Raw genomic sequence first — 57671 nt, forward strand, 5'->3', positions numbered from 1 at the left:
GGGCCCCAGCTCATCCACGGTTTAAGCCACCTGAGGGGTGACGGGCTCTCGACCGCCGCCACGGATCAGGCAAGCACCTGGTCCGTGGCACCCTCAACAATGCACGATTCCAAACACACAAGGGGTGTTCCAGCTTGGCAAGGACGGAGATCTGTCACGCACCCCTCAACCGTCTCGGCGCTGCGCGCCGATCCACCTTCTCCCACAAGGGGAGAAGGGAGAGGCAGGCCCAGGCCAGGCGCCTCAAATCACATTCAATTCCCGGAACGCCCGGCCCTCGGCCACCCGTTCGTAGCCAAACGCCGAGCAATCGATCGTCCGGTAGCCGCCATGCGCGATCAGTTCCGCCAGTGCCTTGCCGACCGCCGGCGCTTGCTGCAGGCCGTGGCCGGAAAATCCGTTGGCGAAGAGGAAATTCGTCACCTCGGGGTGCGGGCCGATCACCGCGTTCTGGTCGAGCGTGTTATAGTCATAATGCCCGGCCCAGGCACGCGTCGGCTTGATCGCCTCGAAGGCCGGGATGCGGGTTGCCAGCACCGGCCAGATCACCTCTTCGAACAGCGGCCAGTCGACGTCGAAATCGCCGGGATCGGCCGGGCCGTCGCCCTCTTCCGGCTCGGCGCCGCCGGTGAGGTAGACCGAGCCTTCCGGCCTGACATAGATGCCCGAGGGATCGACCAGCAGCGGCATGCCGGCATATTTTTCGCGTGCCTCGAAGACGAAGACGTTGCGCTTGCGCGGCTCGACCGGCAGCGCCAGCCCGGCAAGGGCGGCGACCTTGCCGGCGTTCGGCCCGGCGGCGTTGATGACGGTGCCGGCCTCGATCCGGTCGCCATTATCAAGGCTGACGCCGGTGACGCGGTCGCCCTGCCGCTCGATACCGGTGACCGAAGCGCTGATGAAGTCGATCTTCTTCTGCCGCAGCGCCTTGCGGAACAGCGTCAGCATCGCATGCGCGTCGAACCAGCCCTCGCCCGTCCGGCCATAGGCGCCGGCGGTGATGCCTTCCGCCGACAGCCAGGGGAAGCGGCGCGTCAGCTGGTCGGCGTCCTCGAGCAGTATGTCGGCGCCTTCGGCGACCTGCGCCTCGTGGTTGGCCCTGAGGATCGGCAGCCCCGCCTCGCCGGCAAGGATGAGATAACCGCCCTCGCGAAAACCGATATCGGCCTCGGCGCCGAATTCTTCCTTCAGCCGCCGGAACAGTTTCAGCGTGAATTGCGACAGGCGGATGTTTTCCGGAATCGAGAATTGCTGGCGGATCGAGGCCATGGATAGCGTCGTCGCCGCATGGGCGAATTGCGGATCGCGCTCGATCAGCGCGATCGAGCCGGAAAACCCTTCCTCGCGCAGATAATAGGCGACCGAGGAGCCGACGATGGCTCCACCGATGATAACGATGTCGTAGCGCACTTTTTTCTCCGATCCGCCGTCCACAGTCTACGCGACCGGCAAAGTGATCTCGAAGCGCGTGCCGCGCTCGGAGTCAACCAACCTGATCGTACCATCATGCGCTTTCAGGAGGGCCAGCACGATGCCGAGGCCCATGCCGGTGCCGCCGGTAGAGCGCCGCGTGGTGAAGAACGGCTCGAAGATGCGCGCCTGGTTGTTTGGCGAAATGCCGGCGCCATCGTCGCTGACCAGCACGGTCGCCTTGCCGCCGGCGCTTGCGGCAGTGATCGAAACTTGCGTCGCGCCGTGCCTGGCCGAGTTGTCGATGAGATTGCCAAGCACGATTGCTCCGTTCTCGGCCGAGATGCGCAAGGCCAGATCGCCGCCGGCCTCGACGCCAACCGCCAGCCTGGTGTCGACGGGAAGCAGCGCCAGCGCCGACCTGACCGAGGTGCTTTCGCCGCTGGGCGCGAGGTTTTCGGCCCGCGCCAGGTCGAGCAGCCGCCGGACCAGCAGGTTGAGCCGTCCGGCATCGGTGACGATATTGTTGGAGAAGCGCCGCCGCTCGTCATCATCCATCGCCGAGCCGGAATCGCGCAGCAGTTCGGCCGCGCCCTGGATCGCCGTCAGCGGCGATTTGAGCTCATGCGAGACGTGGGTGGCAAAGGTCTGGATGCTATCCGAGCGCGCCTGCAGTTTCTCCGCCATGTCGAGAAACGCGGCGGACAGTTCGGCCATTTCGCGCGTGCCGTGATGATCGAGCGGCCGGATCGCGTCGCGGTCGCCGGCGGCGATGCGCTGGGTGCGGTCGATCAGCGCATAGATCGGCCGGCTGACAGTGCGCAGGAAGACGAGGCCGATGAGCAGCGTGCCGCCGAGGATGGCGATCGCCGCCGCCGTCACCTTGCCGCGTTCGCCATAGAGATGTTTTATGATGTTGTTGGGCGTCCGCGAGACATAGACCACGCCGGCGACCTTGCCGTTGACGGCAACCGGCAGGGCGACGAAGACGCGCACCTTGGTGCCGCGGCTGACCGAATAGAGCGGCGGCGCCGGCTGGTTGGGGATGCGCAGCCGGAGCGCGCTGGCATAGCGCCCGGCAAGTGCGGCACGCACCTCCTCGACCCCGGCAAGCGACTGCCCGATTTCGTCGCGCCCGGCAATGACGACACCTGCGGGATCGAGCAGCCGGAAACCGGCCAGCGTGGTCTTCTGCGTCGCATCGAGAATGCCGGTCAGGCGCGCGCCGATCGCGGCGAAAGCGGGATCGGCCGTGGCGGGCATCCCGGCAGGCCGGGTCGCAAGCACGTAATCCGAGGCGAGATCGAGCTGCGGCTCCATCGGCCGATAGGGCGATTCGGGATTGGCGCTTCGGCTCGCGCCGCCATTGGCCCCAGGCATCGGCGCGCCGAGCTTTTCCGGCAAAATGCCGGCGTCGCGCACCTCCTGCGCATAGATGGCGGCGATGGCGGCACCCTGCGCGATCAGCTCCGCCTCGGTCTGGCGGATCAGCTGGTTCTCATAGAGGCGGAAGAAGAACAGGCCGACCAGCGGCAGCGCCATCACCAAGATCAGGATGGCAACGACGACCGTGGCGAGACGAGGCCGCCATTTGCGGCCGATCCACTTGCTGCCAATCCATTTGCTTGACGTCGTCAGCCGCATCGGCCGAGCCGGAAGCCGACGCCATGCACCGTCTCGATGACCTCCGGGCAACCCACCGCCGCCAACTTGGCGCGGATGTTGCGGATATGGCTGTCGACGGTGCGGTCGGCGACATGGATCTTGCCCGCATAGGCACTGGCCATCACCGCCTCACGGTCGAGCACATGGGTGGGCCGCGCCAGAAACCCTTTCAGGATCGAGAACTCGATCCCCGTCAGGGCCAGCGGCTTGCCGTCGAAGGCGGCCGCGTGGCTGGCCGGCGCCAAGGTGAGCTTGCCCTGCGCGAACTGCCTGTCGTCGGCGGGTTCGGGCGCGACGGGGCGGGCGCGCCGCAGGATGACGTTGACGCGGGCGACGAGCTCGCGCGGGCTGAACGGTTTGGTGACATAATCGTCGCCACCCATTTCGAGCCCAAGGATGCGGTCGATCTCCTCATCTCGCGCGGACAGGAACAGCACCGGCACGTCTGATGTGTGGCGCAGCCGCCGGCAAACCTCCAGCCCGTCCATCTCAGGCATGCCGATGTCGAGCACGACAAGGTCGGGCGTGCGCCGTTCGATCGCCTGCAGGGCGGCGGCGCCATCGGCCACGGCAGCCGTTTTCATGCCGGCCTTTTCCAGCGCGAAGCAGATCACTTCGCGGATATGCGGGTCGTCGTCGGCGACGAGGATGTGATGCGGCATGGCTCAGCGATCCGGCACGGGTTCTGCGACACCAGGAACAATGATCGGCTGCCTGCTGTCGAGATAGCGAAGCAGGCGCCAGTCGCGAAAGCTCCAGCTCCGCCAGTTTTCCTGCAGGCTGCGATACCAGCCTTCATCGACACCGCGCAACCTTGCCAGTTCGCCGACGGCGCCGGCATCGGCCGTCTTGCCCTGACGATCGTAGAAGCGGTCGAGCGCCGGAAACGCGCCCGGGCCGAGCGAGCGCAGATACCAGGCGTCGAGGGGAATGCCCTGGCCGGTCATTTCAAGGGAATGGGCGACATTGTAATTGGCGATCAGCGCGGCGAAGTTGATGAAACAGCAGGCATAAAGCGCCAAGGATAACGTCAGAAGATTGGCGGAGAGCAGCCATTCGTTGGATTTTTCGAGCGCGATGCGGGCGATGATCAGCGCAAGCCCGGCCGCCACCAGCCCCATCCAGGCGAAAGCGGCGACGCGCCAGTAGGTCAGCGCATAGATGCCGACATAGAGGTCGAGCCGCAGGATCGACGAGGCGACCAGCATGATGTTCTGCGCTACCCAGGCATAGACCAGGCGGCGGATAAGCGGATCGTTCGATGCCTCGCTGCCGGGCCTCAGCGCCGCAAGGACAAAACCGGCGGCAAGCAGCGCGGTGACAACAAGCGGATAGGCGCCGCGATGCGCGTAAGCGGCGTAGCTCAAGCCATCGGGAAGCGCGACCCCGCCCCACAGATAGGTGGCGTCGAGCCCGCTCTGCATCGCGAACAGGATGTTGAAGACAACGAGCGCTCGAAGGATAGCCGCCTTACCGAAGGCGATGTCCTCGACAACATGCCTGTCCGGGCCAGCCGCCGGCTGGGCATCGGCAGGGGGATGATCTGGCCGGAAAATACGCCGCCGGAATCGCGGCAGGCGCGGCCGCAGAAAGGCCCAGACGCCGGCAAGCACGAACAGCCAGAAGGCGATCCGCGTCAGCTGGATCAGGTCGAGCAGCCTGATGAGATCGATCAGCGACAGCCAGTATTCGATGACCGGGTTGGCGGCGCCGAACAGGGCGACGAAGACGGCGCCCAGCGTCAGCGGCATGACCCAGACCGCGATCGCCGCCAGCCTTATGCGATGCCCGCCGAACCGCCGCGCCGCCCTTCGCCACTGGAGAAAATCGCCGAGGAACCGGACCGGCGCCGCCAGCCCGAACAGCACGACCTGGCCGGTAATGCGCGCCATGCGGTGCCGCAGCCGGCCACTCAGCGAAAGCGCGAACGCCACCAGGGCCGCGAGCGCGATCGAGACGGACAAGGGGCTGACAGTCTCGGCCAGCGGCAGCAGCGCGACAAGCAAGGCGGCTGACTTGAGCCACACCTTGCCATCGTTGAACGCGGCGGGATGCACGGCCACCACCGCCGCGGCAATCAGGATGGCGAACAGGAGAACCGTGATGCCGGCGGGCTGGCCGTAGAACAGGAAATCGGCGATCGCGACCAACAGCAGGGCAACGCCGAAGCGGCTGCGATAGCTTGGCGCCGAAGTGAGCAACACTGTCATGACCTGATCGTCCCCATGGCTTCCAGTCGGGCCGTCGGAGGGCGTCTGCGGACGAAAGGGATGAGGGTTGCCGTCGCACGTGGTGGATCGGCCAGCCACCAGCCTTCGCTGCGCAGCCTGTGGGGCAGGGACCAACGGGGTTTTGCTCGCTTTTGCATGCCGCCTTGTGGCGGGCCGGCATGAAGTTGGCGGGGCAGATACGAGGAGGTTTTCGGCATGCGCGTGCAGTTTTCGTGCAGGGCTGGTGCACTGCCCGCCATTCTTTGCGGACGCGTTGGCGTACCCCAGCGAGGCTCCTTTCCTCTCCCTCCGGAGGGGGGAGAGGTGGCTCGGCGAAGCCGAGACGGAGTGGGGGAACCACCTGGCAACCGCCGCAAATGGACATAGGAAAGGGCACCGGGCGCAAGCATCGCATCGCCTTGCGCCCAAAGGTCGACCCCCACTCCGTCGAGCTTCGCTCGACACCTCTCCCCCGATCGACGGGGGAGAGGAAAGGCGCCCTTCGGCAACGGCTGCGGAGGACAGGCAAGGGACGGCGCAAGCTTTCGCGGTTGGCTCGTATCAGGTATCGGTCGGACGCTTGCCTCGCCCGACCGCAACCGGCATAGATCGGACATGGAAACCTACCGTCCGCGCCGCTCAGTGCTCTATATCCCGGCCTCCAACGACAAGGCGTTGGCCAAGATCGCGCAGCTTGCCTGCGACGCCGTCATCATCGACCTCGAGGACGCCGTCGCCCCCGCCGACAAGATCGCCGCGCGCGAGAAACTGGCCGGCATTTTCGCCAATCGCCCTGGTGCCGACCGCAATGGCCGGCGCTGCGAGATGGTGGTGCGCGTCAATGCGCTGTCCAGCGAATGGGGCGCCGACGACCTTGCCGCCGTGGCCAAGGCGGAACCGGACGGCCTCCTGCTGCCCAAGGTCGACACACCGCGCGACGTGCTCGAGGTCGGCGATGTGCTGGACGATAATTTTGCGCCCGACAGCGTGAAGCTATGGGCGATGATCGAGACGCCCAAGGCCATGCTCAACATCGGCGCCATCGCCGAGCTCGGCCGCGACCCCGCCTCGCGGCTGGATTGTTTCATTGCCGGAACGAATGACCTGATCAAGGATACCGGCGTCCTGGCGACGCCCGACCGCGCCTATCTCCTGCCATGGCTGATGCAGATGCTGCTGGCGGCGCGCGCCGGCGGCCTCGACATGCTCGATGGGGTGTTCAACGATTTTCGCGACCTGGACGCGTTCGCCCGCGAATGCACGCAGGCCGCCGCCATGGGCTTTGACGGCAAGACGCTGATCCATCCATCGCAGATCGAGGCCGCCAACCGCGCCTTTGCCCCGTCGGCGCAGGCACTGGCCGAGGCGCGCGCGGTGAAGGATGCCTTCGCGGAGGCGCAAAACAGCGGCAAGGGCGTCATCGCGCTGAACGGCAGGATGGTCGAGCGACTGCACTTGGCGCAGGCCGAAAAACTGCTGGCGAAAGCGGCCGCCATCGGGGCATGATATTCGCCGACTTGGGATACACGACAGGAATTGGACGATGAAACTCTACCGCTTTCTCACCGCCCCGGACGACGCCAGCTTCTGCCACAAGGTGACGGCGGCGCTGAACAAGGGCTGGCACCTGTTCGGCTCGCCGACCTACGCCTATGACAAGAAAGCCAAGACCATGCGCTGCGGCCAGGCCGTGGTGAAGGATGTCGACGGCCAGGAATACGGGCCGGATACCAAGCTCAGCGACTGGTAGGGGAAAGCGCCGCAGCCCTCTCTCTTCGTCATCCTAGGCGAAGCAAGGAGCGAAGCGACGGGGCGCAGACCCTAGGATGACGAAGGCACAGCCTATTCAGCCGCTTCCTCGATCTTTTCCATATCATCATCCGACAGGCCGAAATGGTGGCCGATCTCGTGGATCAGCACGTGGGTGACGATGTCGCCCAGCGATTCCTCGTTCTCGGCCCAGTAGTCGAGCATGGCGCGGCGATAGAGCGTGATGCGGTTGGGGCCTTCCCCGGTTTGCGGGTTCCAGCGTTCGGCGATGCCGCGCCCCTCGAACAGGCCGAGCAGGTCGAACGGCGTCTCCAACGACAAATCGTCCATGATCTCGTCGGTCGGGAATTCGGCGATCTGGATGACGATCTCGCCGGTCAGCTTGCGAAAATCCTCCGGCAGATGGGCGTAGGCCTCCAGGGCCAGGAACTCCAATTCTTCCATCGAGGGCGCAAGTTCGCCATGCCAGGTGCGGGTCTTGTAGATGCGGGCCATGCTTTGTCCTTTAATCCCGGCATATAGGTGTTCGCACCGGTCGAGGCAAATGACGCCTATACGCCGGCGTCGCGCCGGGAGAGGAATAAATTCCTTATGACTCTGCTTGACTCTTCCAGCGCCCTCTGGAATCAATAGGAACATAACAGGAACAATTGTGAGTGGAAGCTGACCGTCATGGCGATGACCGCCGTGGCGCGGGAGACTGTTTTTGCCCTGCGCCGCCAGATCGCGAAAATCGAGGGAACGCTGCCCGAGCGCCTGCAGGCGCCGGCGCCGGCGCCCCTTGATGCCGGCGCCAGCGCTGACCCCACGCCAGGCAGCGATCTGACGATCATCCGGCGCGGCCTTGCCGCGGCCTTGCCGGATGCCTTCCTGCCCATCGGCGTCGAGCGGCTCGATGCCGCGCTCGGCGGCGGCCTGCCGAAAGCCGCCCTGACCGAAATCCATGGCCTGGAAACCCGCGACGCGGGAGCCGTGGCCGGCTTCGCCCTGTCGCTCGTCAGCCTGATCCTCAACCAGGCGCAGGGGCTGCCCATCTTATGGATCGGGACATCGGAAATTTTCCACGAGGCCGGCTTTCCCTATGCCAGGGGGCTGCAGGCCGCCTTCGGCATCGAGCCCGGGCAATTGCTGTTTTCCGAGGCGCCCAGGCTTGTCGATGCGCTGTGGATCGCCGAGGAGGCGGCACGCATGACGGCGCTTGCCGCCGTCATTCTGGAAATCCGCGGCAATCCGCAGCGGCTGGACCTGACCGCGACACGCCGCCTGCATGCGCGGGCGCAAGGTGCCGGCCGGCCGGTGTTCCTGCTGCGGCAGGCGGCCGAGCCGGAACCGACGGCGGCGCCTATCCGCCTCATCGCCGCGTCGGCGCCGGCCGTGCCGCGCGCCACGGTCGCCGGGCCGCTCGCCGGTTCGATCGGCCACCCCGCCTTCACCATCAGCATCGGCAAGAGCCGCACGGCCTTGCCTGGACAATTCATACTGGAGTGGAACCCCGATGAACGCGTATTCGACGAAAGAAGGGGCGAGGAAGAGCGGGCAGAGAATCCTGTCCCTGTGGTTTCCCTATCTGGCGGCCGAAAGGATCCTGCGGCAGCGTCTGGGGAAATCCTGGCGTTCCCGACCCTCGGATCATCCGTCGCCATCTCACCCACCGCTCGTGATCAGCCACCGCCAGGGCAACGCGCAGCGCATCTCAGCCCTCGACGAGCGGGCTGAGGCGCTGCACCTGAAGCGCGACATGGGGATTGCCGATGCGCGCGCCATGCATCCGTCGATCGACATCGTCGAAGCCGATCCGGAGGCCGACCGGCGCCTGCTCGAGGGCCTTGCCGACTGGTGCGACCGCTACACGCCGCTGGTGGCGCTGGACAGCATCGACGGCCTGTTCCTCGACGTCACCGGCTGCACCCATCTGTTCGGCGGCGAACGCGCCATGCTCGACGAAATCCTGTCGCGCTTCTTGCATCAGGGTTTCGACGTCCGCCCCGGGCTTGCCGGCACGCCCGGGGCGGCCTGGGCGGCGGCACGCTTTTGCGGCGACCGCATCGTTCTATCGGGCGAGGAGGAAGCCTTGCTTGCTCCCTTGCCGCTGGCCGCCCTTCGCATAGCGCCGGAAACCCGTGCCAGCCTGGAAAGCGTCGGGCTGCGCACGGCGGGCGCCGTCATGGCCGCGCCGCGCGCGCCGCTTGCCCGCCGCTTCGGCGCCTTGCTGCTCCAGCGCCTCGACCAGGCGCTTGGCCGTCTCGACGAAGCGATCTCGCCGCGCCTTCCCGTCGCGCCGCTTTCAGTCGAACGCCATCTCGCCGAACCCGTCACGCTGACGGAGGAGATAGAGCGGCTGGTGGGCATGCTGGCGACGACCTTGAAGACCGACCTCGAACGCCGCGGCGAAGGCGCCCGGACGCTGGCGCTGCTGCTCTTTCGCGTCGACGGCGCCGTCAGCCGCATCGCGCTCGGCACCTCGCGGCCGATGCGCGAACCCTTGCTGATCCGGAAATTGTTCCATGAAAGGCTGGCAGCACTCGAGCAGCATATCGATGCCGGCTATGGCTTCGACCTGGTGCGCCTCTCGGTGCTGGCTGTCGCCGCTTTCGACACGCAGCAGACCGATCTGACCGGTGAAGCGGCCGACGACGGTGCCGACATAGCCCTGTTCGCCGACCGCATCCGCGCCCGCCTCGGCGAGAGCGCGGTTCTCCAGCCTGTCCCTGTGGAAAGCCATCTGCCCGAACGCGCCGTCGCCATCGTCCCCTTCAGCGAGGCGCCGCGCCGGACCACGCCGCCGAAGAAGCCGGACAGGATGCCGGCGCCGATGACCATCTTCCCGCCGGAACGCCCAATCCGGCTGTTCCGCGCGCCCGAGCCCATCGATGTGCCGGCCACCGAAATGCCGGAGGGACCGCCGCTGCATTTTCGTTGGCGCCGCGCGCTCTACCGCGTCACCCGTGCCGAGGGTCCGGAACGCATCGCCGCCGAATGGTGGCGCGAGGCGCCGGGCGATCCGGCGGCATCGACACGCGACTATTTCCGCATCGAGGATGCCGATGGCCGCCGCTACTGGCTCTACCGGCAAGGCCTTTACGGCAGCGCCTCGCAGATCCCGCCGCGCTGGTTCATGCACGGGGTCTTCGCATGAACGCGCTGACCGTCATCCCCTATGCCGAGTTCGGCATCCAGTCGAATTTCTCCTTCCTGCGCGGCGCTTCCAAGCCGGAGGAACTGGTGGTCGCGGCCAAGCTCATGGGTTTCTCCGCGATCGGGCTCGCCGACCGCAACAGCGTGGCCGGCGTGGTGCGCGCCTGGCAGCAGGCCAAGGTCGAAAAGCTTGCCTATCATCCTGGCTGCCGGCTGGTTTTTGGCGACGGCACGCCGGAAATTCTCGCCTATCCCAGGGACCGCACGGGCTGGGGGCATCTGTGCCGCATGCTCACCCAGGCCAATCTGCGCGACGAGACCGAAAAGGGCGCCACCTTGCTCCAGCGCGGCGACTTGCTCGAATGGGGGGACCGGATGTCGCTGGCGGTCTTGCCCGATCTGGCGCAGGACGCGCAGGACAGTCTGGCCTTGCTGCGGGAACTCGAGGGCCGGTTCGGCAGCGCCCTGCGGCTCGGCGTCTCGCCCTGTTATGCCGGCCATGACCGCTTCAGGATCGAGCAGGCGGCGGCGTTTGCCGAAAGCACCGGCATTCCGCTGATGGCGACCAACGACGTGCTCTACCACACGGCCGAACGCCGCCCCTTACAGGATGTGCTGACCGCGATCCGCCTCAATGTTCCGGTCGCCGAGGTAGGGCTGGAGCTGACCGCCAATGCCGAACGCCATCTGAAGCCGCCGCTGGAGATGGCGCGCCTGTTCCGCAGGCATCCGCGGGCGCTGGCGGAGACGCTGCGTTTCGGCGAAGAGCTGACCTTCTCGCTCGGCGACCTTCAGTACAATTATCCCGACGAGCCGACGGAATCGGGCCTCGGCCCGCAGGCGGAGCTGGAGCGCCTGGCCCGGGAGGGAGCGGCCCGGCGCTTTCCCGCTGGTGTCCCCTCCAGCGTCATAAAACGCATTCAGGAAGAACTCGCCCTGATCGAGCGGCTGAATTACGCCCGCTATTTCCTGACCGTCCATGACATCATCAAATTCGCTCGCGGCGAAGGCATTCTCTGCCAGGGCCGTGGTTCCGCCGCCAATTCGATCATCTGCTTCTGCATCGGCATCACCGAGGTGGGACCGGACAAGATCGACACGCTCTTCGAGCGTTTCATCTCGGAGGAACGCAACGAGCCACCGGATATCGATGTCGATTTCGAGCATGAGCGGCGCGAAGAGGTGATGCAGTACATCTATACGAAATACAGCTCCAAGCGCACGGCGCTCGCCGCCGCCGTCATCAGCTATCGCGGCCGTTCGGCGCTACGCGAAGTGTCGAAGGCGATGGGCCTGTCGGAGGATGTCCGGGCGTCGCTTTCCGGCTCGATCTGGGGCTGGTCGACCTCGGAGCTCGGCGAGAAGGAAGCCAGGGCCGGCGGCCTCGACCGCAGCGATCCCATATCGCGGCATGTGATGGAACGCGCCAACGAGATCATGGGCTTTCCCCGCCATCTCTCCCAGCATGTCGGCGGCTTCGTCATCACCAGGGACCGGCTCGACGAAATCGTCCCCATCGTCAAGACGGCGATGGACGAGCGCAAGATGGTCGAATGGGACAAGGACGATCTCGACGCGGTGAAGATCCTCAAGGTGGATATACTGGCGCTCGGCATGCTGACCTGCCTCCAGCGCGCTTTCACCTTGCTCGAAACCCAATACGGCGTGAGAGACGACTATGGCAGGCCATTGACCCTGGATACGATCGCCAAGGAGGACCCTCGTGTCTACGACATGATCTGCCGCGCCGATACGCTCGGCGTCTTCCAGATCGAATCGCGCGCCCAGATGTCGATGCTGCCACGGCTGAAGCCGCGCGAATTCTACGATCTGGTCATCGAGGTGGCGATCGTGCGGCCAGGCCCGATCCAGGGCGATATGGTGCATCCCTATCTGCGCCGCCGCCAAGGCAAGGAAAAAGCCGAATATCCCAAGCCGGAGCTGGAAAAAATACTCGGCAAGACGCTGGGCGTGCCGCTGTTCCAGGAGCAGGCGATGAAGATCGCCATCGTCGCCGGCGGCTTCAGGCCGGGCGAGGCCGATGAACTGCGCCGCGCCATGGCCACCTTCAAGCGCACCGGCACCATCGGCAATTACCGCCAGCGCATGATCGACGGCATGACGGACCGAGGCTACGAAAAGGACTTCGCCGAGCGCTGCTTCAATCAGATCGAGGGTTTCGGCGAATATGGCTTTCCCGAAAGCCACGCCGCCTCCTTCGCGCTGCTCGTCTATGCCTCCTGCTGGTTCAAGACTTTCTATCCCGACGTGTTCTGCGCCGCGATCCTGAACTCGCAGCCGATGGGGTTCTACCAGCCGGCGCAGCTGGTGCGCGACGCCCGCGACCATGGCGTCGACATCCGCGAGGTCGATGTCAATTTCTCCGTCTGGGACTGCACTTTGGAAAAGGCGCCTTTCGACCCGGCCCGCATCCTGCCGCGTCATGCCGGGATGCGCGGCGTCATCGAGACAAGCCATGCGCTGCGGCTCGGCTTCAGGCAAATCAAGGGACTTTCCAAGGAACGCATGGAGGCTTTCGTCGCCCGGCGCGGCGCCGGCTACTCGACCGTCCGGGATGTTTGGCTGCGCTCCGGCCTCAATGTCGACGAGATCGAGAAGCTGGCGCAGGCCGACGCCTTTCGGTCCATCGGCCTCGACCGCCGCGCGGCACTGTGGGAGGTCCGCGCGCTCGACGGCAAGAGCGCCGCCGAGAAACTGCCGCTGTTCGACCAGCCGGCACTCAGCCTACGCGAGCTGGAGCCCGAGACGAGACTGCCGAAAATGCCGCTCGGCGAGCATGTCATCCACGATTACCGCTCGCTCGGCCTGTCGCTGAAGGCGCATCCGGTCGCCTTCCTGCGCGAGCGGCTCGACCGCGCCGGCGTCACCCCCAATGCCAGCCTGCCTTCCGTGCGCGACGGCAGGCGGGTCTCCGTTGCCGGCCTGGTGCTGGTGCGCCAGCGCCCCGGCAAGGGCAACGCGATCTTTCTCACGCTGGAAGACGACAAGGCCGTCGCCAATGTCATCTTCTGGGAAAGGACCTTCACCCGCTTCCGGCCCATCGTCATGGGCGCCCGGTTTGTGAAGGTCACCGGGAAGCTGCAGTCGGAATCAGGTGTCGTCCATATCGTCGCCGAGAAGATCGAGGATCTGACGCCCTGGCTGACCGTGCTGCTGGAAAAGGTCGGTGCGGCCGCACCGCCAGCAGCCGGTCCTCCGCGCCGCTCCAGCCAACCCGCAATAGGGAAAGACGGACAGGATCTTGCGATGCTGTCGGAAGAGGCGGAAAGGGTCATGCCCAAAGGGCGCAACTTTCAGTAGGCGCGCCCTGACCATCAAGCGCGGCGGGACAGCGCCCCCCTCTGCCCTGCCGGGCATCTCCCCCACGAGGGGGGAGATCAGCTATCGCGACGGCCTTCGCCAACTTTTCAACGTGCAATTCGCCAATTTTCAACGTTGCAAGAAGAAGGGCCGGCGCCCAAGCTGCCAATCTCCCCCCTCGTGGGGGAGATGCCCGGCAGGGCAGAGGGGGGCGCCGTAGAGCGTCAATCCTGGCGTCCGGTCACTCCAGGCAAATGACTATCTATGATGTCGAACTGCCCGCCCCACCCAGCTTCGGCGGCGACAGCACATCCTCGGCCGAGATGGTCCGCGCCTCCGAAGGCAGCATGATGGGGATGCCGTCGCGCACGGGATAAGCGAGCTTGGCGACCCGCGAGACCAGCTCGCCACGCTCAGGGTCCCAGGCCAGCGGCCCCTTGGTCAGCGGGCAGGCCAGCAGTTCCAGCAGCTTCGGGTCGACGCTGGTTTTCTTTCCGTCACGCCCATCCGCCGCCATCAGGTCCTCTTCCGGTTTCACGCCGACAATATGTTGAGATTCAGGTCAGGCCGGCTGAATATCGGCACATCCTACTGCAGGCTCGAGCCAAAATCCTCATTCTCGCGCGCCAGCGTCATCTCGGTGATGGCGATCAGCGTCTCGGCCCGCGTCTTCAGGTCCGCGGCTTCCAGCAACGCCTGCTTCTCGGCCGGTCCATAGGGCGCCATCATCGACAGCGCGTTGACCAGCATGGCGTTTTCGGCCCGGCTGACGCTTTCCCAGTCGGCTTCCAGATCGTTGGCCTGCAGATAGGCGCGAAAGGCCCGCAGCAACGCCGGCCGGTCGATTTCATCAGCCGCCTGCTCCTCGTCGAGATCGGCCAGGAAGGGTGCCGGTTTGCACTGGCGGAACGGCGTCTTGACCGTCAGCTCGTGGGCGATGCGGAACCGGCACACGCCTTGCAGCGAAATCAGGTAGCGACCGTCGCCGGTCTCTGAAAAGGCGATGATGCGACCGATGCAGCCGACATTGCAAAGCTCCGGCTCGCCATCCTCGCGCAATGCGCCATTGAGACCGGGCTGGATGATGCCGATGAGACGCGAGCCGGCGACCGCCTCGTCCACCATCTGCAGGTAGCGCGGCTCGAAGATGTTGAGCGGCATGCGGCCGCCCGGCAAAAGGAGCGCGCCCTCGAGCGGAAAGATCGGGATCGTCAACGGCAAATCCTTGGCGAGCCGGTAATGCGCGTTTCCCGCTTGCACCTCATTCCTCCGATCGCTTCGATTGCGAAGCGTCAACCCTGCCCTGTCCTATCTGGCGCTCAGGCCCGACGCCGCAAGCCTCTGCGACAAAACAACCGATAACCGGCTCAGGAAAACAGCAACGCCGACAATTTGCGGCGCGCGGCAAGCGTCGCCTCGTCGGTCATGCCCCAAGCCTCGAACAGTTGCAGCAACTGGGTCCTGGCGCCGTCCTCGTTCCAGGCGCGGTCGGCCTTGATGATGGCCAGCAGATTGTCGGCCGCCGCGGTGCGATCGCCCCTGGCGTTCTGGATCATGGCCAGATCGAAACGCGCCTGATGGTCCTTGGGATTTTCTGCAAGCCGGCGTTCGAATTCGGCCGGGTTGCCGAGTTCGGCCGCCTGCGCGGCAAGCGCCATCTTGGCGCGCAGGGCGGCGAGCGCCGGCGCGTCCTTCTTGGCCTCGGGCGCCGTTGCCAGCAACGCCTCGGCGCCTTCCGTGTCGCCGGCTTCGAACAGCAGCTCGCCCAGCCCGCCAATCGCCTCGACCGTCTCCGGCGCCTGCGCCAGGATGGCGTCATAAATGTCGGCGGCGGCCTGCATGTCGCCGGCGTCGCGCGCTTCCACGGCCGCCGCCAGCGCCTCGGCCACCGGCGGCGCGCCATTGCCCTGGCCGCCGACCTTGGTGATGAATTCGTTGATCTGGCTCTCGGGAATGGCGCCCATGAAGCCGTCGACCGGTTGGCCGTCCTTGAAGGCGATGACCGCCGGAATCGACTGGATGCCGAGCTGGCCGGCGATCGAGGGATGGTCGTCTATGTTCATCTTGACCAGCTTGACCTTGCCGCCGGCGGCCTTGACCGCCTTTTCCAGCTGCGGCGTGAGCTGCTTGCAAGGGCCGCACCACGGCGCCCAGAAATCGACCAGCACCGGCTGGCGGCGCGATTCCTGGATGACGTCGGCGGCGAAGGCGGCGGTCGTCGTGTCCTTGATGACATCGCCGGCGCGGGCGCCCGCGGGCGCATCGCCAAGCGCTGCCTTCGCCGGCGCCGTGGCCGTTCCGCCATACTGCACCGTGGTGGCATACTGGCCGCCATTGTTTCCGAATGATCCGCCAAACGGATTGTTGTCGCTCATCTCGTCACCCTTTCGGTCGCGCTGCCGGCCCGCGGCTCGGCGCCATGTCTCAATTGGAAATCGGCTTCGCCATCCATGTGGCGATCATGCCGAGACTTTCAAGATAGCAGCATCGTGCCCGGTTGCCTCGACGAATCTGATGAGATCGGCCGCCGCGATCGACGTCGTCGCCTCGTTGGTCAGCGGATGCGCGTTGATGACGGCATGCGCCATCAAATCCTTGTCGAGCACCAGCTTGACCCTGTTTTCCCTGTCATTGATGACGCCGAAGACGGTGACGGCGCCCGGCGTGACGCCCAAAAGCTCCATCAGCATTTCCGGCTTGCCGAAGGAAACCCGGCTGGCGGCGCCGATCGACTGATGGATCTGCTTGAGATCGACGACCGCGTCCTCGCCGACGGTGACCAGGAAGAAATTGTCCTTCTTGTCCTTCAGGAACAGGTTCTTGGTGTGTCCGCCGGCGATTTCGCCGCGCAGCGCCTGCGAATCGGCCACCGTATAGAGCGGCGGGTGGCGTTTCGTCGAAACGGCGATGCCCAGTTCGGCGAGAAAGGCGAAAAGCTCGGCTTCGGTCTTCGGCATTGGATTTCTTCTTCGGCTGGTTTGCGGCCATGCCGTTTATCGCATCGGCCACGGAATCGGAATCATTTTTGCGCAAGCCTGGTGCGCGCCGCCGCGAAAGCCGGTTATTCCCATGCACGCGGCGATGGTGCGCGCCGCGACGAGGCGGCAATGGTCGGGCCGCCGCCCAACACGGCCCCCAGATCCGGCGAGAAGCCTTGTCACGGGCGGCTTGCCTGCATCATGGCGCCGGGCAGCAAAAAGCCTGTTATTTCCCTGTTGCAATCGCCGCGCTCTTCAGCCATATAGGCCCGGCTTGCGGCCAAGACGCCGTGTGAGCGGGTGTAGCTCAGGGGTAGAGCACAACCTTGCCAAGGTTGGGGTCGAGCGTTCGAATCGCTTCACCCGCTCCAATTTCCTTCAGGGGATCAAGCATCGAAAAGCCGCGGTTCGCCGCGGCTTTTTCGTTTTCTGTGGCGGTTGAAGCGCAGCCACCTCAAGCCTGCGAAGGGCGGTGGCGCAGGCAAATCGGATGGGCCTGGGCTTCCGCCGACATGAGCCGACGCAGCGGCAGCGCGTCCATGTCGCGGAGGCTCATCCAGCGTCAGGAGCCTGCCGTCCCGGGAGGCCGGGTCATGGTCGAGCTGATCAACGTGGCGGCCAGACGAGCTCACGCGGCAATGGATCGCGTTGGTATTGGCTATCGCTGCCGTGAGCGTCGCTCTCTTCAAAAATGACCGACCGGTGACAGGCCGGCAAACTATTCATCGGTGGCGGCGCAAGTCGCGGCCTCGTCGCCCCAGTCAGTTCATGGCCTGCAGATGCCGGTAGGAACGGTCGGTCAGCTCTTGCATATCCATATCATTGAGCCAGCCATGCCGAAATACGAGCTGATTTACTCTGACTGCGCCTTGTTCACGCCACGCCGCGCTTTCTGCTCCTCGAGCAGCGTATAAGCCACAAAATATTTGTAGATATTTCCGACATACTGAACCGTTTCGCGCCCAACCACCTTCGCGGCGCCGTTCTCCACATTGCCGAACCATAGATCGGGGTTGAGGCCCATCGTCTTCGCGGCACTGCGAAATTTGCGCAAGTTGCCAGGCCCGGCATTGTAGGCGGCAAGCGTCAACAGCGCCCTGTTGACTGGGTCGAGTTCGGCATCGTTCACATAGGTTGCCGACAAATAACGCATGTATTTTGCGCCCGCTTCTATATTGCGATCCGAGCTTTCCGCTATGCCGCTGATGCCTATCGCCTTATCGGCAGCAGTCGACGGCAACATTTGCATGATGCCGACGGCGCCCCGAGAGCTGCGTTCGCTCTGGTCGAGACGCGATTCCTGGTATCCCTGCGCGGCCAGCAGCAACGCATTGAGTTTGTAGGCAGCGCTATATTTCTCGAAGGCGTCGCGCAGAGCCTGGAATTTATCGACCTCGGACTGCTCGTAGGCGGAACGCACCATCTTGTCATCCTGGTAGTAGCGCTTCTTCAAAATGTTGCCGAAGGTCGTCCCGACCTTGTATTGCTTGACGAAAGCGTTGAGCCTTTTCATCAGTTCCGGGCTGTTCTTACGGACCGCCCAGGCGATTTCCCCGTCCTGCGCTATCGCAATGTCATCGTGCAGTTCGATGTTATCGAAGACCCTGGACCAGATCCGCGCCTTGTGGCCGTCGACCACGCACCAGGGCAGCAGGCCGGCATTGACCATCTCCAGAAGATCCTCATCCTCGAGATTTTCGTCGATCGGCGCGATGCCGATCTCGGCTTGGCCCGCCGCGCGCCGGTCGCTGTTGAGCTTTTGCAGATGCTCGAAATAGCTGCTGCTCGCGCGAACGCGGATTTCCTTGCCGCCGAGATCGTCGATGGCGGCGATTTTCGGCGCGGCCGGGCCGGTGACCAGGATTTCTTTCACGCCGCTCGCCAGGGGATCCGTGAAGTCGACGATCTGCTGCCGTGATGGGGTAATCGTCAGATTTGCCGCGACAATGTCTCCGCGCCCTTCGATGAGCGCGGGAAGCAGCCGGTCCCGGGCCACCGGCACGAAGGCCACACGAATTTTTTCGATTTCCTTTTTCTTGTTCTTGTTGATCTGCCGCTCAAGCGCCTGGCCAAACTCGACCGCCGTGCCAAGTTGCTCACCACGGTCGATGAAGTAGATCGTCTTGCTGTAAGGGACCAGGATTCGGATAAGACGTCTCTTTTCCATTCCGCCGTAGTCGCCGGTCCAGGCGTCAAATCCGGGGCGCAAAGCGGCCTCTTTGGACTGTGAAAAGCAGCGAGGCCAGGGCAAGCACGATGAGGGCCGGCACGATGCGCGCTACGGCCCTCCGGAAGATCAAAGCCGCGCCACGGCTGTTTCGCCTTGTCACCAGAAGGAAGAACTGAAAAGTATCGAGTATCAAGTCGGCCATTATCATCCCGGTTCACCCCTCTGCTTCGCCGAGCCATCAGATCATTGATCGAACGTCATCCTGAGCCAACTGTTGCTGGAGTATGGTATTCGAGTTTTCTTGTGCACGACAAAAGCCCGCATCTTGGCCAAGTCGAGCCAGATGGCGGAAACTCGGCCAGGAGCATGTGTTCTCCATTGAGGCATGCTCATTGGAAGCGATCGGCCATTTGCCACGGAACAAAGAAACGCCAGCGCGCCAACCGGCGCGATCCACGCGCAATGAAGTTGACATTGCCCCCCGCCTCCACGACCCTTGCACCGGCGTACCCACCGATGCCACCCGCTCCTTCATTGCGATCCGCATGGCGGTGCCTGGTCGCCAGCTTGCGGTTCGCTGCCCTAAATAGCAGTTTTGGCGTTGCAGCGCCACGCCCAAGGGCGGCCCGCAAGACCGTCGCGGCAATGGAACTGCTTTCGGACAAGATCATGCTGCAGCAAGAACTGGATCACGACGACGTTTCGACAGTCACACTGACCTGAAGGCATGAAAGCCGCCGCATGTAGGGGGAATTGCGGCGAAAACAACCAGTTGATGCATGTCGCCCGGAAGTGTCCTCGTTCCGGAACCACGACATGGACAAATCAGAACCTTGAGGCAAGATGGCGATGGAGCAGGCCGAGCGTGCCGGTTTTGCGCAGGTCGAGGAACGATGTTCTGGGTCACCCCCGTTCGTTGCTATTCCCGTGAACGACGTCGACCGTACGGCCGGATCGCTTGGGGTGCGACTGGCGCCGCGCCACCCGGTCGGCGACCGCGAGCGACCGTTTCAGCGACGTTGGCGCCAAGGAGGTAAATCAGTTAAAACTAAATCAGGCGGAATTATTGTCCGCGATTTCAGGAGACGACATGTCCGAGGAGCATGTTGAGCGTCGGCTGGCGGCGATCCTGGCGGCTGATGTGGTCGGCTATAGCCGTCTTATGGAGGCCGACGAGGAGCACACGCTCAATCTCCTTCGGCAGCATCGACGGGAGTTCTTCGATCCGACCGTCACCAAGCACGGTGGGCGCATCTTTAAAGTGATGGGTGACGGCTTCCTGGTGGAGTTCGGCAGCGTAATCAATGCGGCGCGCTGCGCGGTCGAGATCCAACGCGGCATGTCCGAGCGGAATGTCGGCATCCCCGAGGCCCGGCATTTCAAGTTCCGCATTGGCATCAACCTTGGCGACATCATCGTCGACGGTGATGATTTCCATGGCGACGGCGTCAATCTTGCGGTGCGGCTGCAGGGGCTCGCAATACCCGGCGGCATCGCCTGCTCGGAAGTGGTGCGCCATGAGGTCGGCAACAAGCTGGGCGTCGACTTCGCCGATCAGGGCGCCAGGACCGTCAAGAACATTGCTCAGCCGGTGCACGTCTATTTCGCCAATTGGGACCAGGGCGTCTCGCAAGTCGAGACGCATATTGCAGCCAGGAGCGTCCAGACACTGGTGCGGTCCGACAAGCCGTCGGTGGCGATCCTCCCCTTCGCCAATCTGAGCAATGATCCCGACCAGCAGTATTTCAGCGACGGCATCACGGAAGATATCATAACCGACCTCTCGAACGTCTCCGGCCTGTTCGTGCTCAGCCGCAATACCGTGTTCGCCTTCAAGGGCAGGACCGACAAGATGGAACGCATCGCCAGGGAACTTGGCGTCGGCTACATTGTCGAGGGCAGCGTCCGCAAGGCGGGAAACCGGGTCAGGATCAATGCCGAGCTGATCGAGGGCGCCACGGACGGACACGTCTGGGCTGCCCGCTTCGACCGCGACCTCACCGACATCTTCGCCGTGCAGGACGAAATCGCCAAGGCGGTCGTGGCGCAGCTCAGGGTCAGGCTCCTGCCCGAAGAGAAGAAGGCTATCGAGCTGGCGCCGACGGACAGTGTCGAAGCCTATACGCATTATCTTCGAGGCCGCGATTACAGCCACATCGCGACCAGAGCGAACCACCTGATGGCCAGACAAAGCTACATCAGGGCCATCGAGCTTGATCCGGGATATGCCCGCGCTTATGCAGGCTTGGCGGTCTGCGACGTACGCCTTCAGTCGATCTACGGCTCTTCGATCCAGGTGGACGACATTCTCGCGACCGCCGACAAGACCCTGGCTCTGGACCCGAATCTGGCCGAGGCGCATTCAGCCAGGGGCTTTGCCCTGTCCCTCGCCGACCGCCGCTCCGAGGCCGCGGCGGCGTTCGAACAGGCCCTCACGCTCGACCCCAACTGCCACGAGGCCAACCGCTACTATGCCGAGTTCTGCGTGACCGGCGGCCAGTTCGAGCTCGCCGCGACGTACTTCCTGCGCGCGATGGAGATTAAACCGACCGACTACGGCGCACCGGTCATGCTGGTGAACGTCTTCCGCACTCTCGGCCAACAGAACGACGCGGAGCTTTATGCGCGGATCGCATTGGAGAGAGCGGAAGAGGAACTCCGTCTGCATCCGGAGAACGCCAATTGTGCCTGCCTGGGAGCGATCGTGCTGGCCTTCCTTGGTGAACGCGAGAAGGCCGCGAAGTGGCTTGGCCGGTCTCTGGAAATCGACCCTGGCGATATCAACGTCCAATACAACGCCGCTTGTACCTATGCGTTGCTGGGAGAATTCGAACGCTCGATCGACCTTTTGGAAGTGTGGCTACCGCAGGCTGGCGCCGAGATGAGACTCTGGTTCAAGAACGATTCCGATTTCGCCTCTGTTCGCAGTCATCCCCGCTACCAGAAGTTGCTCCAGCTCCTGCAGTAGCGATACGCATTGTTCTTGGGGCAATTTTGTTGCCGACAATCAAGAACCGTCCTTCAGGAAGAATTAACCCGACAAACCAACGCCCTCGCCATCTCACGGATATTATGTTATGTTACTAATATAACCGAGAGGTGGGGAATGGGTACCCGGTTCAGGCTGTTTGTTCAGCCTCCGTTCGAAGACCCTACGTCAAGCCCCGAGATCATTACGGTTTCTTCCCCGCGAGGCAGCGTCGGAGCTGGCCCGTCCGACGATCGTATGTATGTCGTCGAGCCGGTCGACAAGACGCGGCCCTATGGCGTCAACCACGGCCCGTTGGGTACGCCCGTTATCTCCCTGCCGCCCTGGACGCGAGCGATCCTCGATCCGGCCGTTCCCGATGAGGAAGGCAATTTCGATCATTATCAGCCCTCGACGCCCGGCTTCGAAGCAGCCCACGCGTTCGGGTGCGCGCGCTTCACCCTCGACGTTTGGGAGCGTTACATCGGCCAGCCGATCACCTGGCATTTCCACGATCACTACGACCGTCTGGAAATTTCGATCCTGCCAGGTTGGGACAACGCCCAATACGGCTATGGCTTCCTTGAGCTCGGCAGCCAATTCGTGAAGGACGGACGCACGCTCCCGTTCAGCCTCGACTTCGATATTATCGCGCACGAGGTTGGCCATGCATTCGTCTACAGCGTCCTTGGCATACCGAACCCGGGCGCTGAGTTCCCCGAATATCTGGGCTTTCAGGAGGCCTTTTCGGACTGCGTTTCGTTGATCGCGGCCATGCATTTTCCCTCCGTGATCGATAATGTCCTGACGGTGACGCGTGGGAACCTCTACATCGCCAACCAACTCTCTCGATTCTCGGAATTCTCGCCGCACCGCCAGATACGCGAGGCCAACAACAAGCGGACGATGGCCGACTTTGCCGACGGCTGGACCGACGAGCATGCACTGTCACAACCTCTCACGGGCGCCGTCTTCGACATTCTGGTCGATGTCTTTCACGAGAGCTTGGTGGCTCGAGGACTGATCTCGCCGGAGGCCGAAAATCTTGCCGACCTCGCCGAGATCGATCCAGCCGCCGAGTTGCCGTTGCAGGAAGTCTTTGACCGCGATTTCGCTCGCAACCCGGAAGGTTTCGTCGAAGCGCTGCTCGACGCGCGGGATATCGTGGGTACCTATCTCGCCGAGACGCTTTGGGCTCTCGCCCCGGATTTCCTGGACTACCGTGACGTGGCGAGAACGATGCTCGCGGTCGACGACAGCATGACCGGAGGAGAACTATCGAGGATCATCTTCCGGGATTTCGACCGAAGAGGGATTTTTCGCTACCGTGCCGGGCCTCGCCTGACGAAGCCAAACCGAAAGAGCCATGTTCATGAGGGCCGAACCGCCCGTCCACTGGACCAGGCGCACCTGCCGGACATGAGCTATTTCGAGAAATATTGGATGTCCAGAAGTGGCGCCGATCTTTGATCGACATACAGATGATGGGGGTGATCCATGACCACTGAAACCATTCTAAATACCTCAGCCATACATTTGTTCGGTAGAGTTCTTGAAGATTTGAAGCTCAAGAAGAGGGTCGATGGGGGACGGCCTCCAAGGCTTGGCAACAATAGATTCCTGCAGAACCAGATCGACGCTTCCGGTAGCCTGCTAGCAAGGATCTATGCGTTCACCTTTGAAGCGCAGTTCTACGAGCTGGCCCGACCGACCATACTTCTTGTCCATGGGCCTGGCACTGTCGTTGATTATCCGGCCCCGGGGGACACCGATCTCAAGGTCATGAGCCGCGGTCCAAGCGACCCTGCCTATACCGGACTGTCATCGCAGATAGGCTCGTTCGCGCGCGGAATGCAGGTCTGGGTCTACGACAAGAGTGACCTGACAATGCGGCTGGAACTCGACACCGGAACGCTCGAGGATGTCCTGTTGAGTGCGGAGCTGGACCCGCGTTCGTTTGGTCGATCGGGCGGAGCAATGGGCAGATCCGGCGGTGCGATGGGGCGATCTGGCGGCGCCATGGGCAGGTCCGGCGGTGCGATGGGACGGTCCGGTGGCGCCATGAACCGCGGCGGGCGCGGCGATATGGACTAGCGTTTTCGATCGTTAATTGAGAAGGCCGAAGGGAGATGGGCCATGGCGAGAGTAGATATAGTACGTGTCGATACACCTGAAGGGAATGCTGTAAGAGGCGGAGATCCGGTTACGGTCAGTGTGACGGTAGCCCCAGACCGTGGTTGGTTTAACGACACGGAATACCTGGTAATTGACTTTATCGATGCTGGCACTTTAAAGAGCGAGCCATATCTAGTGGTATTCGACAACGACGTAACCATCGAAGATACGACGACAATTACCTTTAAAGTTAAAGCACAAGACGGGGCTTCACCCGGGGAATACTATGTTCGCATCAAGAATGAAACTTTCGAGGAAACCATCGTAAGCGGCTCTGAGGATGGAACCATCACTGTGTCCCTGAAGCTGGTCACTTCCAAGCAAAAAAGCTGTGACTAGCCGTAAAGTCACAAGTCACATCGGTATCAACGGCTCTGCCCTCATGCCGGCGAAATCTTGCCGGGGTTCATGATGTCCGCGGGCCAAGCATCTGCTTGATCATGCGGCTTCCGCGGCGGCCTCCCCCAAGTCTTTCAGCTCGCTCCTTGTTCCGGACGAACCCCGGCTCCCGGAAGGCCGTTCGACTTTGGGCGTTCTTGAGAGCCCCAACCATGAGCGCCAGAAATCAGCCCTTCGCCCCCTCCGCCTTGCGGACCGACGCCTGGTGCACCAGCGAGGTCCAGCTGTTGGTCGAGGCGAGGTGGCAATAGAGCAGGCCGAGCGCGCCTGACTTTCTCAGGTCGAGGAAGGCCTCGTCGCTCAATTTGTTGAAGGCGGCCTCGTCGATCACCTGGAAATCGGTGAGGTTGAGCACTTCGCCGCCTTCCAGCGTCACCTTGCTCTGGCGCGGCGAAAACAGGCCATGGGCGTCGATCTTGTCGACCATCTCGCGGGTGGCCCTGAAGTCGATCTGGAACTGGTTGCAGAAGGCGAGCGCCTGCTTGGTCGCCTCGGTCGGTTCGTTGCCGCTGAAGAACGGCAGCACCTTGTCGTCACGGAACGGTGCCACGAGCTGGTCGACGACGCGCTCGCTCGCCCGGTCGACGCACAGCGTCAGCCGGCCGGCCGACGTCGGGTCCTCGGCCAGGATGAAGGGATAGCGGCGGACATAGGCCGGGATGTAATGCGGCGCGTTCCACATGCCGTCGGCATCGACGAACAGATTTTCGTCCTGGCGCACGCCGGTGATGATGACAGGCGCCTTGCCGGCGCCGATGAACACGATCGGGTAGGAGCGCATCGCCGCCGGCATCTCCGACGCCACCACCGGAATGGCGTGCGCCGAGCCCGCGAAGGAAAAATCGCTGCGCGCGGTCAGCCCCAGCGAGCCGTGCCGGATCGGGTTGAGCGCCTCTGGCCTCGTATAGAACAACGGCATGGCGTCGCCCCCCTTTGCCGGCGCCGTCCCTGTTTTCGCACCACTTTCAGCCATCGTCCGTCCTTTTCTCCCGCAAGCCGTTCAAGCCGGCCAATCAGCGTCCGGCGTCGCTGCGAAGCTCTGTCTTGTTGCGCCAGGCGCGTATCGGAACAAAGTACTACAGCGTCGCCGGCACGCGCAAAAGGACATGGGCTGCTGTATTTTGCGGTTTGCGGCGGTGAATTGTCTTGGGCGCCGAGCGCTTCGCGCGATGGCGCACAATCCCAGGAAAGTGTTCGACGTTCTTCCGTCCTGGACTCCGGAAATAATGAGTTCTGGACAGCTCGCGGCGAAGCGGCGACAGTGCCGCGCAAACGGCTTTGAGGCGAGCGCAATGGCGGCGGCGGCGGATTTCGAACAGGCGATCGGGCAGGCGTTCATCATCGAGACCACAGGCGGGCGTATCTCGCTCGAACTGAGCGCCGTCAATCGTATCGCGGCCAGCCCGCGCCCGGGTGGCGGTTTTTCCCTGCTGTTCCGGGGACCGCGCGAGATCGCGCTGCCGCAGGCGACCTACAGCCTTGCCGGCACCAGCGGCGTCCACGACATCTTCATCGTGCCGGTTGCAGCCGACGCGACGGGGCGGCTCTACGAAGCGGTGTTCAATTAACGCCGGTTTTGAGCTGCAGGGCCGAAAAGCGACAATCTTAGCCGTCGCCGCCGCCCCTCACTGTCCTGCCCGACATCTCTCCCCGTAAACGGGGCGAGAGCGGCTGGCCGCAACGCCGGCGCATTTTCTGCAACGCTTGTGATTGGCGAAAGCGGCGATGACAGCGCCCCTCGCCCCGTTTACGGGGAGAGGATGCCGGCAGGCAGGTGAGGGGCAGCGCCAACCAACGATCATGGATCCGCCGGCGCGCAAGCCATCAAATCGTAGACGCCCTTGTCCTCGACGACGACAAAGCCGAGATCGACATAGAGCCGCCTTGCTGGGTTGTTCTTCTCGACATGGATCGACGCTGATTTGCCGGCTAACCATGCCTCGTCTATCAGGTCGCGCAGCAACGCTGAGCCGTAGCCCTTGCGGCGATGGGCGGGAAAAAAAGCGATGTCGATGATGCGGTGTTGGCTTGGCCAGCGCTCTATATAGAGCCGGCCGATGTCTTGCCCGGCATGGCTCACCACCAGCCAGTCGGCCTGCGGATAGTGCTTGTGGTAGTGCGCGTGCTGCGCCTGGAACTGCATGTCGAGAAAAGCGGCCTTCTGCGCCTCGCTCCAGTCCGTCACGGCGAGCTCTTCCATGCGGGTCGAGGCATAGAGCCGCGACAGGAAGGCAATGTCCGCCTCCGCGGCGGCACGGAAAGCGAGTCCGGCCTGCCGTGACCGGGACCACGCCGGAGCGGGATAGACCAAAGCCACGCCGCTTGGGGTCAACGTCAGACCGGCGGCGTCAGGTCGCGCACCACCGCGATCTGCTTGAGGTTGCCGGTGGCCAGCGCCGTCCAGCTCCACTCCCATTCGGAACTGTCCATGGCCATCTGGTTGATCGTCCACAGACCATTGGTCCCATCGTTCGTGATCATCATGCTGAACAAGGCAAGGCGACCATCGGCATTGTAGTCGAGCGACAGCCGTGTGTTGGCGCCGGAGGCGCTGAAATCACGCCATCCAGACCAGTTTTGGGTGGCCGCGTCGTATTGGGCGTTGAAGGAGTGGACATGCTGCTGGTCGGAGGCGACCAGCATGATGTCACCGTCCCCCTGGATGCCGGCGCAGAGCGTGTATCTGGGAACCCTGCTGTAACCGGGCGTCGCCCAGTTCGTCCAGGCGTCGGAGCCCGCCGGCAGTTGCTTGGTATGCAGGACCTGGCCCGGCTGCGTCATGGCAAAAAGATTGGTGGCGCCCAGCGGGCCGACGATCGGCGCCATTTCCGTGAAAGGATAGCCGGCGTCGATCTGCACCCATGGCGTCCAGTCGGCCACCGTCAGCGCTTGGGCCTTGGCCTGCTGGCAGCGATAGAGATGAAGGGCTGAGTTGATGCCGAAGAGCGCAATGCGGCCGTCCGCCTGGCGCAGCGCCGTGACCGCCACGAGCTGGCCGGTCAGTTGTATCCAGGCGCTCCAGGGCTGTGCGCGGCCTGAGCTCGTCGACGGTGACGACGATCGGCGTCGTGGTGCCGGGCGGCGTGATGGTTTTCTGAACCTGAACGATCACGTCCGGGTTCTGGTAGATCCACCAGATGCGGCCCTGATTGTCGGTGAGGAAGATTTCGACGCGGCCGTCAGCGTCGCGCGCCATCGAGAGTTTCTGGTAGCTTGTTGCGCCGGGCGGGGCGCCAATGCCAACCGGCGGATTCCATTTTTCGACCGGGCCGACCTGGTTGGCGTCCTCCGTGATGAAAGACAGGTTGGTGGTGCCGGTCGGTTGGGCCACCACGGCGACGCGCCCGTCCTTGGTGAGACCCGCGGTCATGATCACCCAGGCGCCGGCGGCGATGGGAGACCATGCGGCAGGCCACGCCCCGTTGGGCGCGACTTGAGCCTTCTGGATCAGCCGTCCCGCCGCGGAATCGATGCCGACGACCATCAGCCGCGACAGTTCGAAGAACGACACGCCTGGCACGTGCCCGGTTGGCGCCGCATGGGAGGGTAAGTGAGCGTCTTCGTTAGCCATGGTAACGGCCCCGCCTTGTTGGCTCGAAAATCAGGTTCTCGGTGGGAACACGCCCTGCAGGGCGATGCAGAAATTGCAGGTGAGATAAGGCTGCAGATTGTTGTGCGGCTGGTCACCGCCGGCAGGCGCGAGCATGTTGTCGTTCATTGGCGTCAGCGCGGGTATCGGCGTCCCTGGAACATAGGCGAAAGCGCCACCCGACTTGCCGAGAATTCTCGACGGGCTGGGCACCTGGACGTCGGCGACGTCCTGGGTTCCGACCATAACGTTGTGCGCATGGATCGGCATTTCGCTTTGGAGCAGCGTCACCGTCTCCGAGCCGCTACTCTCTCCGAGATCGTGCAGTGACAAGCCAGGTCCCTGACCGGGGTGCATTGGCGCGCTGCCCTGGAGATTGGGCAGCGCGAAGTTCGACTTGCCGTCGCCGCCATAAGTCGTGCCGAGCAACGAGAACAACGCCGTGTTCTGCGACAGCGGCAAAATCTGCCCGTCGCACAGCGCCCAGCCCTTGGGCGCGAAATTGAACGGGAAAATGCGGATTTCCGCAACGAACGGATCGGCCATGACGGTCCTCTCAGGTCTGCGACGGGAAAATGCCGAACAGCGAGATGATGAAGTTGATGCATAGATACGGCTGGAAATTGCTATGCGGCTGGCTGCCGCCGACGGGTGACACCATGGTCGCGGCCATCGGCCCATCGGGCGCCTGGCCATCGATGTACATGAAGATCGTCCCCGTCGTCTGGTCGAGGACATTCCCGCCCGGATTGGTCCCGGTGCCGGTTTGGCCCGATGCCAGCATGGGATGCGAATGAGCCGGGATCTGCTGGATCGACAGCGTGATTTCCTCCGCGCCGCCAGTCTCGGCCAGGGTGAAGCCGTTGCCCTGATGGAGCGGTAGTCGCCCACGCAGGTCGGGCAGCGCAAAAGTGCTTTCGCCGTCGCCGCCATAGGTGGTGCCGATCAGTTGGAACAGCGTCTCGTTTTCCGAGATAGGCAGCAGTTGCCCTTCGCAGAACATCCACCCGGCCGGCGCGAAATTGCCGGCAAACATGCGAACTTCGCCAACATAGGGTTGTGCCATGATCGCGTTTCCTCAGGTCTGCGACGGGAAAATGCCCTGCAGGGCGATGCAGAAGTTCAATGTCAGGAAAGGCTGCATGTTGAGGTGCGCCTGCGAACCGCCAACATTGGCGATGCTGGCAGGGTGCAACGAGGTCAGGTTGGTAGCCTGCGCATAGCCATTGTTGAAAGCCCCCAGGAAATTCCCGGAGTTCAGGGGCACCGTGCCGTTGGCGTTCGTCGCTCTCGCCTGGTGAACATGGGTCGGCAATTCCGCAATCGACAGCGTGTGGGACTGCTCGCCGCCCCGCCCGCCGAGATCATGCCCGTTGCCGGCATGGATCGGGACCCTGCCCCGGAAATCCGGCAAGGCGAAATTTACCCGGCCGTCGCCGCCAAAGGTGGTGCCGAGCAGTGAAAACAGAGCCTGGTTCTGATTTATGGGAAGCAGTTGGCCGTCGCAGAACGCCCACCCCTTGGGCGGGAAACCGAAGGACATGATGCGGATTTCGGACAGAAACGGCTCTGACATGCGATACCCTCCCACTGCCGCTTCGGACTATACACATCACGAATTATAAGTCTACTGGTAATACTTATTCCGGATAAATTTTCATAAATATCCACCGGATCGCTTACTGGAAACTTCAAGTATATTGTTAACTATATACTTTACAAGCCTCGATTGAGGCGTATGTAAGAATCGCCTGGCGAGTTCGTCGCCCGTTCAGACTATGGCGTCGAATAGAAGCCCGCCGTACCACCGGTGCCGATCGTGACACTGACGGTGCCGCTGTTGATGGCTTGCACATAGCTCATGACAGCCGCGGCATCGGTTGCCGCGCCCGCGTAAGCCGCGGCGCCGCCATGCAAGCCAACATGGACATCGAACCGCGTGCGGAGACGGATGTCTGTGCCACCATTGGCACCCGAACCTGTGAAATTGTTGGCCAGGCCGCCAGCACCGCCGAGGGTCAGCGAGACCGTCTGGGCGTCTCCAGCAACCGTGCCGGCGTTCAGTTCGAAACCGTGGTTGCCGAATGTGCCTGGATTGCTGGCGGTGTTGCCTTGTACCACGGCCGTCAGCTTGTGGTTGCCGCCATCGACCGCATCACCCGTCTGCAGCAGAATGCCATCATTGTTGTACTGATAGAGCAGGTTGTTGGTGATCGTCACGCTGGAATCGGCGCCGCCCAACGTGACGAAGCCGATATCGCTGCCCTGGGCCGATCCGCTGTTCGCCACGCCGGCGACGCCGATCGTGTTCGAATCGATCGTGCCGTTGAACGAGCTGGCGCCGGAGCCGGTGCTGATGCCCAGAGCCGTGCCGAGCGCATCGCGCATCGTATTGTGGGCGATGTTGAAGGTCAGGTTCGCCACGTCGCCGGCGCCGCCCGAACTGATCGTGATGCCGCCGCCGCCCGAGACGATGTTCTGGTTGTTGTTCGACAGCGTGTTGCCGAGCGCTCCAGTGGCGCCGCCGAACACCAGATCCGACTGGACGTTGCCGTGCAGATCAAGCTGGAACAGGTCGCCGCGCGCGGAGGTGAATGTCGAGCTCTGGACGGTCGCGTTGAAGACGCCGTTCGTCGCCTGGAACACCAGCGCGTCGCCTGACGAGTTTCCTGCGGCGGCGTCGGTCGCGAAGGTCGAACCGGTGATGGTGATCCGGTTGAGAGTCTCGCCATTGTTGTTAAAGACGTGGAATGCGTCCAGCGCCGCGCCGGTGAAGGTGGAATTCGAAACCGTAGCGGTGCCCTTGAGGCCGGTGAAATAGGCATTGCCTTCGCCGACTCCGGCAACGCTGGTGCCATTGCTGCCGTTGATGATCGTATGGTCCAGCGTGAAGCCGGTGACGTTGTTGCCCAGAATGCCGTAATTCTGGAAGTCGTTCATCTGCAGGCCGTTGAGCTGCACATCCGTCGTGCCGTTCAGGTAGATGCCGACGCCTTGCGCGGTGCTGCCATCTGCGCCTGTCTTGCTGGAGATGACGCCGCCGCCCGAGGCGCCGACCGTTGCACCATTGCCGGTCACATGCAGGCCACCCAGGGCACCCGTGGTGTCGAGGATAATGCCGGTGGCACTGCCGCCGCTGGAACTGATGCGCTGGAACGTCAGGTCGCTCGCACCGATCGTCGTGTTGGCGACGTTGAGTGCTGTGGCCGTGCCCGAGCTGATCACGCTGCCAGTGCCGGTCGCACTCACGGTGCCGCCGCCCGTCGCGCTGAAGCCGGCGACGTTCGAGCCGGTCAGCGTCAGCGTGTTGGTGAAATTGATCGTCGATCCGCCGTTGCTGGAAAGCGCTATGCCGGCGCTGGAGCCGGTTGCCGACACCGTGCCGCTGAAGGTGGCCGTGCCGCCGGTGCGGCCTGCGATGCTGATGACGTTGCCGACGGCGCTCGTCTTGGCGATCGACCCGCCATAGGTGATGGCCGCGGTGCCGCCGCTGACATCGAACGCGGTGCCCGAGGCGCCGCTCAGCGCACCGGTGCCCAGGTTCACCGTGCCCGTGACGTTGGTCAGGGCGACATTGTTGACGCCGCCGCCCGAAGTGGTCGAGGTGAAATTGATGCCGGCCGCGATGCCGTTGAGGTTGATCGCTTGGGCGGCACTCGCGCTGATCGAGCCGGTGGTGACATTGACCGTCCCGCCATTGGTCGCGGTGAAGGCCGTGTTGGAGCCGCCCGTTGTGACCACGAGGTTGGCGAAGCTAACGGTCGAGGCCTGGCCGCCATTGTTGATCGAGACGGCGGCGCCGGTGGCATTATTGTGGGTGACGGCGCCGGTGAAGCTGACTGTGTTGGCTGCCGTCGCGCCGGAGATGACGACGCCGCTGGCGCCGATGTTCGACGTCACCGCGCCGGCAAAGCCGAAGCTGCCGCCGGTGCGGTTGGTGATGCTGACCGCGGTGCCGATAACGCTGGTGACCGAGCTCGTGCTGTCGAAGCCGAACGCCGCATTGCCGCCGATCACGGACAGGCCGCTGCCGCCCGTGGTATCGACATTGGTGGCGGTGACCGTTCCGGAGGCCGCGCCGAATTTGATGCCGGTCGCGGCCGAGGCCGCGATGAGGGAGACATTGGTCAGCGTCGTCGTGCCGGTTGCACCGGCGCCGAAGTCGATGTCGGCGGCCGTGACGTTCCTGATCGTCATGTTGCTGATCGTGGCATTCGCCGTCGCGCCGCTGATGCCGATCGCGGCATTCACGCCCGCGCCGTCGTCGCCGTTGATGGTAAAGCCGTCGATGATGTTGCCGCTGGCCGAAAGCGTGATGACGCTGCTGCCATCGGCGCTTGTCAGCGTGGTGGTGCCGCCCGGCGTCTGATCGGCGATGGAGATGGTGTTGCTGGCCAGCTGGATTGTCGACGGCACCGTCAGCGCCAGGTTGATGTTGCCATTGTCGAAGCCGCGCACCTGCTGGCCGGTCAGCAGGTTCAGCGTGTCGTTGCCATTGGTGCCCTGTGCGGTGATGGTGCCGCCATCGTTGACGAGGACGATGATGTCCGTTGCGGCCGCGTTGAATTCGGCGTCGGCCAGCGTCGCCAGATTATTCTGGTCGCGGCCGCTGCCGTCGCCGGTCGACGCCGCGCCGACGAAATAAACCTTGCCGACACCGAAGCCGAGGCCAGGCGTGGCCTGGAAGTTCACATCCTTGAAATTGTAGGTGCCCGCGGCCGGCGCGACGGAAGCGTCGATGCCGACACTGGCACTGATGGTCGACAACTGGTCGGCGGTATCGCCGTCGCCAAAGGTGAAGGCGACGTTCGTCGTGCCGTTCAGGAACACGCCGGTGTTGACGCCCGCGATGCTCGAACTGTTGCCGGCGAGGTTCGCATCGCCGAGCCGCACCGTCTGGCCGCCGGTGGCGCCTCGCAGGTCGACGCCGATCGAGGTGCCGGCGGCGGCGGCATTGGTGACGTCGGAATCGTTGGCCGTGATCGCCGCGTTGATCGTCGAACCGTTGAGGTCGAAAGCCACGGCCGCGTTATCGTTCAGGCCGATGTCGAGACCGTTGAAGGAAAGCGCCGCACCCTGCGTGCCGGTGACGTCGACGCCGCGAGAGGTGATGCCCTGCAGATTGACCGTGCCGAGCGCTATGGCGCCGCCGCCCGAGGAGGCGACATTGGCCAGCGAAATGCCGGTCGTGGCGCTGGTGGTGGATACCGAGGAGAAGTTGAGCCCCGCCGCGCCGATCGTGATGCCGCTGAGGTTCAGTGCGGTGCCGCCGCTGGTGGTGGCGATCGTGTTGCCGCTTCCGCCGGCGGTAACAGTGCCGGCGCCCGTGGCGCTGAACCCCGTGCCCGCCGCCGTGGTGATCGCCAGCCCACCGCCGCCGAAATTGATCGCCACAGGGGCGCTGTTGCCGCTGATCGCGACGCCCGCGCCGGTCGAGCTCATAGCGATGGTATAGCTTGCGCCGTTGATGTTGAAGGTGCCGCCGGTGTTGTTGACTATCGTAACGCCGGAACCCGCACCGGTGAAATTGTTGGATGCCCCCGAGGCGGTCACTGTGCCCCCGGTATTGTTGTTCAGGTAGATACCGTTGCCATTGGACGTCAGGTTGCCGCTCAGCGAGACGAGCCCGGCCCCGGCCAATCGGTTCTGGACTTCAAGGGCTGTGCCGGCGGCGGCCGACATGGTGGCGCTGCCCGAATAGCTGACTGCCGCCGTGCCGCCGCTCACGATGAACGAGACAGCCGCGGCGCCGGTCAGCGCGCCCGAGCCAAGGTTAACCGTGCCGCTGGTGTTGACAAGGTTCACATTGGTGCTGCCGCCGGCGGACGAGGTCGAATCCAGGGCGATGGTTGCAGAGACGTTGGACAAGGCGATCGCAGTGCCGCTGGTTGAATTCACGCTTTCGGTGCCGCCAGTGGCGGTGATGCCCATCGTGGCGCCACCCCCTCCGGAAATGCCGACGCCGGTCGTGGTATCGATCGTCACGCCGCCGGTGAAGCTGGTCGTGCCGCCGGTCTGCGTAAGGCCCGCGCCGCTCGTCGTGTCGATGTCGGCGAGGCCGGTGACGTTGAGCGTACCACTGGCCCAACCGATGCCGCCGCCGGTCGACAGTACGTTGTTCACCGTCACCGTGTTGAAGTTGAAGGTGCCGGCATTGGTGTTTATCGCGCTGATGCCGGCGTCCGCCATGCCGGAGATGTTGGTGGCGCCGGTGACGGTGAAGGTCCCGGCGACGCCGTCGAAGATAATGCCGCTCGCGCCGCCGGTCGCGGTGACGCTGCCGATCGTCATGCCAACCGTCAACGGGTCGAGATCGATGGCGGTGCCACTGGTGGTGTCGACCGAGCCGCCGCTGCTGTTGAGCGCAAAAGTGGTGGCTGGCGGACCCTTGGCATCGACCAGCAGGCCGGTGCCGTTGTTGTTGAAGACAGTGAACGTGCCGAGATCAAGCGTGCCGCTGGTGCCGGTCAGGCTGAGGCCGTTGCCCTGCACCCTCGCGGCTGTCGTGCCGATGTCGAGCGTACCCACCGAGACGGTGCCGCCGGCGCCGGTCGAATCGAAGGTGACATTGCTGAAGGCGAGGCCGCCGCCGGTACCGCCGGTGACCGTGTTGCCGGCAAAAGATCTGACAGCGATCGAATTCTGCGTGGCGCTGATGTTCTGGCCGGCAAAGGATGCGGCCAGCGCGGTTCCGGTCGATTGCAGCGTGTTTCCGTCGATCGACGCCAGCAGAGTGTTGGCCGGCGCGCCAGTGGTCGCGAAGTCGAGCGCCCGGCCGCCTGCGGCGGTGTCGTTGTTCCAGATGAAGAAGCTGGAGGCTGCTGTCGCGTTGACCGAAATGCCTGCGCCGGTGCTGGTGTTGCGGATGATGAGATTGTCGACGCCGCCGCTAAAGATGCCCGAGCCTGATGTCGCCAAGTTGATCACCGAGGTGGCGTTGTTGCTCTGCAGGATCGGCCGCAGCGAATCGATGCCGCCCGGCGCCGAGACGATCGGCGAGTTCTGCACGGTGGTGAAATGGAACGCTGCGCCGGCGCCGCCGCTGGTGTCGACGCCAAGCTGCGAGACATCGACGGCGGCATCGCCGCTCTTGAAGGCGAGCAGCACCTGGCCGTCATCGAGCTGGAACGTGGTTCCGGCGAGGTCGATCGTCGACTGGCTGCCGCCGGTGGTCTGGTCGATCAGCACGATGACATTGGCGGTGGTGGACGCCTGGGCGCCAGCATAGCTGCCCGGATTGGCGAGGCTGCCGTCGCCGGTGCCGCCTTCGGTGACGTAGTAGACGCTGATCGACGACAGGTTCGAAATGTCGCCGGTGAAATTGACGTCGTTGAAATTGTAGTCGCCATTGGTCGGCAAGCTATCGGTGGCGTGGATGACCTGGCCGCCGGTGGTGGCGATCGACGATTCGGCCGGACCCTGGCCATCGCCGAAGACCAGCTTGGCGTTGGTGGTGCTGGAGAACTGCACGCCATAGCCGACATTGGCGATGGTCGAGGTCTGGCCACTCGGACCGGGGTTGTTGTTGACGAGGTCGCCGAGCTGGATCGTACCGGTGCCGGTCGTGCCGGCCATGTCGATGCCGATCGTGCCGGCGAAGCTGCCGCCATCGACGTCGAAATCGCCAGCCGTGATGTTGCTGGCGCCGAGCGCGGCGCCGCTGAGGTCGAGGCCGGCCGCGTTGGTGGCGCCGAGCCCGATGTTGAGGCTGGTGAAATCAAGCGTCGAGCCGAGCGTGCCGGAAATGTCGACGCCACGCGACGTGATGCCTTGCAGGTCGACCACGCCGAGGCTGATGGCGCCGCCGCTGACATTGTTCAGCGCAATGCCGGTCGCCGCACCGTTGACCGTGATGGAATCGAAGGTGACGCCGCCGGCGCCGATCGTCGCGCCGTCGAGGTTGAGCGCGGTGCCGGTCGCGGTAGTGATGGTGTTGCCGGTGTCGCTGACACTGACCGTGCCCAGGCCGGTGGTGCTGGCGGTAAAGCCCGCACCGCTCGTGGTGGTGATGACGAGGCCGCCATTGCTGAAGTCGACCGTGCCGTTCGGATTGCCGGTCAGGCTGGCGCCGTCGGTCGCGCCCGAGTCGATCTGCTTGGTCGTGCCGGAGAAGGTGACCGTCGCCGCCGTGCCGTTGTCGATGCCGGCAACGACGATATTGCCGCCGGCGCCCGTGAGGCTGTCCGTCAAATTGCCCGACAGCGTCACCGAGCCGCCGGTCAGTTCCTGGATCGAAGCCGCCGCGCCGGTGCCGTTGCTGGCGATGGTGCCGCCATAGGAGATAACGGCGTTGCCGCCGCTCTGATCGGTCGCCGAGCCGACATTGAAGGACGTGCCCGCGCCGGTGTTGGTCAGCGTGCCGGTGCCGAAAGCGGCTGTGCCGCTGAGAGCCTGCAGGTCGATGCCGTTGCCCGAGCCGAACGTGGCGTTGGTCGAGGCGAAGTTGATACCAGCGGTGATGCCGTCGAGCGCCGCCGCTTGGGCGCCCGTGGCGCTGATCGTGCCCGTCGTGACATTGACCGTGCCGCCGCCGCTGGCGCTGAACGCCGTCGCGCCATTGGTGCTGATGTCCACATCCGCGAAGGTAATCCCAGCGCCGGTATTGTTGGTCAGCGAAACGCCGTTGCCGCCGATGGTCGCCTTGTCGGTGAAATCGACCAGGCCGCCGGTGCGGTTGGAGATCGTGACACCGCCGCCGGTCAGCGTGCCGGCCGGGCCGCTGTTGGGCAAATTGCCGCGCGTGAGCGTGATGTTGCCATTGCCGCCATCGGCGGCGAGCAGCGTGCCGGCGACGTTGATGTTGTTGTTGGTGATCGACACGTTGGTGGTGAGGCCGTCGACCTTGAAGGCGGTCTGGCCAACGGCGACATTGCTGACCGTGACGCCGTCAACGACGATGCCGCCGGCATTGCCGAAGCCGACCGCGCTCTCGTCGATGAGGAAGACCGAGCCGCTGCCGCCGCTGAAGTCGAAAGCGGTGTTCTTCACCTGATTGCTGCCGAGCAGGTGCAGGGTATCGCTGCCCGTGCTCTTGACCACGCCCTCGTCGCCGGTGACGTTGCCGCCGGTTGCCCCGAGATTGCCCTGGACGTTGATCGGCTGGACCGTGCCGGAGGTGAGGATCGAGTTGCCGTTGCCGAAGCCGGTGATCGACTGGCCCGAATCGAGCGTGAACGGCGTGCCGCTGAGATCGACCGTGCCGACAAAGGCGAAGACCACACCGCTGCCGCTCATGGCGTCGGCGGCGGTCACCGAAATGGTGCTCACATCCGCGCTCAGCCCATCCGTGCCGGCGGCGATGACGCCGCCGTTCTGCGAGACCATGATGGTCCCACCAACCGCGCTGGCCAGATGCGCGCTGCCGGTGAAGGCGACATCGTTGAAATTGTAATTGCCGAGCGCCGGATTGAGCCCGACCGTGTTGACGGTATAGCCGCCCGCCGCCGCGCTGATGGAGGATTGCAGCCCATCGGCGGAAGTGCCGTCGCCGAAGGTGAAGTTGGCATTGGCCGAGGTCGCCGTGGTGCCGCCCGACGACAGCTCGACGCCGACGCCGACATTGGAAATGCTGGAGCCGCGCGCGAAGGTGATGGTCTTGTCGGCTTGCGTCGACGACAGGTCGATGCCGCGCGAGGTCAGGTCACCGGTGCCGGTGATATGAGTCACGCCGAAATCGGCCGTGGCAAAGGCGCCGCTGAAGTTGATGCCGGTCTGGTTGGCGCCAGCGCCCATTGTCACGGTGGTTGCCCCGAAGCTGGCATCGGCACTGGCAGTTGCGAAGCTGATGCCGCTCTGGTTGGCGCCGGCGCCCATCGTCACGATGGTCGTGCCGAAGCTGACATCGGCATTGGTGAATGAGAAGTTGATGCCGGCCACGTTGGCGGCAGAGCCCAGCGTGACCTGGGTCGTGCCGAAGGTGACTGAACCGGCAGTGTTGGCGATGGCGATGCCGGGGCCGGCGCCCGTCACCGTGACCGCTCCGAAGGTTGCCGATGCGGTGCTGTCGACACTGCCGACAACCAGGCCGGTGCTCGCGGCATTGGTGATCGACAGCGGAGCGGTAACGTTCAACTTGGCCGTGCCGATGAGGTCGATGGCAGACGCTCCACCGCCGCCTGTCGCCGACAGTGACGGGCCTGTGAAGCTGATCGTGCCGCCGCTCAGGAAAGCCGCCGAGCCGATCTCGAAAAGCCTACCGGTGCTGGTCGAACTGATCGCGCCGCTGAAGGTCACCGAGCCGCCGGTGATGCCATCGACCTTGACCGCCGTACCCGGTGCGGTGGCTGAGCTGGAGATATCGGCCGAGACCGTGATCGCAGCGCTGCCGCCGGAGACGACGACGCCGTTGCCGGTACCGGAGTTGGTGATGGTGCCGCCGATGCCGATCGTGCCGGTGTTGTTGGTCAGGCTGACATCGGCGCCGGCGATATTCGTGGTGACGAGATTGTTGACGCTGACGGTCGCGGCACTGTTTTGAACCAGCAAGCCGGGGCCTCCGCCGACCACCGTGTCGATCTTCGTCGTGCCGTTGAAGCTGTAGACGCCGCTGGCGACGTTGTTGAGGCTGATGGCGACGCCGCTGATACGGTACAGGTCGACGCCACCAAAGGTGACGTTGCCGCCGCTGGTGTTGCTGATGGCGATGCCGGTCGAAGCTCCCCCGCCGGAGCCATCCACGGTGACGCTGGAGAAGTTCACCCCGGCAGTCCCGATCGTCATGCCGGCGATCTGGATGCCCTTCTCGTCCGGTCCGAGACCGGTCGCTACCGTGTTGCCGGAGCCAGTTACCGTCAGCGTACCGCCATTGACGGCGCTGAAGGCGAAGCCGCCATCCGCGGTCAGGTCGAGCCCGCCGGTGAAGTTGATCGTGCCGCCGGTGTTGCCGGTCAGGTCGATCGCATTGGCCGCGCCGGTGCTGGCGGTGATCGTGCCGCCGAAGGTGGCGGTGCCGCCGGTCATGTTGGAGATTGTCACCGCGCTTGCGGCAGCGGTCTGATTGATGGTGCCGTTGAAGGTGACGTTGGGCGTGGAGCTGCTGATCGAGAAGGCGTTGCTGCTCGTGCCGGTGATGGAACTGCCGGCCCCGAAAGTCAGGGTTCCACTCGAGTCGTTGACGATAGAGACGCCTATGCCGCCGCCGGTAATATCGAGGTCGTCGAAAGTGGCGGTGCCATCGAAATTCTTGGCGGACAGCCCGACATTGGTGGCATTGCCGATCGTCGTGTTGCCGGTGAAATTGACGGTCGCGCTCGAGGCGACAAGCTCGATGCCGGTTTGGCTCGCATTCTGGACATTGAGATCGTGGACCGAAACCGTGCCGGTCACGCTGCCGAGGAAAAGACCTGTGTCGACATTGCTGAGGGTCACGCCCTGGATCGTCAGGCCGTTGATCAAGGTTGCGTTGATGCCCGCGTCGCTGCCGCCCGAAATGTTGAAGTCGAGCAGCGAATTGCCGTTGGCCACTGTCACGACACCGCCGGAGCCGGAATTGGTCAGCGTCGCCGCGCCGCCGCCCGGATCCGAAACGACCTGGTCGTGCTGGACATTGTTGCCGGTGATGTTGACCGGAATGCCGCCGAGCGAGAAGGAGCGGCCATTGCCGAACGAGGCCAGCGTCTGGCCGTCGCTGAGCGAGAAGCCGTTGGCGGTATCGATGGGAGATCCTTCGTTGACCAGCACGAAGATCGCATTGTTCTGGGTGTTGGCGTCGGCCAGGTTTATCGCGAGCAGGCTCGATGTCGAAGAACCGTCACCCGACGAGCCGACGCCGCCGACGAAGATCACATTCTGCTGGTCGAACAGCTGATCGCCGCTGAAAGTGGTCGAGCCGAACGCGTAGTGGCCGAGCGTCTGGTTGAGGCCGCGCGCGTCGAGCGAAGCGGTGCTGCCGGCAATCGAACCGCCGCCAAAGCTGAATTCGGCATTGGCCGAATGGGCCAGCGAGCCCGCTATGCCGAAGCGCACACCGGTGTCGACACCCGAAATGGAACCGCCATTGGTGATGATGATCGAGGCGCCGCCGGTGGTGTCGGCGAGGTCGATGCCGATGGTGCCGGCGGCGCCTGGGCCGGTGATGTTGAGCGACTGCGCGGTGAAATTGGTCTGGCTGCCGGAGAAGTCGAGACCAGAGCCGACGCCCAGCCCGGAAATGACGATGTTGCCGGCGACTACGGCGGCGTTGACGCCGCTGAACGACATGCCGCCGGCGCCGGGATTGGTGATTTTGATGTCGCCGAAGCGGATTGTCGCCGGCGAATCCGTGATCTGGATCGCCGCTCCGGTCGTGTTGGAAATCGTCGTCGAACCGTTGACGGTGAAGCTGCCCGAGACGTGGTCGAGCACCACGCCCGACGTGCCGCCGGTCTGGCTGATCGAATCCAGCACCACATGCGCGGTGATCGGGTCGATGTAGACGCCGACGCCGCCATTGCCGGAGATAGTGCCGCCGGTGGTGGTGAAGCTGCCGCCGCTCGACGTGCCCTGCACGGTGATGCCGCGGTCGGTATTATCAAGCGCATTGACCGTCGCGAAGGTGTAGGTGCCCTGGCCGGTGATATCGAGGCCGTCGTCGAGATTGCCCGACAGCAGCGTCGTGCCAGTGAAATTGTAGGTGCCGTTGTCCTCGATGTGCAGGCCGTCGAGACCGTTATTCGTGGACGTGAAATCGGACGCCTTGACGTTGGTAGAATTGCCGGTGAACTCGGCGCCGTTGCCGCCGGCGCCCGTCACCGTGACCTTGGTCAGCGTCGTGCCGGTGACGTTGTTGCCGAAGATGCCGTCGGCGCCGCCGGTGATGGTGATGCCGTTCAGCGTGTTGCCGGTGCCGAGCGTGATGACGTTGTTGGCGACGTTGGTGCCCTGGATCGTGCCGTCGCTGCCGCCCAGATTGAAGGTGGCGGTGCCGCCGCCGGACAGTTTCGCGGTGACGCTTTGGCCACCGCCGATCACGGTCTGGCCAGTGGCAAGTGTCACGCCGGCAGTCGTCAGATTGCCACTGCCACCCAGGGCAACGACAAAACCGCCATTGCCGGCCTTGGTGACCGCGTCGTCCAGTGTCGTCGGGTCGGCCTGCGTGCCGGCGCCGGCCAAACCGCCATCGGCGAAATAGAACTTGCCGAACGCGGCATTGGTGGCGGCGTTGATGGCGACGCGCGTCGTCGAGCCGCCGATCTTGTCCTGCGACTGGACCCTGACGCCGATATCGCCGCGCACCCGCTCGTTGACGCGCTTGCGCAGGCCTTCGCTGGCCGGATAGACCGGGTCCGTGCCGATGGCCCCGGTGCTGTCCGAGCCGTGGCCCGGATTGAACGGGATGTTCAGCCGCACGCTGCCGGCGAACTGGGTGTCGTCGCGGTTGTCGTTGCGCACCTCACCGGTGAAGGTCAGCGACGTTCCGGTGCCGAAGACATCACCGATCTCATATTCGATGCCGGCCTTGGCGCCGGTGACGCTGCCGTCATCGCCGTGCGGATCCTCGAAATGATAACCGCCAATATCCAGCCGCAGCGAATGCTTGTCGGGCAGGTTGACCGGAACCTGGGCGCCGATCTCGCCTTCGATGCCCCAGGCCGCGTAATCGCGATGGTCGAGCACCGAGATCTGCTCGATCAGCTGGTTGGAGACCATCGACAGGGTTGAGCTGGTCGAGTGGTCGGTCGAGTCGCCCTTGATCGGCACGAAGACGTTCACATGCGCGTCGAAATTCGGCGTGATCGCCTCGACGCCCAGCGTGCCGCCGGTGAACTGGGTGCCGCCGTAGCTCTCGGCATTGAAATAGGCGTATCCGCCGAGCATCAGGTCGGGGTTGACGATGCGGCGGATGCCAAGGCCGATATCCTGGCCGAAGGCATCCTTGAAATCGTGCTTGGCCCGGACATCCAGGAACAGCACCGATTCGGCGGTCTGCTTGATCGGGATGAAGCCTTCGAGCGCAGCGTTGCCGCCATTGTTGTCGGCGCCGATAATGGCCCGGATCTGCGGCTGCCAGAGACCGGCATCGTCGCCATAGGCAGCCGCGCCCGAGAGCGCCAGTGCCAGCGACGTAAGCGCCGTCGTCTTCCAGAGATGCCTGGCAATACTCGAACGGCGATAGCCGGCGCGCACGTGGAAACCCTCCCCACGCGCCGCCATCCCACCAACTTGCCGAGACTTCTCGGTAGTTCCCATCCCCTGGCGAGCCCTTCTGGGACTACACGTCCCGCGTGCCGATATTTACTGGAATTCTATTGTATAGCGAGTCCCTAAAGATGCGGCTGCTGTGGTCGTCCGCCAAAGTTCTTCCCTGTGGCAATATGGACACAGTAAATTTGCCGGCTTGCTTGGCTGGACTCGCGGCTTCCAGGCCGGGTTGGAGTGTTGTATCAAGCCGTACTGCGGGAATACCAGCCGGGGCACAAGGAATATGACAGTTGCTTTAGCGAGAGCTAATATTTCAGGCTTGGCCGTAGGTATTGTCACTCTGTGGCTCATCCTGTCGGTCGCTGGACCCGCACTTGCCGAGGACGCGGCCAAGCCGGCCCAGCCCCAACCGGCCCAGCCCCAATCGGCCCCGCCCAAGCCGGCCGACGCCAATCCCTGGGCGGTGAACTGCTCCAGCGGCTCGGCGAACGCCGAGCTTCAATGCCAGCTGTCGCAGAACCTGACCGAAGCCAAGACAGGACAGCGCGTGCTCACCGTGACGGTGCGCCGCGACAATGCCAATGGCAGCCTTGCCATGCTGCTCGCTTTGCCGCACGGCCTGTTCCTGCCGTCCGGCGCCAGCTATCAGGTCGACCAGGGCCAGAAGACGACCATCGCCATCCAGACCAGCGACCAGAACGGCGCCTATGCCGCCACGCCGCTGCCGCCGGATCTGGTCAAGGCGATGAAATCGGGAACCAATCTGAACATCGGCATGGAATCCGTCACCCGCAAGCCGGTCACCATCCCGGTATCGCTGGCCGGCTTCACCGCCGCGCTGACCAAGCTGGAATCGATCAAGTAGCCATTGTCGGCCGCTTGATTGTCCGCACCCTTAATGCTCCGTTGCCGGTTCGGGCATATGGAGAAATTTCATGACGGGCTTTGTCGATCGCCAGCGCGCCACACATTTGATGCAACGCGCCGGCATCGCGGCGCTGGTGCTCTGCGCGCCCGAGGCCTTCCATTATGCGACCGGCGCGTCGATCGGCCCGGCCGGCCTGTTCCGGCGCGCCGGCGCCGGCTTCGTCGTCATCCCCGCCCGTCAGGACCTGCCGATCGGCGTCGTGGTCGCGGACTTCAACGCGGCGCAGCTGCGGACCTCGGCGCCCGAAATGGTTGTGCGTTCGCACCCGATCTGGATCGAATCCGCGCCGGTCGAGACAGGGCCTCACAGCCTTCCTCTGGCGGAGCGTATCGAGGCTGGCCTGGCTTCGCTCGACCGCGCGCCGGATTTCTCGCGGCCCGCCACTTTCGATCTCGCCGGCTCAGTGCGCCAGCTGCAAGCCATGCTTCTCGATTTCGGGCTGGAGCGCGCCACGCTCGGCCTCGACCTCGACTTCATTGCCGCCGCCGATTTTGCCGCCATCCAGGCGTTGCTGCCTGATTGCCCCGTCGTCGACGGCTCGCCCGTGCTGGACCGGCTGCGCGCCGTCAAGTCGCAGCGCGAGATCGACCTCCTGCGGCAAGGCATCCTCCTGTCCGAGGCCGGCCTGGAGCGGTTGCAGGTCGATGCCATGGCCGGCATGCGCCAGGGCGACCTCGTCGCGCTCTACCGGCAAGGCGTCGCCACGGCGGCGGCCGGGCTTTCGCATCCGGTCATCACGGCCGAATATGTGACGCTCGGCGCCCAGGCCAAGGGCGCGGACGCCGGGGCCGTGGCTGGCGATCCGCTGAAATGCGACATGGTCTGCACGGTCGGCGGCTACGCCTCCGACATGTCGCGCAACTTCACCTTCGGCCCGCCCTCGGCGGACCAGGCGGAGCTGCACGCCATTGCCGAGCGCGCCTTCGAGAATGGCCTGGCCGAGCTTGTCCCCGGAAACACACTCGCCCATGTGCATCGCGTCGCCACCAACAGCCTGGCGCGGCAAGGCCTGCGCTCCTACCGCCGCGGCCATTTCGGCCACGGCGTCGGCCAGTCGGTTTTTTCCGAACAATGGCCGTTCATCGCGGCCGGCAGCGATGTCGTGATCGAGCCAGGCATGGTGCTGGCCTTCGAGATCCCGCTCTACATCGACGGCCTCGCCAGTTTCAACCTCGAGGACCAGTTCCTGATCACGCCGGATGGACCGGTCGCCATGAACCGGCTGCCGAGGCGGCTGGAGGTGATTGGGTAGCGGTCCCTATCGCCGTTGGCACTCTACGGCGCCCCCCTCTGCCTTACCGGGCATCTCCCCCACGAGGGGGGAGATCGACTGTCGTAGCCGCCGTCGCCAATCTTCAACATGGCAAGAAGAGGAGCCGGCGCCGAAGCCGCCAATCTCCCCACCCGTGGGGGAGATGGCCGGCAGGCCAGAGGGGGGCGCCGTAGAGCGCGAACGCCGATGCTTAGGCCCTTGGCTGCTAAGCACTCACCGGCGGCCGCCTGTCCCTCCAAGGCATTTCCTCTTCGAGCTGCGCCGACGCCGCCAGCACTGTCGCCTCGTCGCCGTAGCGGCCGACCAGCTGCACGCCGATCGGCACGCCGCCTTTCGACCAGCCGAGCGGCAGCGAGATCGCTGGCTGGCCTGAAATGTTGAACGGGAAGGCAAAGACGGCGTCCGTCCATTTGGCGTTGTAGCGGTCGATGTCCGTCTCCGACATGTCGTAATAGCCGAACGAGCGCGGCAATTGCGTCAAGGTGGGCGTGACGAAAAGATCATAGCCATTGAGGTCGCCGACAATGTCGCGGCCGACCTGCCTGAGCTGCTCGACATCGCAGATGTGCCTGATGCCGCTGGTGGCGCGGCCGCGCTCGATGATCGCCCAGGTCACCGCCTCGACATCGCCAGGCGTTACCGGCCGGCCGATCACCGTTTCGAGATAGTCGAAGGTCGCCGCCGTCTGCACGCAGGTCATGTTGGTGTAGGTCGTCCACACGCCGTTGGCATCGAGCGGCATGTCGTGCTCGTCGACATCATGGCCAAGCCGCTCCAACGTCGCCACGGTCGCCAGCACCGCAGCCTTCACCTCCGGATCCATGGCCGTGCCGTTGGGCGGCGTGACGGTGAAGCCGATGCGCAATCTCTTCGGCGCGCTCGCCGACAGGCTGAGCCAGGACGCATCCGGCACCGGCGGCGTATAGGGCTCGCCGGGCAACGCGCCGGCGACGGCGTCGAGATAGGCCGCCGTGTCGCGCACCGTGCGCGAGCAGCAGAGAAAATAGGCGCCGCCATACCAATAGTCGCCGAATGGCGCGAGGCTGACGCGGCCACGCGACGGCTTCAGGCCCACAATGCCACAACAGGAGGCGGGAATGCGGATCGAGCCGGCGCCGTCGCTTGCTTCCGCGATCGGCACCATGCGCGAGGCGATGGCCGCCGCCGCGCCGCCGCTCGATCCACCGGGCGTGATGCCTTCCTTCCACGGGTTCTTCGTCGTGCCGTAGAGTTTTGGCTCCGTCGTGATCGACCAGCCGTTTTCGGGCGCGTTCGACTTGCCGACCAGCACCAGTCCCGCCGCCTTCATGCGGCGAACGACTTCGGTGTCGAAGTCGGCGACGACGTCTTTCAGATAGAGGCAGGAATTGGTGTTCGGCGCGCCTTTCCAGGACGAGGCCAGTTCCTTGAGCAGGAATGGTACGCCGGCAAAGGGTGCCGATGTGTCGACTGTCCGCGCCTGGGCGCGCGCCATGTCGTAGAGGCGGTGGATGACTGCGTTAAGCGCCGGATTCAACCGCTCGACCAGTGTGATCGCCGCCTCGACCAGCTCCGCCGGCGAAACCTGGCCGCCACGCACCAAGCTGGCCAGGCCGAGCGCATCGGACTCGGCGTAGGTTTTCAACAGGCTGTCGGTGATCATGTCTCTCTCCCAATTCTCGATGCCAATTGCCGACGTTGGCACTGCCCCTCATCCGCCTGCCGGCACCTTCTCCCCGTATAGTGACGGGGAGAAGGAGGCTGTCGCGATCGTCGGCGCTCTTTCTGCAACGCTGGTGATTGGCGAAATCATCAGCGACCGCGTTTTTCTCCCCGTCCCTATACGGGGAGAAATGCCCGGCAGGGCAATGAGGGGCAGCGCGAACCTGAAACGATTGTCCCTGTGGAGGCTCCAATCTTTGCCCTGGAAGATCAGGCCGTGCCGGCACCTCCTCCAGCGCCAGCGGCCGGATTTGCGTCAGCCCAGCTCGACCGTCCGCCCCAGCTCGATGCTCTGTTCCGCCGCGAGCACGATGCGCAAGCTGTTGACCGCCGCGTCCATCTGCTCGGTCAGATCGAGGTCCTCGCGGATAGCGCTCAGGAAGAAGGCCTGCTCGCGGTCGCACAATTCCTGATGGCCGGGCTCGTCCTCCATGCTGACGATCTCGTCCGGTTTCTTGAAATTCTTGTCGCCGTCGACCGCGGCATAGTGGATCTTGAGCGCATCGGTCTTGGTGTGGCGATCGATGTCGGCGGAGTTCGACACTTCAGCGTCGGAAGCGGTGCTGGCGGCTTGCCCGGCGACGATCGACACCGCACCCTTCGGCCCGACGACGTCCTTCACGAAATAGGCCGTCTCGCTCATCATCGGCCCCCAGCCGGCCTCGTACCAGCCGACCGAGCCGTCGTCGAAGGTGACGTGCAGGTGGCCGTAATTCTGCTTGTCGGCCTCTGCCCACAATTTGGCGCCGATGCCGTGCACGCGGACCGGCTTCGCGCCGGTCAGCTGGCACATGACGTCGACATAGTGCACGCCGCAATCGACGATCGGGATCAGCGAATCGATCAGGTTCTTGTGCCAGTGCCACGCGCTGCCGCTGCTCTGCTGGTTGAGGTTGAGGCGCATCACCAGCGGCTTTCCCAACGTTTTGCCGACCTCGATGAATTTGATCCACGAGGGATGGACGCGCAGGATATAGCCGAGCACCAGCTTGCGGTTTTTCGCCCGCGCGGCGGCCACCACCTTCTCGGCATCCTGGATGTTGGTCGCGAGCGGCTTTTCCATGAACACATGGCAGTTGGCCGCGATCGCCTTCAGCGCGTATTCGGCATGCGTGTTGGGCCAGCTGTTGATCGAGACGGCGTCCGGCTTGGTCTCCTTCAGCGCCACGTCGAAATCTTCGTAGAGCGGATAGCCGGCAAGTTCGGCTGGGATCTTGGTGTTGCTCTTGATCGAGCGGCTCATGATGCCGACGATCTGAAAACCCTCGGAGCGGTGATAGGCGCTGGCGTGCGACGCACCCATATTGCCGAGACCCACCACCAGCACTTTTACCTTGTCGGCCACTACTGCCTCCCGTTCCTGATTGAATCGTGCGCGGCGCGCTGCCGCCCTTGTTGCTTCGTCCAGAGCAAATCACGCCAGGTTGGCGCCGCCCCTCATTGCCCTGCCGGGCATTTCTCCCCGTATAGTGACGGGGAGAAAGTAGCTGGCCGCAACGTTAGCGATTGGCGAAATCATCGACGCGAGCGCCCCTCTCCCCGTCACTATACGGGGAGAGGACGCCGGCAGGCAGGTGAGGGGCGGCGCCGACTTCGGCAATTGCCGGTGCTACTTCACCGCCGAATCGAACAGATGCGCCTTGATCTTCTCGACATCGAGCGCGGCGAAGCCTTCCGACAGTTTGACGCCGTCGGCATCAGCCTTGACCTTGGCCTTGTCGAAGTCGTTAGCGGCCGGGATCAGGTCGTTGGTGCAGACATCCTCGGCCTTCACCGGATTGGTGATCTGGCCGATCTTGTGGATCTCGTCGAAGAAGCCCTGCCAGCTCGCCATGTCGTGCGAGCCCCAGCCGCCGCGCTTGTCCATGTCGCCACGGAAGACGTTGATCTGCTGCAGGATCGAGGTGGTGCCGAGTTCCGGCCCGAGATTCTTGGCCAGCGTCGGGAACTGCTCGAACACCGCCTCGACCGCCGCGCGCGGATTTTGATACCCGAACTCCAGGCCCATCGCCCAGCCGCGCAGGTACTTTTCCAGGAATGCCTTCTTGTCGGGATCGGCGAGGTCGGCGGCGCGCACGACGAAGGTGTTGGCGGGCAGCTTGGAGTTCTTCACGCCGAGCCAGTATTCGAAGTCGAGACCCTTGGCGATCCATTCTGCGCGCAAGCCTTCCCATGACAGCGCCGCGTCGCCCTGGCCGCCGGCAAGCGCGGTGCCCCAGGTCGGCCAACCGGCCTCGACATATTTGACCTTCTTGATGTCGACGCCTTGCGCGGCCAGCAGCGGATCGGTGATCGACTGCCAGGCGGCGGAACCGAGCAGGATGGTCTTGCCTTCGAGCTTCTTCAGGTCGTTCGAGCCCTCGCCCTTGCGGAAGGCGATGGAGAACGTGTCGCGCGCGCCCATGTGGAACACCGACTTCAGCTTCATGCCGTTCTGGATGGCGAAGGAGAACACGCCGGGCGAGGGAAAGCCCATGTCGGCCTGGCCGACATCGACGAACTTCACCGTTGCCGTGCCGTCGGACGGTCCCGGCTGCATGTCGGTGTCGAGCCCATCGAAATAGCCGGCCTTCTTGGCCGCCCAGTAGGGATAGTCGTCGAGCACTTCGAGCGTGCCGCGCGGCGAGATCCAGGTGAATTTTCCATAGGCCTCGGCCTTGGCCTCGAGGCCCGACGCGCCGAGCGCGGTCGCCGTCACCAACCCGGCGCCGGTGACCTGCAGGAAGGTACGGCGGCTCATTCCCGCCTTGTGGATGAAATTGTCGTTGGTCATGGCATTCCCCTTTTTGTTTGATGTTGGTCAGTCGCCCGTCTCCGGGGCGCGGTCATTGCCCTCTGCTTCAAGCCTCCCAGCTCGCCCATTTCTTGCCGATGAGGAAGAACAGCACGTAGATCAGGATGCCCAGCATCGACAGGATCAGCACCACGGCGAAGAATTGCGGCATCTGGATCATCGACGAATAGGTGGTGAGCCGGTTGCCGAGGCCGAAGCCGCCGCCGACCATCTCGGCGCCGACCGCCGTGAGCAGGCCGAAGATGGCGCCGATCATCAGCCCGACCAGGATCATCGGCAGCGCCATCGGCGCGCGGATCTTCCAGAAGATCTGCAAGGTGCTGGCGCCGTAGGATCGTGCCAGCGCGATCTTGGCGCTGTCGACGCGGCGGAAGCCGGTGGCGGCGTTGATCATCACCATCGGCCCGGCTGCCAGCGCCACCGCGATGATACGCGGCGTGTAGCCGAAACCGAAGCGCAGGATCAAAAGCGGCACCAGCGCCAGCATCGGCGTGGTGACGAGCAGCAATATGTAGGGCGCGACGATCTTTTCCGCGAAGGGGAACTGGGTGATGACGGCGGAGAGCACCAGCCCGATCACCGCGCCGATGGCAAAGCCGGACACCAGCTCGACCAGCGTGTAGCCAAGATGCGGCGCGATCAGCGGAAACTCGTCGAACAGCGCATAGCCGATCGAGCTCGGCGGCGGCATGATGTAGAGCGGCACGTGAAACAGCCGCAGCGCCAGTTCGATGCCGCCGATGATGATGACGGCGACGGCGAGGATGGCCGCCACCTCCTTGCCCGACTTGATGCCGGGGCCACTGGCGAAGGCCGAAAGGTTGCTCAGGCTGACATCCTGTCCATCACCTGATTTCGACTTGGAGAATTCGGGAATGGCGTCGCTCACGGCCTGATCCTCACGATCTCGGCACTCGGGCGTTCCGGCGCCTTCGGCCTGGTGCGCTCGCCGACAATGTCCATCTTGATCCGGTTGGTGAGGTCGAAAACCTCCTTCGTCGCCATGATCTCCAGCGAACGCGGCCGCGCGAACGGCACGCGATATTCCTTGGCGACTTTGCCCGGCCGCGCGCTCAGCACGACCACGCGGTCGGAGAGAAAAATCGCTTCCTCGATCGAGTGGGTGATGAAGACGATGGTGGTCTTGGTGTCGAGCCAGATCTCCTCGACCAGCCGGTTCATCTCCTCGCGGGTAAAGCTGTCGAGCGCGCCGAACGGCTCGTCCATCAACAGCACCGAAGGCTTCAGCGCCAGCGCCCGCACGATCGCAGCCCGCTGCTGCATGCCGCCCGAGAGCTCGCGCGGGAACTTCCCGCCGAAGCCGTCGAGACCGACGCGGTTCAGGAGATGCGCGATCCAGGCGCGGTCGGGTTTTTCGCCCTTGATCTCGAAGGGAAAGCGGATGTTGGCGTCGAGATTGCGCCACGGCAAAAGGTTGGCTTCCTGGAAAACGATACCGATATCGGGATGCGGCCCGGTGATCGCCTTGCCGTCGAGCCGGATTTCGCCGCTGGTCAGGCTGTGCAAGCCCGACATTGACCACAGCAGCGTGGTCTTGCCACAGCCCGACGGGCCGACGATCGAGACGATTTCATTGGCCCTGACGTCGAGGCTGCAGCGGTCCAGCGCCAGGAGGTCGCCTGACGCCGTGTGATAGATCTTGGTCGCTGCCTGCACGCCAAGCTTCGGCGTTGTTGCTTCGCCCGCGTTCATCCGCCCCTCGGAGATTGCGTGATGATCCAATAGGTCGGCAGACTGCCAGAAATCAGTGTGTAACTATCCTACTTTGCTGTCAAGCGCCGGTGGTGGTAAGCGTATCATCAGAATCTAGGATATGTGTTAGCCGGTTGTTTTTATGATATTTTCTTTGCCTTGAAATCCGTGTTGCTTTCCTACATAGTTAGACAAGCGCACGCGGTGCCGTCCTTGCGGCACGCATCGGTTGCAACAGTGCCGGGCGCATGGAACGACGGCGTGCAAACATGATAAGAGGTCAGGTCGAAAACGGGCTAGGGAAGACCGCCTTCATGACCGAAGCTGCCAGCCATCCGATCGCGGACGAAGAGGGAGCCGGGGGCGAGCCTGTCCGGCGCATTCCCGACATCATCTCGCTCGTCAAGGATTCCTACGCGGAATTGCGCCCGGCCGAACGCCGCGTCGCCGATGTCGTGCTCGAAAATGTCAAATACGCCGTCGACGCCTCCAACGCCGCCCTTGCCCAGCGCGCCGGCGTCAGCGAGCCGACGGTGACCCGTTTCTGCCGCGCCATCGGCTGCGAGGGCGTGCGCGACTTCAAACTGAAGCTGGCACAGAGCCTCGTCGTCGGCGCGCTCTATCTGGACACCTCGCCGGCCAGGGAGGGCGACACCGGCATGCCGTTCTGGAACGCGGTGTTCGGCGAAGCGCGCCGGGCACTGCAGGAGGCCGAGCGGCAGCTCGATCCGGGTGAGCTGGAAAAGGCAGCCGAGCTGATCGCCCGGGCCCGGCAGGTCACCGTGTTCGGGCTCGGCGGCAGCTCTTCGGCGCTGGCGCAGGAAACCCAGTACCGGCTGTTTCGCTATGGCATCTCGATCAGCGCCCAATGCGACCCCTATCTGATGCGCATGACCGCCTCGACGCTGAAGCCTGGCGACCTGGTGATCGCCATCTCGGCGACCGGGCGAACGCGCGAAGTGATCGAGGCCGTCGAACTCGCCAAGCACTACCGCGCCAACGGGATCGCCGTGACGGCGCCCGACACCGAGCTCGCCCGCGCCTGCGACGTCAGGCTGACGGTCGCCGTGCCCGAATATCCCGACACGCTGAAGCCGACCGCCTCGCGCTATGCCTTCCTGGCAATGATCGACCTTTTGGCGGTGGCCTCGGCCTACAAGCTCGACGGCTCCGCCCGCGAGACGGTCCGCCGCATCAAGTACAACGCCCAGATCCACCGCACGGGCAAGGAAATGGAGCCGCTCGGAGATTGATGAGGCGTTCTTCCTTCTCCCCTTGTGGGAGAAGGTGTCGCCGAAGGCGACGGATGAGGGGTGTTCCAGCTTGGCACCGACGGCACCCCGTGGCGCACCCCTCATCCGTCTCGGCGCTGCGCGCCGATCCACCTTCTCCCACAAGGGGAGAAGGAAGAAGAAAGAGGGAAGAAATGCTCGAAATAGCACCGACGAAACAGGCCACCGCATGGCTCGACTCCCTGGCGCAAGCGCTGGCAGCCGGCGATGCGCTCGCCGCGGCCAACCTCTTCGTCGACGATTGCTACTGGCGCGACCTGCTGACCTTCACCTGGAACGTCACGACGATGGAAGGCCGCGAGGCCATTATCGCCATGCTCAAGTCAACGCTGGCGACCACCAAGCCAACGGCATGGCGGATCACTGGCGAGGCGACCTCGGACGAAGGCACGATCGAAGCCTGGTTCACCTTTGAGACCGCCGTGGCTTCCGGCCAGGGCATCATGCGGCTGCGCGATGGGCGCTGCCGCACCCTGTTCACGGCGATGACCGACCTCAGGGGGTTCGAGGAGCGCAAGGGACCGGCGCGGCCGCTCGGCGTACGCCACAAGGCCGACCCCCAGCGCGAGACTTGGTCGGAGGCGCGGGCACGCGAGACGCGCGAGCTCGGCGTCTCGGAGCAGCCCTATTGCCTGGTCATCGGCGGCGGCCAGGGCGGCATCATGCTCGGCGCACGGCTGCGTCAGCTCGGCGTGCCCACCATTATTATCGAGAAGAACGCAAGGCCGGGCGATTCCTGGCGCAACCGCTATCGCACCCTCGTGCTGCACGATCCGGTCTGGTACGACCATCTGCCTTACATTCCCTTCCCCGACAACTGGCCCGTCTTCACGCCCAAGGACAAGATGGGCGACTGGCTGGAAATGTACACGCGCGTCATGGAGCTGAATTACTGGGTCGCCACCAGGTGCCTCAGCGCCAGTTACGACGAGGCGGAGAAAGAATGGACCGTGGTGGTCGATCGCGTCGGCCAGCGCATCACGCTGAAGCCGAAGCATATCGTCTTTGCCACCGGCGCCTATGGTCCGCCGCGCAAGATCGAGCTGCCCGGCGCGGACCAGTTCAAGGGCGAACTGCTGCATTCCAGCCAGTATGCCAGTGGCGAGAAATTCCGCGGCAAAAAGGTCGCTGTCATCGGCGCGGCCAGCTCCGGGCATGACGTCTGCGTCGATCTCTGGGAGAGCGGCGCCGACGTCACCATGATCCAGCGCTCGCCGACCACCGTGGTCAAGTCGGACACGCTGATGCAGGTCGGCTTCGAGATCTTTTCGGAGGATGCGCTGGCGCGCGGCATCACCACCGAAAAGGCCGACATGATCGTCGCCTCGACGCCGTTCGCGCTGGTGCCCAAGGGCCAGCGCGCGCTCTACGACGTCATCCGCGCGCGCGACGCCGCTTTCTATGAACGGCTCGCCGCTTCAGGTTTCGCGCTGGATTTCGGCGACGACGAAACCGGCCTGCTGATGAAGGCCTACCGCACCGGCTCCGGTTACTACATCGATGTCGGGGCTTCGGACCTGATCATCGACGGCAAGGTCGGCATCCGCAGCGGCGTCGCCATCAAATCACTGACGCCGAAAGGCATCCTGTTCGAGGACGGCAGCGAACTCGAGGCCGACGCCATCGTCGCCTGCACCGGCTACCAGTCGATGAACGAGAATGTGGCGGCGCTTGTCTCGCGCGAGGTCGCCGACAAGGTCGGCCCCTGCTGGGGCCTCGGCTCCGGCGTCAAGGGCGACCCCGGCCCCTGGCAAGGCGAATTGCGCAACATGTGGAAACCGACCGCACAGGAAGCCCTATGGTTCCACGGCGGCAATCTGGCCCTGTCGCGATTTTATTCGAAGTATGTCGCGCTGCAGATCAAGGCGCGGATGGAAGGGATCGATACGCCGGTTTATGGCAAGCCTAGTAACGCCAGGCAGTGAAGCTGCTGATCTCCCCCCTCGTGGGGGAGATGGCCGGCAGGCCAGAGGGGGGCGCTGTCCCGCCGGCCTCTCAGCCGATTGCAATTGCGCTTGGCACAGGTTCTTTGCAGGTCGCAGGATGGCCAGGGTTTGCGTTCCTTCGCGCCCCCCTCTGCCCTGCCGGGCATCTCCCCCACGAGGGGGAGATTGGCTGATCATTCATGCCGGTGCCCGAAATGCCGGGCCGCCACCTCGACATGCGTATGTCGCGCATGCGCCGCGAAACGCTCGGTTTCGCCGACATCGTTGACCGCTTCGTTCGGCCACCAGGTGCCGCCGATGACGATGCCTTCCGATACCAGCCGCTGATCGGCGGTGAGCGAGGCGCCAACCGCATCGACGAAGGTGAAGCGGCCTGGGCGTTGCCGCAGCACGGCGACGTCGCCGACGGTACCGACCGCCAGCGTGCCGAGGTCCGGCCGGGCGATCGCCCGCGCCGGCGCTTGCGTCGCCGCGCGCAAGACCTCGGCCACCGGCATGCCGAGCGCCATCAGCTTCGACATGCAGACCAGAATGTCGAAGGCCGGCCCGTCGACGCAGTAGAGATGCACGTCGCTCGAAATGACGTCGGGCGCCAGCCCCTCGGCCAGCATGGCGCGCGCGACGTCGAAGTCGAACGAACCCATGCCATGGCCGAGATCGAAGATGACGCCGCGTTCGCGCGCCAGCCGCATGTCGGGCCGCACCGCGCCGGAAGCGAAGACCGGCGCGTTGGGAAACGGCCGGAAGCAATGGGTGAGGATGTCGCCCCGGCGCAGGCGCGGCAGCACTTCGGAGCGGCCGGGTGGCGGCTCATCTATATGCGCCATCAGCGGCAGTCCGGCTTTGTCGGCGGCCTCCAGCGCCAGATCCACCGGCGCGATGCCGCTGGTGCCGCCTGCATGCTTGCCGGAGCGGACCTTGACGCCGACCACGACGTCGGCGTGCTCGCGCGCCGCGGCCACCACCTCGCGCGGCTCGCAAAGCCGGAGATCGCTGCATTCGCCGACCGACACCGTCTGCGAGAAGCCGAAAATGCCGGCAAAGGAAATGTTGACATAGGCCAGGATGCGCACCTTCGAGCGCTCCATGACATGGCGGCGGAAGCCGAGAAAATTGCCCGCACCGGCGCTGCCGGCATCGATGAAGGTGGTGGTTCCGCTTTTCGCGGCGAGCCGGTCGGCATCGACGCCGAGCGAGGTGCCGCCCCAATAGACGTGGCTGTGCAGGTCGACGAGACCGGGCGCGACGATGCAACCGGTCGCATCGACCACCTGCGCGGCGCTGGTCACGGGGATGTCGGCGTCGACCGCGGCGACTCGGCCATTGGCGATGGCGACATCGCGTGGTGCGTCGATGCCGGACGCCGGATCGATCAGCCGTCCGCCCTTCAGCAGGAGGTCGAATTGCATGGAGATGCCTCCGCCTTGTTGCTTCGTCTTTCAGGCCGGCCTGTACGCGACGGCCTCGACTTCGATCTTGATGTCGATCATCAGCCGCGATTCGACCGTGGTTCGCGCCGGCGGATTCTTTGGAAAATGCCTGGCATAGACCGCGTTGAAGGCACCGAAGTCGCGCGCATCCTCCAGCCAGACAGTGGTCTTGACCACGTCGTCCATCGTGCAGCCGGCCAGCGCCAGCGCGGCCTTGACGTTGGCGAGCACCTGCTCGGTCTGTTCCGTGATGCCACCCTTGACCACGATGCCGTCGCCGCCGACCGGAACCTGGCCCGAGATAAAGACGAAATCGCCGGCCCGCACGGCGGGCGACAGCGGCACGTGGGACGTTCCAAAAGTCTGCTTGGGCACGGGATGGCTCCTCCGATGACGCGGCGAGGCACCGAGGCGGCACCCGCTTTGGGGGGAGATTTACCGCGATCGGGGCGATCCCGATAGGGGCTTTGTTGGAAAGCAACATTCTTCGAAATCCGTGTTGCTTTATTACAGAAGCGCTTGCATCGTACGCGCTTGCCGGACGGGCTCGACGCCACGACGGACAGACGCCCTTGCGAGACGGAGACCCCGACAATGACCTTCGACAAGAACCCGTTTCCTTCAGGCGACGCCGACCGCCACGCGCTGTGGGAGATGCTGGTGCGGCGCGACATCGACGCCTTCATCGGCCAGGACTGGTCCATGGTCGAGAACGACTTCGTCGCCGAGAGCTTCTTTGGCATGCACGCGCATTTCCTAGCCAACGCCGATGCCTGGCGGCTGCAATTCCCCAGGCTGGAAATCTATCGCGACGAGTGGCTGCGCCAGGCCAAGGAGACGGCGGCGACCAAATTCGCCGAGCCGCTGCGCGAGGCGCTGTTTCGCGTCACCAATCTGCGCGACATCGATGTCGACGGCGACCGCGCCGTGCTGCACAAGAAGTTCGACGGCAGCGTCGCCAAGGCGGATGGCAGCGTCGACCGGCTGAAATGGCAGACGCTGTATTTCTGCCGGAAGGTCGGGGCGAACTGGAAGATATCAGGCTTCGTCGGCTACATGCCCTATCCGCTGGGCGGCTAGCCGATCAGTAAAGCGTGACGAAGGCCGGGAACATCACGCCGGTCTCCCGCAAATACTCGATAAGCTCGATGGCCGGGAAGATGGCGAGGAAATAGAGTCCGTCAAAGAAGGTGCGCCGCAGCGCGCGCGTCGAGAACCGCAGCTCGTCATTGTCGCGGTAGAGCAGCGGGTTCGGCCAGAACCGGGGCGTCGCCTTGATATAGGCTGTATAGGCCGCGCCGAACTTGCCCAGGAGATATTCGGCTTCCTTGCGCGCCGTGACGCGGAAGATGAGGAAGCTGGCAACGCCAAGGGCGGCGGCGGCCACCAGCGAGCCGTAGAGCAGGCCGATGCCGACCGCGCCGACCGTCGAGAAGAAGTAGAGCGGGTTCTGGCTCATCGAGAACGGTCCCGTCGAAACCAGCTCCTCATTCTTCTTGCCGCCGACATAGAGGATGCTCCACAGCCGGCCGACGACGCAGATCAGCACCAGGCAGAAGCCGACCAGTTCGAGCGTTTCGTGCCCATCCGAGCCTTCGCTGAGCGCCGGTTTGGTCAGGAACAGGAGCAGCACCGCCAGCGCCGCCGCGATGCGGATGAAAATCAGCCGCTTGCGCTGATCGAAAGCCTTCGAAACCGGCTTGAGGGAGGCGTAGGTCATTCGGGTTTTCCTGGGGCGCTCCGTGCGAGCCCGGCCACTGGGGCACGCCATTGATGGCGGATACAAGGCGCTCGCCTTCTATCAGCGCACCGCGAGGCTTTCGTAAAGGCCTTTTGCGTCAACGACGGCGATCCTTACGAATTTGTATGCCAGCGGACAGGCTGGGGTGAAGCCGCTTGCCTATTGTCCGGATGCCGGATCGCCACCGCAACCATCGACATCGGGATATCTGCCATGCTCGCGCTTCCCACCGCACCAAACCAAAACAGGGTTCCCGACGTCACTCTCGATTTCTGGCTGATCAAGCTGATGGCCGTCACCATGGGCGAGACGGCGGCCGACTATCTCGCCGTCAACCTCGGTCTTGGGCTGACCGTCACCTCGCTGATCATGACCGGCGTCCTGATCGTCGCCCTTGCCGTCCAGTTCGCGCAGAAGCGCTACGTGCCCTGGGCCTACTGGCTGGCGGTGGTGCTGATCAGCGTCGTCGGCACGCTGATCACCGACAATCTCGTCGACACTTTCGGCGTGCGTCTCGAAACGACCACGATTGCTTTCAGCGTCGTGCTCGCGGCGACGTTCGCGGTCTGGTACGCAGCCGAACGGACGCTGTCGATCCACACCATCTTCACGACCCGGCGCGAGATCTTCTACTGGCTGGCGATCCTCTTCACCTTCTCGCTCGGCACCGCCGCCGGCGATCTGGTCGCCGAGAGCTTCGACATGGGCTATCTGACCACGGGCGTGCTGTTCGGCGGCGTCATCGCGCTCATCGCTCTCGCCTACTATCTGCTCCGTCTGGACGGCATCCTGGCCTTCTGGCTCGCCTACATCCTGACGCGGCCGCTTGGCGCGTCCTTCGGCGATTGGCTGTCGCGGCCCGTCGAATATGGCGGCCTCGGCTTCGGCACCACCTTCACCAGCCTGGTCTTCCTCGGCTGCATCGTCGCCCTGGTTCTCTACATG

At 64.2% G+C, this 57671-nt stretch carries 42 protein-coding genes and 1 tRNA gene (1 of these 43 running past the window's edge); 18 read left to right on the forward strand and 25 right to left on the reverse strand.

The genetic code is table 11. The features are described from left to right. Positions 1-243: 243 nt before the first annotated feature. From EN824_RS31415 to EN824_RS31430, 4 genes are read right to left on the reverse strand one after another with little or no spacing between them, the layout of a single operon-like run. Positions 244-1410, reverse strand: a complete 1167-nt coding sequence (locus tag EN824_RS31415; protein WP_135933060.1) for an FAD-binding oxidoreductase — start codon at positions 1408-1410, stop codon at positions 244-246. Between the two features lie 27 nt (positions 1411-1437). Continuing rightward, the gene (locus EN824_RS31420) at positions 1438-3054 is read right to left on the reverse strand and encodes an ATP-binding protein (protein WP_135933061.1); all 1617 of its coding nucleotides are present in this window, start codon (positions 3052-3054) and stop codon (positions 1438-1440) included. After that, a complete protein-coding gene (locus tag EN824_RS31425; RefSeq protein ID WP_127276548.1) occupies positions 3045-3737 on the reverse strand; it encodes a response regulator transcription factor in 693 nt (230 codons plus the stop codon). The genes EN824_RS31420 and EN824_RS31425 overlap by 10 nt, the downstream gene beginning before the upstream one ends. Positions 3738-3740: 3 nt before the next feature. After that, a complete protein-coding gene (locus EN824_RS31430) occupies positions 3741-5285 on the reverse strand; it encodes a DUF4173 domain-containing protein (RefSeq protein WP_135933062.1) in 1545 nt (514 codons plus the stop codon). A gap of 615 nt (positions 5286-5900) precedes the next feature. Between EN824_RS31430 and EN824_RS31445 the strand changes: the two genes are divergently transcribed. Both EN824_RS31445 and EN824_RS31450 read left to right on the forward strand, forming a co-directional pair. Beyond that, a complete protein-coding gene (locus EN824_RS31445) occupies positions 5901-6791 on the forward strand; it encodes a CoA ester lyase (RefSeq protein ID WP_135933063.1) in 891 nt (296 codons plus the stop codon). A 37-nt stretch (positions 6792-6828) separates the two neighbouring features. Beyond that, positions 6829-7035 carry a DUF1737 domain-containing protein gene (locus EN824_RS31450; protein WP_027145959.1) on the forward strand — a complete coding sequence of 69 codons (207 nt, stop codon included), beginning with the start codon at positions 6829-6831 and terminating at the stop codon, positions 7033-7035. A gap of 92 nt (positions 7036-7127) precedes the next feature. On the opposite strand, the gene EN824_RS31455 is transcribed toward EN824_RS31450, so the two are convergent. Continuing rightward, on the reverse strand, positions 7128-7550 hold the full coding sequence (locus tag EN824_RS31455; RefSeq protein WP_127280999.1) for a metallopeptidase family protein: 423 nt from the start codon (positions 7548-7550) through the stop codon (positions 7128-7130). 177 nt (positions 7551-7727) lie between these two features. Between EN824_RS31455 and EN824_RS36305 the strand changes: the two genes are divergently transcribed. From EN824_RS36305 to EN824_RS31470, 3 genes are read left to right on the forward strand one after another with little or no spacing between them, the layout of a single operon-like run. Further along, positions 7728-8771, forward strand: a complete 1044-nt coding sequence (locus EN824_RS36305) for a hypothetical protein (protein WP_135933064.1) — start codon at positions 7728-7730, stop codon at positions 8769-8771. Beyond that, on the forward strand, positions 8713-10191 hold the full coding sequence (locus EN824_RS31465) for a DUF6504 family protein (RefSeq protein ID WP_135933065.1): 1479 nt from the start codon (positions 8713-8715) through the stop codon (positions 10189-10191). Before EN824_RS36305 ends, EN824_RS31465 begins: the two co-directional genes overlap by 59 nt. Further along, positions 10188-13511: an error-prone DNA polymerase gene (locus tag EN824_RS31470; protein ID WP_135933066.1), complete on the forward strand. Its 3324-nt coding sequence runs from the start codon at positions 10188-10190 to the stop codon at positions 13509-13511. Before EN824_RS31465 ends, EN824_RS31470 begins: the two co-directional genes overlap by 4 nt. A gap of 262 nt (positions 13512-13773) precedes the next feature. On the opposite strand, the gene EN824_RS31475 is transcribed toward EN824_RS31470, so the two are convergent. The 4 genes from EN824_RS31475 to EN824_RS31490 all read right to left on the reverse strand — a co-directional run bounded on the left by EN824_RS31475 (position 13774) and on the right by EN824_RS31490 (position 16468). Beyond that, positions 13774-14028, reverse strand: a complete 255-nt coding sequence (locus EN824_RS31475; protein ID WP_135933067.1) for a Trm112 family protein — start codon at positions 14026-14028, stop codon at positions 13774-13776. 71 nt (positions 14029-14099) lie between these two features. Then, a complete protein-coding gene (locus EN824_RS31480) occupies positions 14100-14771 on the reverse strand; it encodes an LON peptidase substrate-binding domain-containing protein (RefSeq protein WP_127281055.1) in 672 nt (223 codons plus the stop codon). Positions 14772-14878: 107 nt separating this feature from the next. Then, positions 14879-15886 (reverse strand): thioredoxin, encoded by a 1008-nt coding sequence (gene trxA, locus EN824_RS31485; RefSeq protein WP_135867713.1) that lies wholly within the window; start codon positions 15884-15886, stop codon positions 14879-14881. Between the two features lie 84 nt (positions 15887-15970). After that, a complete protein-coding gene (locus tag EN824_RS31490) occupies positions 15971-16468 on the reverse strand; it encodes a prolyl-tRNA synthetase associated domain-containing protein (protein ID WP_127281199.1) in 498 nt (165 codons plus the stop codon). A gap of 317 nt (positions 16469-16785) precedes the next feature. Here EN824_RS31490 and EN824_RS31495 point away from each other — a divergent pair. Then, positions 16786-16860, forward strand: a tRNA-Gly gene (locus EN824_RS31495). Between the two features lie 482 nt (positions 16861-17342). Here the strand turns inward: EN824_RS31495 and EN824_RS31500 are convergent. Further along, a complete protein-coding gene (locus EN824_RS31500; protein WP_245521056.1) occupies positions 17343-18740 on the reverse strand; it encodes a lytic transglycosylase F in 1398 nt (465 codons plus the stop codon). Between the two features lie 1009 nt (positions 18741-19749). Between EN824_RS31500 and EN824_RS31510 the strand changes: the two genes are divergently transcribed. The 4 genes from EN824_RS31510 (at position 19750) to EN824_RS31525 (ending at position 24141) form a co-directional block, all read left to right on the forward strand. Beyond that, positions 19750-21627: an adenylate/guanylate cyclase domain-containing protein gene (locus tag EN824_RS31510; protein WP_135867714.1), complete on the forward strand. Its 1878-nt coding sequence runs from the start codon at positions 19750-19752 to the stop codon at positions 21625-21627. 138 nt (positions 21628-21765) lie between these two features. After that, entirely contained in the window at positions 21766-23097 is a 1332-nt protein-coding gene (locus EN824_RS31515; RefSeq protein ID WP_135933076.1) for a hypothetical protein, read from the forward strand. A 27-nt stretch (positions 23098-23124) separates the two neighbouring features. Further along, complete coding sequence (locus tag EN824_RS31520; RefSeq protein ID WP_127276719.1) at positions 23125-23721, forward strand: hypothetical protein; 597 nt, start codon at positions 23125-23127, stop codon at positions 23719-23721. Between the two features lie 42 nt (positions 23722-23763). Next, entirely contained in the window at positions 23764-24141 is a 378-nt protein-coding gene (locus tag EN824_RS31525) for a hypothetical protein (protein ID WP_127276717.1), read from the forward strand. Positions 24142-24367: 226 nt separating this feature from the next. On the opposite strand, the gene EN824_RS31530 is transcribed toward EN824_RS31525, so the two are convergent. After that, the gene (locus EN824_RS31530) at positions 24368-25174 is read right to left on the reverse strand and encodes a SapC family protein (protein ID WP_127276715.1); all 807 of its coding nucleotides are present in this window, start codon (positions 25172-25174) and stop codon (positions 24368-24370) included. Positions 25175-25493: 319 nt separating this feature from the next. On the opposite strand from EN824_RS31530, the gene EN824_RS31535 reads away from it, so the two are divergent. Then, a complete protein-coding gene (locus EN824_RS31535) occupies positions 25494-25769 on the forward strand; it encodes a hypothetical protein (protein WP_135933069.1) in 276 nt (91 codons plus the stop codon). 230 nt (positions 25770-25999) lie between these two features. Here EN824_RS31535 and EN824_RS31540 read toward each other — a convergent pair whose 3' ends face one another. Continuing rightward, positions 26000-26518 carry a GNAT family N-acetyltransferase gene (locus EN824_RS31540; protein WP_245521057.1) on the reverse strand — a complete coding sequence of 173 codons (519 nt, stop codon included), beginning with the start codon at positions 26516-26518 and terminating at the stop codon, positions 26000-26002. 17 nt (positions 26519-26535) lie between these two features. After that, positions 26536-27189 (reverse strand): hypothetical protein, encoded by a 654-nt coding sequence (locus EN824_RS35435; RefSeq protein WP_189522255.1) that lies wholly within the window; start codon positions 27187-27189, stop codon positions 26536-26538. Between EN824_RS35435 and EN824_RS35440 the strand changes: the two genes are divergently transcribed. Continuing rightward, positions 27179-27751, forward strand: coding sequence for a hypothetical protein (locus tag EN824_RS35440; RefSeq protein WP_189522256.1), 573 nt, complete (start codon positions 27179-27181; stop codon positions 27749-27751). The two genes, EN824_RS35435 and EN824_RS35440, sit on opposite strands and share 11 nt — an antisense overlap. Positions 27752-27802: 51 nt before the next feature. Here EN824_RS35440 and EN824_RS31550 read toward each other — a convergent pair whose 3' ends face one another. From EN824_RS31550 to EN824_RS31565, 4 genes are all read right to left on the reverse strand, one after another. Next, on the reverse strand, positions 27803-28336 hold the full coding sequence (locus EN824_RS31550; protein ID WP_127276707.1) for a tail fiber protein: 534 nt from the start codon (positions 28334-28336) through the stop codon (positions 27803-27805). A 10-nt stretch (positions 28337-28346) separates the two neighbouring features. Beyond that, complete coding sequence (locus EN824_RS31555; protein WP_127276705.1) at positions 28347-28856, reverse strand: tail fiber protein; 510 nt, start codon at positions 28854-28856, stop codon at positions 28347-28349. 12 nt (positions 28857-28868) lie between these two features. Further along, a complete protein-coding gene (locus EN824_RS31560) occupies positions 28869-29366 on the reverse strand; it encodes a tail fiber protein (protein WP_127276703.1) in 498 nt (165 codons plus the stop codon). Positions 29367-29566: 200 nt separating this feature from the next. Further along, positions 29567-41893 (reverse strand): hypothetical protein, encoded by a 12327-nt coding sequence (locus EN824_RS31565; protein ID WP_189522257.1) that lies wholly within the window; start codon positions 41891-41893, stop codon positions 29567-29569. A gap of 334 nt (positions 41894-42227) precedes the next feature. Between EN824_RS31565 and EN824_RS31570 the strand changes: the two genes are divergently transcribed. Next, entirely contained in the window at positions 42228-42773 is a 546-nt protein-coding gene (locus tag EN824_RS31570; RefSeq protein ID WP_245512167.1) for an invasion associated locus B family protein, read from the forward strand. Between the two features lie 70 nt (positions 42774-42843). Continuing rightward, positions 42844-44088, forward strand: a complete 1245-nt coding sequence (locus EN824_RS31575; protein ID WP_135867722.1) for a Xaa-Pro peptidase family protein — start codon at positions 42844-42846, stop codon at positions 44086-44088. A 226-nt stretch (positions 44089-44314) separates the two neighbouring features. On the opposite strand, the gene EN824_RS31585 is transcribed toward EN824_RS31575, so the two are convergent. The 5 genes from EN824_RS31585 to EN824_RS31615 all read right to left on the reverse strand — a co-directional run bounded on the left by EN824_RS31585 (position 44315) and on the right by EN824_RS31615 (position 50317). Next, positions 44315-45751 (reverse strand): amidase, encoded by a 1437-nt coding sequence (locus EN824_RS31585; protein ID WP_135933071.1) that lies wholly within the window; start codon positions 45749-45751, stop codon positions 44315-44317. Between the two features lie 315 nt (positions 45752-46066). Then, positions 46067-47155 carry a Gfo/Idh/MocA family oxidoreductase gene (locus EN824_RS31595; RefSeq protein ID WP_135867725.1) on the reverse strand — a complete coding sequence of 363 codons (1089 nt, stop codon included), beginning with the start codon at positions 47153-47155 and terminating at the stop codon, positions 46067-46069. A 264-nt stretch (positions 47156-47419) separates the two neighbouring features. Next, entirely contained in the window at positions 47420-48583 is a 1164-nt protein-coding gene (locus EN824_RS31605) for an ABC transporter substrate-binding protein (RefSeq protein WP_135867726.1), read from the reverse strand. A 67-nt stretch (positions 48584-48650) separates the two neighbouring features. After that, positions 48651-49493, reverse strand: a complete 843-nt coding sequence (locus tag EN824_RS31610; protein ID WP_135867727.1) for an ABC transporter permease — start codon at positions 49491-49493, stop codon at positions 48651-48653. Then, the gene (locus tag EN824_RS31615; protein ID WP_135867728.1) at positions 49490-50317 is read right to left on the reverse strand and encodes an ABC transporter ATP-binding protein; all 828 of its coding nucleotides are present in this window, start codon (positions 50315-50317) and stop codon (positions 49490-49492) included. Before EN824_RS31615 ends, EN824_RS31610 begins: the two co-directional genes overlap by 4 nt. Before the next feature lie 314 nt (positions 50318-50631). Here EN824_RS31615 and EN824_RS31620 point away from each other — a divergent pair, with 314 nt between their 5' ends. Both EN824_RS31620 and EN824_RS31625 read left to right on the forward strand, forming a co-directional pair. Next, positions 50632-51570 (forward strand): MurR/RpiR family transcriptional regulator, encoded by a 939-nt coding sequence (locus EN824_RS31620; RefSeq protein WP_135867729.1) that lies wholly within the window; start codon positions 50632-50634, stop codon positions 51568-51570. 173 nt (positions 51571-51743) lie between these two features. Beyond that, positions 51744-53534: an NAD(P)/FAD-dependent oxidoreductase gene (locus EN824_RS31625; protein ID WP_135867736.1), complete on the forward strand. Its 1791-nt coding sequence runs from the start codon at positions 51744-51746 to the stop codon at positions 53532-53534. A 194-nt stretch (positions 53535-53728) separates the two neighbouring features. Here EN824_RS31625 and EN824_RS31635 read toward each other — a convergent pair whose 3' ends face one another. Together EN824_RS31635 and EN824_RS31640 are read right to left on the reverse strand one after the other, a co-directional pair. Then, positions 53729-54964, reverse strand: a complete 1236-nt coding sequence (locus EN824_RS31635) for an amidohydrolase/deacetylase family metallohydrolase (protein WP_135867730.1) — start codon at positions 54962-54964, stop codon at positions 53729-53731. A 30-nt stretch (positions 54965-54994) separates the two neighbouring features. Beyond that, positions 54995-55360, reverse strand: coding sequence for a RidA family protein (locus EN824_RS31640; protein WP_127873603.1), 366 nt, complete (start codon positions 55358-55360; stop codon positions 54995-54997). Between the two features lie 219 nt (positions 55361-55579). Here EN824_RS31640 and EN824_RS31645 point away from each other — a divergent pair, with 219 nt between their 5' ends. Then, positions 55580-56065 (forward strand): hypothetical protein, encoded by a 486-nt coding sequence (locus EN824_RS31645; RefSeq protein ID WP_127873604.1) that lies wholly within the window; start codon positions 55580-55582, stop codon positions 56063-56065. A gap of 4 nt (positions 56066-56069) precedes the next feature. On the opposite strand, the gene EN824_RS31650 is transcribed toward EN824_RS31645, so the two are convergent. Further along, entirely contained in the window at positions 56070-56705 is a 636-nt protein-coding gene (locus EN824_RS31650) for an isoprenylcysteine carboxylmethyltransferase family protein (RefSeq protein ID WP_135867731.1), read from the reverse strand. Between the two features lie 234 nt (positions 56706-56939). On the opposite strand from EN824_RS31650, the gene EN824_RS31655 reads away from it, so the two are divergent. Continuing rightward, positions 56940-57671, forward strand: the 5' portion of a protein-coding gene (locus tag EN824_RS31655; RefSeq protein ID WP_135933072.1) for a hypothetical protein. Its footprint extends 54 nt past the window's final position; only the first 732 of its 786 coding nucleotides appear in the window; the start codon lies at positions 56940-56942; its stop codon lies off the right edge, out of view.

The organism is Mesorhizobium sp. M8A.F.Ca.ET.181.01.1.1, assembly GCF_004792025.1.
Lineage (GTDB): Bacteria > Pseudomonadota > Alphaproteobacteria > Rhizobiales > Rhizobiaceae > Mesorhizobium.

Bases quoted from the DNA above. Each gene is read 5' to 3' on its own strand.
- trxA (WP_135867713.1), bottom strand. From the start codon at position 15,886: ATGAGCGACAACAATCCGTTTGGCGGATCATTCGGAAACAATGGCGGC.
- EN824_RS31585 (WP_135933071.1), bottom strand. From the start codon at position 45,751: ATGATCACCGACAGCCTGTTGAAAACCTACGCCGAGTCCGATGCGCTC.
- EN824_RS31520 (WP_127276719.1), top strand. From the start codon at position 23,125: ATGACCACTGAAACCATTCTAAATACCTCAGCCATACATTTGTTCGGT.
- EN824_RS31490 (WP_127281199.1), bottom strand. From the start codon at position 16,468: ATGCCGAAGACCGAAGCCGAGCTTTTCGCCTTTCTCGCCGAACTGGGC.
- EN824_RS31420 (WP_135933061.1), bottom strand. From the start codon at position 3,054: ATGCGGCTGACGACGTCAAGCAAATGGATTGGCAGCAAGTGGATCGGC.
- EN824_RS31515 (WP_135933076.1), top strand. From the start codon at position 21,766: ATGGGTACCCGGTTCAGGCTGTTTGTTCAGCCTCCGTTCGAAGACCCT.
- EN824_RS31510 (WP_135867714.1), top strand. From the start codon at position 19,750: ATGTCCGAGGAGCATGTTGAGCGTCGGCTGGCGGCGATCCTGGCGGCT.
- EN824_RS31555 (WP_127276705.1), bottom strand. From the start codon at position 28,856: ATGGCACAACCCTATGTTGGCGAAGTTCGCATGTTTGCCGGCAATTTC.
- EN824_RS31560 (WP_127276703.1), bottom strand. From the start codon at position 29,366: ATGTCAGAGCCGTTTCTGTCCGAAATCCGCATCATGTCCTTCGGTTTC.
- EN824_RS31535 (WP_135933069.1), top strand. From the start codon at position 25,494: ATGGCGGCGGCGGCGGATTTCGAACAGGCGATCGGGCAGGCGTTCATC.
- EN824_RS31470 (WP_135933066.1), top strand. From the start codon at position 10,188: ATGAACGCGCTGACCGTCATCCCCTATGCCGAGTTCGGCATCCAGTCG.
- EN824_RS31650 (WP_135867731.1), bottom strand. From the start codon at position 56,705: ATGACCTACGCCTCCCTCAAGCCGGTTTCGAAGGCTTTCGATCAGCGC.
- EN824_RS31525 (WP_127276717.1), top strand. From the start codon at position 23,764: ATGGCGAGAGTAGATATAGTACGTGTCGATACACCTGAAGGGAATGCT.
- EN824_RS31620 (WP_135867729.1), top strand. From the start codon at position 50,632: ATGACCGAAGCTGCCAGCCATCCGATCGCGGACGAAGAGGGAGCCGGG.
- EN824_RS31625 (WP_135867736.1), top strand. From the start codon at position 51,744: ATGCTCGAAATAGCACCGACGAAACAGGCCACCGCATGGCTCGACTCC.
- EN824_RS36305 (WP_135933064.1), top strand. From the start codon at position 7,728: ATGGCGATGACCGCCGTGGCGCGGGAGACTGTTTTTGCCCTGCGCCGC.
- EN824_RS31550 (WP_127276707.1), bottom strand. From the start codon at position 28,336: ATGGCCGATCCGTTCGTTGCGGAAATCCGCATTTTCCCGTTCAATTTC.
- EN824_RS31475 (WP_135933067.1), bottom strand. From the start codon at position 14,028: ATGGCGGCGGATGGGCGTGACGGAAAGAAAACCAGCGTCGACCCGAAG.
- EN824_RS31455 (WP_127280999.1), bottom strand. From the start codon at position 7,550: ATGGCCCGCATCTACAAGACCCGCACCTGGCATGGCGAACTTGCGCCC.
- EN824_RS31635 (WP_135867730.1), bottom strand. From the start codon at position 54,964: ATGCAATTCGACCTCCTGCTGAAGGGCGGACGGCTGATCGATCCGGCG.
- EN824_RS31575 (WP_135867722.1), top strand. From the start codon at position 42,844: ATGACGGGCTTTGTCGATCGCCAGCGCGCCACACATTTGATGCAACGC.
- EN824_RS31615 (WP_135867728.1), bottom strand. From the start codon at position 50,317: ATGAACGCGGGCGAAGCAACAACGCCGAAGCTTGGCGTGCAGGCAGCG.
- EN824_RS31645 (WP_127873604.1), top strand. From the start codon at position 55,580: ATGACCTTCGACAAGAACCCGTTTCCTTCAGGCGACGCCGACCGCCAC.
- EN824_RS31530 (WP_127276715.1), bottom strand. From the start codon at position 25,174: ATGGCTGAAAGTGGTGCGAAAACAGGGACGGCGCCGGCAAAGGGGGGC.
- EN824_RS31445 (WP_135933063.1), top strand. From the start codon at position 5,901: ATGGAAACCTACCGTCCGCGCCGCTCAGTGCTCTATATCCCGGCCTCC.
- EN824_RS31430 (WP_135933062.1), bottom strand. From the start codon at position 5,285: ATGACAGTGTTGCTCACTTCGGCGCCAAGCTATCGCAGCCGCTTCGGC.
- EN824_RS31425 (WP_127276548.1), bottom strand. From the start codon at position 3,737: ATGCCGCATCACATCCTCGTCGCCGACGACGACCCGCATATCCGCGAA.
- EN824_RS31605 (WP_135867726.1), bottom strand. From the start codon at position 48,583: ATGACCAACGACAATTTCATCCACAAGGCGGGAATGAGCCGCCGTACC.
- EN824_RS31450 (WP_027145959.1), top strand. From the start codon at position 6,829: ATGAAACTCTACCGCTTTCTCACCGCCCCGGACGACGCCAGCTTCTGC.